This window comes from Arthrobacter rhombi, assembly GCF_900163545.1.
GTDB classification, from domain to species: Bacteria; Actinomycetota; Actinomycetes; order Actinomycetales; family Micrococcaceae; genus Arthrobacter_H; species Arthrobacter_H rhombi_A.
This window is the reverse complement of record NZ_FUHW01000013.1, coordinates 1-55,703: the sequence shown is the minus strand read 5'-3', so window position 1 is coordinate 55,703 and position 55,703 is coordinate 1. Positions and strand designations below refer to the sequence as shown.

Here is a 55,703-nt window from a genome sequence, read left to right as displayed (position 1 = left end):
CGAGATCTACACCTCTCTATTCGTCGGCAGCGTGTGATGTGTATAAGTGCCAGCTCCCGGGGAGGGGTGGGTCACGGGGCTGGCTTCAGCACATACCCGGCGCCACGCACGGTGTGGATCATGGGCTCGCGCCCGGCGTCGATCTTCTTGCGCAGATAGGAGATGTACAGCTCGACGATATTGGCTTGTCCGCCGAAGTCGTATTGCCAGACGCTATCCAGGATCTGGTTCTTGGACATCACCCGGCGGGCGTTCTCCATCAGATAGCGCAGCAGGTCGAATTCGGTGGCGGTCAAGTTCACGACGTTTCCGCCGCGGGTGACTTCACGCATATCCAGGTTCATGCTCAGGTCCCCGACGACCAGCTCCGCCGCATCGGCCTTCGCGGCACCCGAGCGCTCGACCAACCGGTGCAGTCGCAACAGCACCTCCTCGAGGCTGAACGGCTTGGTGACATAGTCGTCTCCGCCGAGCGAAAGCCCTTCGATCCTGTTTTCCACCGCATCCTTTGCCGTCAGGAACAGGGCGGGAACCTCGGGCTGAAAGGCACGGATTTTTCGCAGGACCTCAGGGCCTTCGAAACCGGGAAGCATCCAATCCAAGACCAGGATATCCGGGGAGAACGAACGGGCCTCCTGCACGGCCGACGGGCCATCCCCGGCCACCTTGACCTCCCACCCCAGCATGCGAGCCCCCATGCTGACCAGTTCGGCCAACGACGGCTCATCATCGACCACCAGGGCCCGGATGGGGGTGCCATCGGGATGTTCCAGCCGCGGAAGCTGGTTAGGGGAGAACTGCGAGTTCGTCATGTATCGATACTCCTCTGCACCTATAGGGCCAAGCTGGGATTCCGCTGTGACCGAGCTGTGAAGCGCTGACTCCTACAGTACCGGCGGAGTTGCCGGCTGTCCGCATGCCACCAGCTTCCGCCGGCGGACGGATAGTCAAGCGTGTGACCCGGGTTCGGTACTGTTACGCATAAATATGCGTTCCATGTTTTAGGGTCATCATTCGAGTGGTTCGTTGATCAGATCGAACAGTCGATCGACGTGCCTATGCCCAGACCGCGCGATCCAAAACGCTCACTTCAGAGAACTGCATAATGTGAATCACCTCACAAATTCCTGAAATCGTCTCAATATGTGGACAAATGCGATGAATATTACTTGCGGGTTCGAATTATTACGGCAAGACTAGGTCTCGTGAACATCGATCCAGCAGCACTTGCGGCCCCCGGCCCCCGTTGGGGCCACGGTGTCGGACGTGCGCGCAGCTGTTGTCGAATGTCGGCCTAGTTTCTTCCCACCTCCAGAAGACCCGAAGCACGGATGAACCGCACGCCACGACCCTGGCGTCGGCCAGCCGCACCAGACAGTTCACCGACTTTTCGCACAGTTAGAGGTTCCACCAATGTCCGTTACGTCCGGATACGTCCATATCTCCATCCGCAACGCCCAGAACCGCGCCGCTGCTGCCCAGCGCCAGGGCGCAGGCCATAGCGAATATGGTGCTCCCCAGGGATATCGTCAGCTACACGCTGTTCCTTCCCCGCAGGACCACCCTCCGATGACCGCTCCGACTCCTGTCGTTGCCGGAAACGGAACCCCCGGACCGCAGTCGGTCGATCGCGATACCGAGGCCCGCGGCTTCGTCCTCTACGTCGGTCTCGACGAGGCGACGGCCCAGGAGCAGGGCACCTCCCTCGGGAAGCTGGCCACCCAGGTCAGGGCCTTCCTGCAGACCCTCTCGCCCAACGCCCAGACCCATGCCGCCGTGGCCTTGGCCCCGGCAAACGCCCCCGGTGAGAGCATCGACGTCGTGCGTCAGGCACTGGGGGACCCGACGGTTGCCCGACGTCCGCGCGGTGAGGTCATTCGCCATCAGCCGGCAGCCTCGCGTCCCTCGGGCGTGCTGATCGACCTGTCGCGCCGCGAGGTCCACCTGGACGGGGAGACACTGAACCTGACGTTCAAGGAATTCGAGCTGCTCAACTACCTGGTCGAGAACGGTGCGCGCACCGTCGGCCGCGATGAGCTGCTGAGCAACCTCTGGCGCAATGCCGAGGAGATTCCCAATGAGCGAACCATCGACGTGCATATCCGCCGACTGCGTTCGAAGCTCGGTCGCCTGGCCAATACGGTGCGTACGGTCCGTGGCCAGGGCTACCGGTTCTATGAGCATCCCGAGGTCATCGTCTGGGCAGCCCCGGAATACAGCATCTGATTTCCGTTTCATCTCACGACGACGGCGGCGCCTGCCAGACGGGCGCCGCCGTCGTTGTTCCGCGGGGCACCTAAACTGGTCCTATGAGCCAGCACCACCTGAAACGCCTGATGCTCCTGCGCCACGCCAAATCCGACTTCCCCTTCGGGATCGAGGACCATGACCGGCCCCTGGCCAGCCGGGGCAACCGCGAAGCCCCGTTCGCCGGGGCATGGATGGTCGAGAACGGCTGGGTCCCGGATTCCCTGATGTGCTCGGATGCGCTCCGCGCCCGGTCGACCTGTGCCTGGGTGTCCAGCGAACTAGGGGAGAAGGGCCCGACGCCGTATCTGGATTCGCGGATCTACGGAGCCTCGGCCACGCAACTGGTATCGGTGATCAACGAGACGCCGGATACCGTGGGAACACTCCTGGTCATCGGGCATCTGCCCGCGGTCCAAGAGGTGGCGATGGCGTTGGCCTCGGTGGAATCCGAGGAAGAGCCCGTGATGGAACTGGCCACCCGTTACCCGACGTTGGGGCTGACCCTATTGGAGACAGAGAAACCCTGGGCCGAACTTGATGGCCGGGATGCCCGGGTGAGCGGGTTCGTCGTTCCCCGGGGCTGAGGCCCGTTCTTCAGCCCAGTCCGGTAAAGGCGCTCACGGCCTGCACGCAGGTGGCGATGCTCCGTTCGGGGTGGAAGACGTGGCGGTCACGACCGATGATCAGGACCGCTCCGAAGACGGCAGTGGCCATCGCCGCACGGTCGGTGGCTCCGAGGCCCGGGTAGTTCCCGGTCGCGTCGAGGCGGTCCAGTGCCTCCCGGATGACCCCGATGATTTCACTACCCAAGGCGGCGAGGGTCTCGGCCCAATCGCTGGGGGACTGCCACTGCTCGCTGATCCACAGCTGGGCGAAGGAGGGGTACTCGTCCATGAATTCCAAGGAGGCGGCCACCATGTCCCGGAAACCTGCCGCCGGGTCGGGATCTGCCGTTCCCTTCTCCAGGCGTTCGAAGAGCACGTCGGCGCCGAAGCGCATCAATTGCCCGATCAGCTGCGCCTTCGAACCGAAATTATAGTAAACAGTCCCCTTGGACACCCCCGCCGCGGCGGCAATTTCGTCGACCGTGACCCGGTGGTGTCCCCGGTCGCCGATGAGGATCATCGAGGCTTCGAAGAGCCGATGTTTGGAATCGGTGGCCCGGACCCGACGGCGTGTGGTGGCTCCGCCCTCGCGGCCGGCCGGCAGGGGTCCGCTGGAGGGGGCGCTCATGCCGAGAGTTCCGGGTGCAAGGTTTTCAGCGTCCACGTCTTACCCCGATGGACCGCCAGGATGCTCATGGCCAGGCCGATGGCCGCGTAACCCAGCAGGGCCAGCACCAGCGGGGCAAGCCCCTCGAGCGAGGCCCCGTACATCAGGTGACGCAGCCCGGTGATCACATGTCCCATCGGCAGCAGGTTATGGGCCACATGCAGGGGATCGGGAGTGGTCTCCCAGGGGAAGGTGCCGCCGGCGGAAACCAGTTGGAGGACCAGAAGGACGAGCACCACCAGTTTGCCGGGGGTGCCCAGCAGGGCGCAGATGCCTTGGACGATGGCGGTGAACGCGACGCTGGCCATCAGGAACAGCCCCCAGGTCAGCCAGGGGTGGGCCGTCTGCAGGCCGAGGCCGAAGAGCACCACCCCGTAGAGAACCGTCGCCTGCAGCATCGACAGGAACACGAAGGGGAGCCAACCACCGATCGCGATCTTCCAGGACGCCGCATTGGAAGCCAGGGCGCGTTGGGTGACCGGGCGCATGATCTGGACCAGGATGAAAGCTCCGATCCAGACGGCGAGGGTCATGAAGAAGGGGGCGAGTCCTTCGCCGTAGGTTCCCGCACTGGCCTGATCCGCACGATCCACTGAGACCGGATCGCCGATGACATGTGATACTTGGTTCTTTTGTTTATCGGTGGGGTTGGGGACCTCCTTCGTCCCATCGGTGAGCTTCTCGGCGAGGGTTCCGGAACCGTCGACCAGTTGGTCGGCACCGGAGCCCAGATCGCCGACGCCATCGCGCAGATCCGCTGTGCCTCCCGTCAACGTCCCGGTTCCGTCGACGAGGGATGCCGCACCGCCGTCCAGTTTCTTGGCACCGGCCAGAGCGTCCTGCTGCCCGTCCAGCAGGGTGTTCGCCCCGCTGGCCAGCTTCCCGGAGGCGGCCGAGAGCTGCTGGGCGCCGTCCGCGGCATCGGAGACCCCGTTGGCCAGGGCCTGTGAGGAGTCCGCGAGGGTATCGGTGCCCCCGGCCAAGGTGCCCAGCCCGCCGCTGAGCTTCTTGGCGCCGTCGGCGACCTGGCGCGAGCCGGTGCCGAGCTGGTCGATATTGGCCTTGGCGGTAGCCAGGTCCTTCCGGGTCTTCTCGGCCTCCGCGGTCACTCCTGAATCGGCGCCCAACTTCTTGACCGAGGCACGCGCCCTCTCGGCCTCGTCCGCGGTGATCACCTTGTCCTTAATCAGCTGGTCCACGGTGCCGTCGAGTCGGGACTGGGCGTCCTTTTCCAAGGAGGTGATCGTGTCCGCGGCGTTGTCGACCTTGGCGCTGAGTTGTTCGTTGCCGTCGGCGACCTGTTCCGCTCCGGCGGCCAGTTCCTTCCCCGCACTATTGGCCGAGGCGGCACCATCGGCGAGTTGGCGGGTCTTCTGTGGCAGTTGTGCGGTTTTGGATTTCATGGTGTCCAGCCCCGAAGACAGCTGGTCGGCACCGCCCTGGAGCTGGCCCGCCCCGTTGGCCAGTTTCCCGGTACCGGTGACCAGCTTCTGCTGGCCCTCGATGAGGGAGGAGGTCCCGCCCTTGAGCTGATGGGCGCCGTCGTCGAGCTGATTCGCGCCGGAGTCCAACTTTTTGGCCCCGTCGGCCAGGGTGCCGATTCCGTCGTCGAGCTTGACGGTGCCATCGTGGAGCTCATCGGCCCCGTCGGCCGCCTTGGCCATCTGGGAGTGGATGCGGCCGAAGCCGGTCAGCAGGGTGTCAGCGGTTTCGGTGCCGACTTCCTGGGCGACCGTGTTGTGGACCTCCCCGGCGAGCTTATCGGCGAAGGTCCCGACCATGTAGTTATTGGCGTCGTTCGTGGTGATTTCCAAGATGGCCTGCTTCGCGGCGTCAAAGTCCTCCGGGGAGGCCAGATTCTTGGAGAAGTCGGCAGGAATGGTCATGGCGAAGGCGTACTCGCCGGTCCGCACGCCTTCTTCGGCCGCTTCCTCGGAATCCACGACGTTCCACCCGAAGGTTGCATCCTCGAGCAAGGAGTCCACGACCTCGTCTCCGACGTGCAGATCCTTGCCGTCTTGCTGGGAGCCCTGGTCCTCGTTGACCAAGGCCACCTTGACGTTGTCCAGGTGGGAGTAAGGGTCCCAGTTCGCATACAGGTACAGGGCGCCATAGAGCAGCGGGACCAGGGTCATGGCAATGATTGCCATCCACGGCAGGACGCCGCTGGTCATGCGCTTGAGTTCGGAGAGGGCTAGACGAAGAGTGGTCATTCGGGGGACTCCGTGGGGTGGGGGAGGTTATCTGCGCCGGCTTCTGCCACCGGGCCGGTCCACTCGGTGGGGACGGTGCGTACGACGGCGATGATCGCCGGTTGCCGGCGCCCTTCCGCCGTCTGTTCCAGATGGGCGACCCATTCCCCGTCGTTGATGCCGTGCCGATCGGGGGTATCGAAGACCAGCAGGGAGGTGTCGTGCCCTTCCAGGGCCAGATGCGTGAGGATCCGCTGGCGATCCAGCGGATCGATGGCATCGACGAATTCACCGGCCAGATGGGTCAGGTGGTGGCGTTCGAGCCAGGCTTCGATGCTGCTGCGGCGCCAGAACGGCCCGGGGTGCAGTGCCAAATCCTCGGAGACCAGATCCTTGACCTTCAGATGGGCCTCTGGTTCGTTGATCTCGGGGGAGTCGACGATCATGCTGATGCTGCGCACCACCTCCAGAGCCGGATCGCCATTCCAGGCCACCGTGCCGGCGTCGGGACGCATGCGGGCGCTGAGTGCCAGGGCCAAGGCGGTCCGGGTGGTCTGCGGCTCGGCGTGGACCAGGAGCAGTTCGCCGGAGGCCACCTTGAGGCTGGTGGAGTCCACGAGCGGCGCGTGGCGGCCCTGGATGGAAAGTTCGTCTGCAATGAGCACTCCACCATGCTAATCGAACTGACCGGTCAGTTCAATTAGTGATGATGTGGTTTTCGCCGCATCGGGGGTACGCACAAAAAAGCCCCGCCGAAGCGAGGCTTTTTTCTGTGGTGCGCCCAAAGGGATTCGAACCCCTGACCTTCTGTTCCGTAGACAGACGCTCTATCCAGCTGAGCTATGGGCGCTCGGTCTGCGACACCGCCGCTGACCTCGAATAACTATACAGACAGTTGGCGGCGGCGCAAAATCGGAGGTTCCCTCGAAGGGGGTGCCCGGATGATTCACAATACAACTAGACCGGTCTATGTGATCTTAATCACAGTAAGGTCGTTTGAAACCCCGCGAATCCGGGGAAGAACGGCTGCCGGGCCTCCCGTCGGGGCGGCAAGCGATCCGCATCACCTCCAGAGCCTAGCGGCCCCGTCCTAGCATCGAGGGACCAGTACAAGCCCAATGGAGGGAATGGACATGAGCGAGCGCTCCGATCAAACGGTTCTCGACGCAGAGCGTCAGACCGCACCGACGACCCACGCAAAGCTACTGGCCTGGGTCGGCGACATTGTGGAGCTCACGCAGCCGGAGAGTGTCCACTGGGTCGACGGGAGCCAACAGGAGGTCGACCGCCTCACCGCCGAGCTGGTCGACGCCGGTACTCTCGTGAGACTAAATGAGGCGAAGTTCCCCAACTCCTTCGCCGCCTTCTCGGACCCCAAGGACGTGGCCCGAGTTGAAGAACGTACCTTCATCTGCTCGACAGAGGAGCAGGATTCGGGGTTCACCAATAACTGGATGGACCCGCAGCAGATGAAGCCGATCCTGAACGAACGCTTCAGCGGATCGATGCGCGGACGCACCATGTATGTCATACCCTTCGTCATGGGCCCGCTCGATGCCGAGCACCCGCAGTTCGGCGTGGAGATCACCGATTCCGCCTATGTCGTGGCCTCCATGCGGATCATGGCCCGCATCGGCATCGACGTCCTGGCCAAGATGGAAGCCAGCGACGCCTTCTTCGTGCCCGCGGTGCACTCCGTCGGCGCCCCGCTCGCAGCCGGTGACACCGATGTCGCCTGGCCCTGCAACCCCGAGAAATGGATCGTCCATTTCCCCGAGGAGCGGGCGATCTGGTCCTACGGCTCCGGATACGGAGGCAACGCACTCCTGGGCAAAAAGTGCTTTGCCCTGCGGATCGCCTCGGTCATGGGCCGGGACGAAGGCTGGCTGGCCGAGCATATGCTCATCCTCAAGCTCACCAGTCCCGAGGGCAAAAGCTACAACGTGGCGGGGGCCTTCCCCTCGGCGTGCGGCAAGACGAACCTGGCCCTGCTGGAACCGACCATCGAAGGCTGGACCGCCGAGACCTTGGGCGATGACATCAACTGGATGCGCATCGGCAAAGAAGGCGAACTGCGGGGCGTCAACCCCGAATACGGTCTCTTCGGCGTCGCCCCGGGTACCGGCTGGAGCACCAACCCCAACGCCATGCGCGCCATCACCAAGGGCAACTCCATCTTCACCAACGTCGCGTTGACCGACGACGGAGGCGTCTGGTGGGAGGGGATGACCGACGAGGTCCCCGAACACCTGACCGACTGGCTCGGCAACGACTGGACTCCTGCCTCCGGGACGAAGGCGGCGCACCCGAACTCACGGTTCTGCACCCCGATCGACCAGCTCGACATGCTCTCCCAGGAGTTCTACAACCCCGAAGGGGTGGAGATCCATGCCATCCTCTTCGGTGGTCGGCGCAAGACCACCATCCCCTTGGTGACCGAGGCCAGCTCATGGACCAACGGCATCTTCATGGGTTCCACGCTGTCCTCGGAAACCACTGCGGCAGCCGCCGGCGCCGTGGGCCGGGTTCGCCGCGACCCGATGGCGATGCTGCCCTTCATCGGGTACGACGCCGGTGACTACCTGCGCCACTGGGACTCCATTGAATCCAAGGCCGATCCGGCCCGCCTGCCGCGGATCTTCCTGGTCAACTGGTTCCGCCGCACCCCCGAGGGCGGATTCGCCTGGCCGGGGTTCAGCGACAACTCCCGCGTGCTGAAGTGGATCATTGGACGCATCGAAGGCATCGCAGATGCCCAAGACACCCCGATCGGCAAGGTGCCCACCGGGGACTCCATGGATCTGAGCGGTCTGGATTCTTTCACCGCCGAAGACCTCGAGGTGGCCGTGACGGTCGACCCCGAGGAATGGAAGCAGGAGCTGGCCGATATCGAGGAATGGTACGCCAAGTTCGGGCCGTCCCTGCCGCAGTCCCTGCAGGATGAGCTGGCCGGATTGAAGCAGCGTCTGGGAGCCTAACCGGTCCAGGCAGCGAAGAACACGACGGGCGGGGAGCCGGCCCGCGGACCCTCTCTGATGGTCTGCGGGCCGGCTCCCCGCCCCATGTATCTGCTGACGGCCTTCAGTTGGAGTTGAGGGTACACGCTGGGCCAATAGGCGATAGTTCACCTAGCAGGCTGGCATGATGGAGACATGATCCTCGCACGTTTGATTCTCGGGCTCCTGAGCCTGTCGCCGATGACCGGCTACGACCTGAAGAAACACTTCGACTCGAGCATCAACCACTTCTGGAATGCCGATAAGGCGCAGATCTACCGGACCCTGGCCCAGTTGGTCGCCGACGGGCTGGCCACGGTGCAGACCGTGCCACAGGAAAACTATCCAGCACGCCAGGAACACCACATCACCGAGGCCGGTCGGGCGGCGTTGCAGGACTGGCTGACCGGAACGTTGGACCGCCAGCCGGCCCGCGAGCCCTTCCTGGGACGAATCTTCTTCTCCGGGGAACTCGAACGCCACGAGGTCGTGGAACTGCTCGCGGCACGCCGTATCGAAGCCGAAGACCTGCACCTGTCGTATCGGGCACTGCGCGCAGAATTGGATGAGGCGGCGCTGACCGATCGACGCGGCTACCTGATGGCCGCCACGCTGGATCACGGCATTGCCCATATCGGTGCCGAACTGTCCTGGCTCGACTCCGTCGAAGGGAATCTGCCATGAACGAGCGCCCCACGGCGCGGCCCGCTGCCGCAGAGCGCCCCGACCCGGCCGGCTATCCGGAGATCCACCGGCCGTTGCGCCCGCGGATGGACGGTAAACCGGCCCAGACGCTGGTCTTCCTCCATGGCGGCAACGTGGCGAACTGGATGTGGGATCCGCAGGTCAAAGCGTTCCCGGCGTATCAGATTTTCACCCCGCATCTACCGGGTTTCGGAGCCCGGGCCGAGGAGGACTGGTCCGGGCTCGATAGTGCTGCCGACGATGTCGCGGCCTTCATCGCCGAAGAGGTCGAGGACGGCAGGGTCCATCTGGTCGGCCAATCCCTGGGTGGTGTGGTGGGCTTGCGGGTGCTGGCCCGGCATCCTGAACTCTTTGCCAGCGCACTGTTCACCGGGGCAGGGATCCGCCCGGTGGGGGCCGGGACGCGACTTTCCACGGCGGCACAGCTGCGTTTCGGGGATGCCGAATGGTTCTGGAAGGTCCAGGCGGGTGCCTTCGGGATTCCCGCGAATTCGCGCAGGCTCTACTCCGAACATGGGCTGACCCTCCGCCCGGAGAACATGAAGGCCATGCTCGAGGAGGTCCAGGCAGGCGGTCTGCCCGACGGTCTGGGGGAGTACACCGAACGTCTGATGATGGTGGCCGGGGCCCGGGAACCGGCCCTGGTGCGCAAGGGGTTCGCCGATGTGGCCGCCATCCGCGAGGATACGGTCTTCCGCCTGGCTCCGGGACTGCACCATCAATGGAGCGTCGAGGATCCGCTGTTCTTCAACGCCATGGTCCGCGCATGGATCGAACGCGGTGAGGTCCACCCGCGCCTCGAAAGGGTCCCGGGGCTACAACATGAGGTCTGAGCCCCCGCGGGACAGGACGACGGCTGTGGCTACCGTGGAAGCTCCTGCGGGTCCCTCAGCGTGTAAACGTCACGGAGCGGCCCGCGATCTGGCTCATCCAGTTCGCGGGCCGCTCCGGTGTGCTGCCCCTTCCGGGGCAGCGGGCTCGGGCCTAGGCGGCGAGCCACAGGTCGGGGCCGAAGACCTCGTAGTGGATGTTGGTGGGTGCCACGCCCGCGGCGATCGCCTGGCTGCGCACCGCACGCATGAAGGGCAGCGGGCCACAGAGATACATCCGGGCATCCTCGGGTAGTTCGATGCCCGAGAGATTCATGAACCCCTCGGCGGCCTGCAGGCTCTCGGTGGTTCCGGTGGTGTCTTCGAGCCAGAGACGCATCTCGACATTGGGCAACTGCTCCACGGCGGCGAGCATCTGGTCCTTCAGCGCCCAGTTGGACTCCACGGCCTCGGCGTGCAGGACCAGCACCTGACGGTCCGATCCCGTGGAGACCAGGGACTGCAGGGCCGAAGCACTCGGGGTGCAACCAATACCCGCGGTGGCAATGACGATGGGGCCACCGTCCATGTCCAGGGTGATGTCACCGTAGGGGTTGGACAGTTCCACGACGTCGCCGACCTCGAGGTTGCGGTGCATGAAGGGGGAAACCTCCCCGCCTTCGTCGAGCTTGGTGGTCAGCACCCGCTCGGTGGTGGATTCAACGTTATCCGACAGGGAGTACTGGCGGCACTGGCGCAGACCATCGGCCAGCGGCACGCGGATGCTCACGAACTGGCCGGGCTTGGCCACCGTGACGGCAGTATCGTCGGCCGGCTCGAAACGGAACGTCATGCAATCCAGGCCGGAGGACTGCTTGGAGGTCAGCTTCCACGGGGAGTAGATCCGGTCATTGGCCTGTTCGGCATAGAGGCCCTTCTCGATCTTGACCAGGGCGTCGGCCATCAGCCAATACACCTCGGACCAGGCGGCGACGACCTCGTCGGTGGCCGCGTCGCCCAAATCCTCGGCGATGGCCGCGAAGAGGTAGTCGAAGACGATTTGGTATTGGTCAGGCTGGATACCCAAGGAGGTGTGCTTATGGGCGATCCGGGATAAGACCGATTCGGGCAGCGAATCGGGGTGTTCGACCAGATGCGAGGCGAAGGCGGCGATGCTGCCGGCCAGGGCCTGCTGCTGGGCTCCGTTCTTCTGGTTGGCGCGGCTGAACATGCCGTCCAGGAGTTCAGGACGTGCCGCAAACATCCCGGCGTAGAACTTCTTGGTGATCTCACCGATCCGTTCGCCAATCACGGGAAGTGTCGCCTGGACGACGGGGCGGGACGTTTCTGAGAGCATCGGATCTCCTCGAGGTCGAATTACTTGCGTCTGATCCGCAAGTATTATGAGTCATTTCTACACCTTGTAGAAAACATGGGCAAATCGGTTACGGAAAAGTAGGGAACGGGAGGGTGCGGAGCGCGGGAGACGTGGCAAGATCGCGGATCGGCCAACGGTCCAGCTCCTGGTAGAAGGCCTCCTGGGCCCGGCCCAGCGCCGTACGGAGGCGGCAGCCGGCAATCAGCGGGCAGGCGTCCGCGCCGTCGGCGGTGGTGCATTCGGCGAGGTCGCCCTGCCCCTCGAGGCTGCGCAGCAGCGTGCCGGCGCCCAGCGATAAACCCGAGGGGTTGATCTGCACGCCACCGGTACGGCCACGCTTCACGTCCAGGTGACCCAGCTGGCCGAGCCGGTGCACGGCCTTGGACACCTGGTTATAGGGGATATCGATCGCCTCGGCGATGTCCCGGGTTTTCAGCAGGGTGTCGGGCCGGGAGGCCAGCAACATCAGCAGTCGCAGGCAGACATCCGAGAAGGCGTTGATTCTCATGACATCGCCGCCCGGCCCGCAAGAATCAGGCCCAGATCCTCAAGTCGGCGGCTTCCGGGGCGGGCTCCTCGAAGGTCCATTCGCCACCGTCGGCGGCGGGGGAGGAATACGGCTGAATGATGGCCACCGCGCCACCGAGGCTGTGCTCGGCGAGGGCGTGGACGGCGTCGGATTCTTCCTGCAGGAGGGTCACGTCGGAGACCAGGGCCACGGCGACGAAGTTCTCGCGCTGCCCGATCAGCAAGGTGACCAGGTCATCCATCATGACCTCGGCGTCGACATCCGCCTCGGGATCCTCTTCGTTCTCATCCGGCTGGACGGCCAGTAGTCGCAACTCGCCTTCTGCGTCGCCGTCGGGCTCCAGGCCAATGGCGAAGGGCAGGAAGACACCATTGGTTTCGAGCTGCTCGCGGGCGACGCCCAGGGCGGTGCCAAGCACCTTATTCAGGTCCTGGTGGGCTGCCTCACCGAGTTCGGCCAGCCGGTTTTCCGTGGGGTTCTCGCTCATGCATTGCTCCTGACAAGGGTGAGGACGGCGTCGCGGACGCGTTCCATGGTCGTGGTGTCTACGGCTTCCCCGTTATAGCGGAGGAAGGGTTCGGTGTTGGAAGGGCGCAGGTTGAACCAGAAGGATCCATCCGTGGCCTTCACCGTGGTGCCGTCCAGCCTATCGACGACGGTGTCCTGCGTCGAAAAGTGTTCCAGGACGCGGGCCACTGCCGCCTCCTTGTCCTCGACCTCGGAGTTGATCTCCCCCGAGGAGAAGTAGGGCTCGTATTCGGCGGCCAGATCGCCCAGGGGGCGGTCCTGGGACCCCAAGGCGGCCAGCACATGCATCGCGGCGAGCATGCCGGTGTCGGCATTATAGAAATCACGGAAGTAATAGTGGGCGCTGTGCTCGCCGCCGAAGACGGCGCCCTCTGCGGCCATCACCGCCTTGATGAAGGAGTGCCCCACCCGGGTGACCACCGGCCGACCGCCGTCGTGCTCCACCAGTTCGGGCACCGCGCGGGAGGTGATCAGGTTGTGGATGATGACCGGGGTCTGCTCACCGGCAGCCTTCGCCCGGGCAATCTCGCGGCGGGCCACCAACGCGGTGACGGCCGACGGGGAAACCGGCAGACCCGCCTCGTCGATGACGAAGCAGCGGTCCGCGTCGCCGTCGAAGGCCAGACCGAGGTCGGCGCCGTGTTCAACCACGGCGGCCTGCAGATCCTTGAGGTTTTCCGGCTCCAGCGGGTTCGCCGGGTGGTTGGGGAAGGTGCCGTCCAGCTCGAAGTACATCGGCACGATCTCCAGCGGAAGCCCCGGCAACAGATCATCGCCCAAGACCGCGGGGGTGGTCATCCCTGACATGCCGTTGGCGGCATCGACGACGACCTTCAACGGGCGGATCCCCGACAGGTCCACCAGCGATCTGAGGTAGGTGGCGTAGTCCTCCAACACGTCCCGGGTACTGATCTCGCCCTGGGGGACGTCCCCGGAAACCGGGAGGCCCTCCTCCAGGTAGGTCTGGGCCAGGTCGCGGATGTCATAGAGCCCGGTATCGGAGGAGACCGGCACGGCGCCGGCCTTCGCCATTTTCATGCCGTTATAGGCGGCCGGGTTGTGACTGGCGGTGAAGACGACGCCGGCTGCGTCCAGATGACCGCAGGCAAAGTAGAGCTCGTCGGTGGAGATCAGTCCCAGCAGGCAGACATCGGCCCCGCGGTAGGAGGCCCCCCGGGCGAAGGCCGCACTGAAGGCGGGGGAGGAGGGGCGCATGTCACCGCCGACCAGAACCTGTTTCCCGGCCAGGGACAGGATGTCGACGAAGGCGGCGCCGACGGCCTCGACGATCTCCTCGTTAATGGTTTCGCCGACGATGCCGCGGACGTCGTAGGCCTTGAAGGAAAGGGAAAGATCAATCTCGCTGCTCACGGGTTCGAGCTTAGCTGTTCGGGGCGTGTCCACGCGATGATCCACCGACTTCACCCGGCCGGTGCCCAACCGTGGGTCCTCGCTGGGATACTGGGGCCATGGTTGAAACGCGGAACGCACAATTACACGAAGACGCCACGACGGTCCTGCGCCGGCTGGTCGGCAACGACGGGGCTGAATTCCATGACGGCCAGTTCGAAGCGATCGAGGCGTTGGTCGAAGGGGGCCGCCGGGCCCTGGTGGTCCAGCGCACCGGTTGGGGCAAATCCGCCGTGTATTTCGTGGCCAGCCTGCTGCTGCGCGCCCGTGGTTCGGGGCCGACACTGATCGTCTCCCCGCTGCTGGCCCTCATGCGCGACCAGGTCGCCGCAGCGGCCCGTGCCGGGGTGCGGGCCGAAGCCATCAACTCGGCCAACGCCGTGCAATGGCAGGAGATCATCGCCAAGCTCGAGGCCGACGAGGTGGACGTTCTGCTGGTCTCGCCCGAACGGCTGAACAATCCTTCCTTCCGCGAGCAGCAGCTGCCCGAACTGATCCGCAGAATGGGCCTGCTGGTGATCGACGAAGCCCACTGCATTTCCGACTGGGGGCATGACTTCCGCCCCGACTACCGGCGGATCAGGGACCTCATCGGCGCCCTGCCGGGAAACGTTCCGGTGCTGGCCACCACGGCGACCGCCAACGAGCGGGTGGTCCACGACGTCCAGGAACAGTTGGCCGTGGGCGGGGCCGAGGCCTTCACCCTGCGCGGACCATTGGCCCGCAAATCGCTGCGGCTGGGTGTCCTGCGGCTGCCGAGCCCGCGTTCCCAGCTGGCCTGGTTATTGACCCACCTGGACGACCTGCCCGGCAGCGGCATCATCTACACCCTGACGGTTTCGGCGGCCGAGGACATCACCCGGCTGCTCCGTGAAGCAGGGCACGAGGTGCGTTCCTATACCGGGCGGACCGACCCCGAAGAACGGGCGGCGTCCGAACAGGCGCTGAAGGAGAACCGGGTCAAGGCCCTGATCGCCACCAGTGCGCTGGGGATGGGCTTCGATAAACCCGACCTCGGCTTCGTCGTCCACGTCGGGGCCCCCAGCTCGCCGGTCGCCTACTACCAGCAGGTGGGGCGTGCCGGCCGTGGAACCGATAACGCCGACGTGCTGTTGCTGCCGGGCACCGAGGACCGCGAAATCTGGAGGTACTTCGCCACCTCCTCCATGCCCGACGAAGAAAGGGCTCACGCGGTCCTCTCCGAACTGGAAGCTGCCGGAACGGCGGTTTCGGTCCCGGCCCTGGAAGCCCGGGTGAACCTGCGACGCTCCCCGCTGGAACTGCTGCTGAAGGTTTTGGCCGTGGACGGGGCCGTGGAACGGGTCGCCGGCGGGTGGGCGCGCACCCGCGAACCCTGGTCCTACGATGCCGCCCGGTATGCGCGGGTCGCCGCGGCCCGCGTCGACGAACAGAATTCGATGCTGGAATACGAGCGCACCACCGGTTGCCGGATGGAGTTCCTCTCCCGTGTGCTGGACGATCCGGCAGCGGCACCGTGCGGGCGCTGCGATAACTGTGCCGGCCCCTGGTATCAGGACACGATCGGCGATGAGGCCCGCGACAGGTCCCAAGCGGCACTCGGACGGGTGGGCGTCCAGGTCGACCCCCGGGCCATGTGGCCCGGGGGGATGGACCGCCTGGGTGTCCCGCTGAAGGGCAAGATCAAACCCGTTGACCAGGCCCGCACCGGTCGGGCCCTGGCCCGACTCACCGACCTGGGCTGGGGAGCCCGGCTCCGGACCCTGCTCTCGACCCCCGTCGACGAGGCCCCCGACGCCCCCATCGAGGAGGCGATGCTCCGGGCCTGCGTGCAGGTGCTCTCCGAATGGGATTGGGCCGAACGCCCGGCAGCAGTGGTGAGCCTGCCCTCACGCACCCGCGGTGAACTGGTGGGCTCCTTCGCCCGGGGGATCGCAGGAATTGGCCGGCTTCCCTACCTCGGGGCATTGGACTACCCGCATGGCGGACCCCGGGGAGCTTCGGGAGGTAATAGCGCCTTCCGGCTCGCCGCCGTCTGGGGGCAGTTCGCCGTGGGAGCCGACCTGGCCGAGAAACTGGCGTCCCTGGACGGCCCGGTCCTGCTGATCGACGATTACGTCGACAGCCGGTGGACCCTCACCGAGGCCACCCGGGTGCTCCGAGAAGCCGGGGCCGACGCCGTCCTGCCTTTCGTCCTGGCGGTCTCTGCCTAGACAGTGGACCCACGCCCTAGACTTGGGGCATGGAGACGTTGTTATGGGTTGTGGTCCCGCTACTGGTGTTGGCTGCCGTGTGGTGGTGGGTGGCGCGGCTGCGTCGGAAGACCTCCGCGGAGGTGAACGGTTCCGTCGGGCCCGCATCGGCCCGGGAGGCCGCCGGGCAGTTGGGCGCCGAAGCCCACCGTGCCGTGTACCGTCAGCTCGCCCAAGGGAACTTCATGGGTGCCGTGCAGGCCTACCGCTCGGCCACCGGTGTGGGGGTCAAGGCCAGCATCATTGCCGTGCGCAGCCTCGAAGCCCACCCGCAGGTCCACCAGGATCGGGGCTCGTTCGCCCAGACACAGGAACCGGTGCAGGACACCCGGCCGCCGGCGGAAGCCACGGGCAGCGAAGCATCAGCAGCTGCTCCCGGGGAACCGGACGCGAACCCGGCGGCCGGGGACGACGTGGCAGGGGCCGGGCCCACCGAACCCACGGCCGAGGCTGCCGACCCGTCAGGTCCTGCGGCGCAGGCGAACCTGGACGATTTCACCATTCCTGAGGAATGGGCCGAAAAATTCGGTAGCGGGGCCAGCCGCAAAACCTCCAATTTCCGGATCTCCGCCGAGGAAGACGGCGTCAAACGGGAGTTCGGTACCGATGAACTGCCCCCGGCCGAGTTTGACCAGTTCCAGTCGCTGCTGCGTGACCACGATCTTGACGGTGCGGCAGACCTGTTGGCCAAATTCTCGGGCCTGGACCGGGATTCCATCAGGGAACTGCTCGATACGGCGCCGGTCGATGGCAACCCGGCATCGATGTCGGAGGATATTGCCGACTTCAGCTTCGAGGGAGACGGCCCCGAAGGACACGTGCAATTCAGCGCCAGCGACCTCCCGGGGGAGGATAAGACCCGCTTCTTGGGGTTCGTCCGTGCCGGGGAACTCGGGCAGGCCGCGGAGATCGTCCACCGGCATACGGGCCTTCCGGCCGAGATGGTCGAACAACTGCTGACGGCCTTCGGGAAAAAATAGGCACAAAAAAACCCCTACCTGAGTAGGGGTTTTTCAGCGGAGACGGGGGTGTGCGTACCGGACACATCGTTGACATATGTCCGAAGACATCGACGACAGACACAGTTGACGGGTGTCCGGAGACACCGTTGACAGCCCAACATGGCCGAGGAGACTACGGCCATGCCCAAGAAAACCGCGAACAAGAACCGCCTCATCGTCGCCTGCGTCGTGGAAACGGGCCGCTCCGCCCAGGACGTCGCCACACAATTCAAAGTCTCCCGACAATGGGTCCACATCCTCGTCGCTCGCTACCGCGCCGGGGGTTGGGAAGCAGTCCAACCCCAATCCAAGCGCCCACACAGCAGCCCCCGCTCGGTGGAACCGCAGCTACGCAACCGCATCGTCGAACTACGCAAAAGCCTTGACGAGCAGGGACTAGACGCGGGCGCGGCCACCATTTCCTGGCACCTTGAACGTCAAGGACACCGCCCACCGGCACGCTCGACCATCCACCAAGTCCTCCGCGCCGCGGGCCTTATCACCGATCAGCCCCGCAAACGCCCCAGGTCGTCTTGGCGACGCTTCGAAGCCAGCCAACCCAACGAGACCTGGCAATCGGATTTCATCCACTGGCACCTCGCCGACGGGACCGGGATCGAGGTGATCAACTTCCTCGATGACCATTCCCGCGCGCTGCTCTCCTGCACCGCCCATAGGGCCATCTCGGGGCCCATCGTGGTCGAGCAGTTCCTGGCAGCGTGCAATCAATACGGCACACCGGCCTCGACCCTGACAGACAACGGGCTCGTTTATACCACCAGACTGCTGCGCGATGGCAGCATCAATGGTTTCGAGAAGACCTTATCGAGCCTCGGCATCCGGCAAAAGAACGGGGCCGGGAACCACCCCCAGACCCAGGGCAAGGTCGAACGCTTCCACCGCACTCAGGAGAAATGGCTCGACAAACACCCAACACAGGGAACATTGGCCGAACTCAACCAGCTCCTGGCACTCTTCCAACAGGTCTACAACGAGGAACGACCCCACACCGCAAGGGGGAAGATGACTCCGATGGAGGCCTACCTCGCACTGCCCAAGGCCCACCCCGCCGGCAATACCCAGCGAACCGAGTACCGGCTGCGCATGGACAAGGTCGACCGCTTCGGCAAGGCCACCGTCCGATATAACGGATCCCTCAAACATTTAGGCATCGGTGCCCGGCATCGCGGGAAAATCATCATCATGCTCATTAGTGACAACGAACTCACCGTCGTGGAACATGGCAGCGGCGAAATCCTGGGTGAATACGACATCGACCCCGCCAAGGACTACCAAACCAAAAGAAAAACACCCCGGTCCGAAGACCGGGGTGTCAACGATCTCCCGAGACATCTGTAAACGATGTCCCCAGAGATCACACAGCGGAGACGGGGGGATTTGAACCCCCGGTCGAGTATAACCCCGACCCTTCATTAGCAGTGAAGTCCATTCGGCCGCTCTGGCACGTCTCCAGCGCTGCCGTGGCAGCCCCCCAAGACTACCGAACAGTGCCCCCCAAATTCAAAATGCCCCTCAGCTCACGGCCCGCCACAGGAATTCGTAGCTGGTTGCCAGCATCTGGGCACTCTGCCGGTTATCCGATGCCCCGGCATGGCCGCCCTCCAACGACTCGCGGTACCAGATCCCCGGAACCTGCGCGTCGAGCATCTTCGCCGCCATCTTGCGGGCCTGCACCGGCCCGACCCGGTCGTCGCTGGTCGCGCTCCAGAAAAGGGTTGCGGGGAAGGTCTTCCCCGCAGCCAGGGCCGCATCGAGCAGATGGTAGGGGGAGAACCCGGCGATGAATTCCCAGTCCTTGGCAACATCCGGGTCGCCATATTCGGCAATCCACGAGTGCCCTGCCGACAAACGCGTATAACGGCGCATGTCCAGCAGGGGAACACCGCAGGAGATCGCTCCGAAGAGTTCCGGATAAACGGTGAGCATATTACCCACCAACAAACCGCCGTTGCTGCGTCCGGTGGCTGCCAGATGTTCGGGGCGGGTCACCCCGCGGTGCACCAGATCCCCGGCGATGGCTGCGAAGTCCTCATACGCCCGCGGCCGGTTCTCCCGCAAGGCCGCCCGATGCCAGGCAGGACCGTATTCGCCACCGCCACGAATATTGGTCAGCACATAGACCCCGTCCCTGCCGGAGGTGGATTCCCGGCGGAGCCAGGCACGGCCCACCACCCCGGAGTACGACGGCGTCAGGCTGGTTTCGAATCCGCCGTAACCGTTCATCAACACCGGGTTGGCCCCATCAAGGAGCAGATCCTTCGGTCCGACCTGGAAGTAGGGGACCGCCGTCCCGTCGTTGCTGGTCGCGAAATGCTGCTGGACCTCCAAACCCGTGGCGTCGAAGCGCGCGGGGGAGGATTTGATCGGTTGCGGGGCTCCCGCCCCGATGGTCCCGCGGGAGAGGGTGGCCGGGCTCAGGAACCCCGTGGAGACCAACCAAAAGTCATTGGCCGTCTCCGGGTCCTCATCGTCGACCGGACCGATGGATAGGTCCTGGTGTTCCTCCCCACCCACCTCGAGCCGACGCACTTGCCAGCCGTCGGCAGGATCTGCCACCAGGATCCGTGAGGAGACGTGATGCAGCACGGTCAGCAGCAGATGGTCGGCGGTGAAGGAGGAGGACTGCAACGACGTGTCGGCGTCCGGGGTGAAGACCACGGTCACGGTGCGCTCCCCGGAAAGGAAGGCGTCGAGATCGGCCACGGCCAGACAACCGGAAGGCAGGGTCCGGGCGCCCAGTTCCCACTCCTGTTGCGGACTGAACATCAGCCATTGGCGGTGCAGGCCGACCCGCACGTGGGTGGGGACCTCGACCGGCACCCACTGCCCCTCCCGCAGAATCGAGGTGGAGGTGTTGAAGAAGTCGACGACGTCGGTGGCGGTGACATGCCGGTATCCGGGGGTCTGGTCGACCGAAACCTGAGCCATCACATGGGAGGCTTCGACGGCGAAGACCTCGGGCGCTTGCCCCGGGTCCATCCCGCGGCGAACCCGGCGGACGGTGCGGGCATACCCCGAACGGGTCAAGGAGTCGGGGCCGAAGTCGGTGGCCACGTACCAGGCGTCGGGGCCGTCCCAGCTGACCTGGCTCTTCCCGGCCGGCAGCGAGAAACCGTCGGGGACAAAACGTGCTGCCTGCAGATCGAATTCGCGCACCGCCACCGCGTCCCCGCCGTCGGGGGAGAGACGCAGGAGGGCACGGAGGTAGTCCCCGCCCTCCGGGGGGCGCAACAGGGCGGCTCCGGCGAAGACCCAGTCGGTGCCCTCCGCCGCTGCCAGGGCATCGACGTCGAGCAGGATCTGCCAGTCGGGGTCCTCGCCGGCGTAGGACTGCCAGGTGGTCCGCCGCCACAGGCCCTTCGGATGGGAGGCGTCACGCCAGAAGTTGTAGTAATACCTGCCGCGTTTGGTGGCCATCGGGATGCGGTCCTGGGCATCGAGGACCGACAGGACCGAGGATTCCAGGGACCGGTACGCCTCATCGTGCAGCATGTCCTCGGTCGCTGCATTGCGTTTCCTCACCCAGTCCACGGCTGCTGCCCCGTGGATATCCTCCAACCAGGAGAAGTTGTCGTCGGGATCGGAATCGGTGATCGGCCCCGTCAACGGGGCTGCAGAGGTGCTGTCCATGGGGCTCAGTCTACGAGTGGCCCGGTGGCCGGGCGGTACGCTGGGAACCCTCGGCCCTCTGCGGAACGGCGGGGAAGCAGGCGGGGTACCCGCATGGTCCAAGCGAAGGAGCAGCACGTGGCAGCACCCCCGTTCACCCTGGTGATCGTCGGTTCCGGACCTCGCGGGACCTCGACCCTGGAACGGGTGTTGGCCCGGCTTGAAGCGGCCGATCAGGTCCGGGATCCCGAGGGCTCCCGTCCTGCCCGGAGGCTGGAAATTACCGTCGTCGACCCCTGCGAACCCGGGCCGGGCCATGTCTGGGCTCCCGAGCAGCCGCGGTACTACCTGATGAACACTCCGGCGCTCTACCCCACGGTCGCCCCGGCGCGGGGGCTAGGGAACAACGCGGGGCTGACCTTCGAGGAATTCAGGGTCGGCGGTGGAGACGGTGCCGACCTCGATGCTGTGGAACGGGCCGAATTGGCTGAATTGGCGGCCAACGGCTTCCCCAGCCGGGCGATCTACGGCAGCTATCTCCGCCACGTGTTCTCCCGGGTACGCGACCGGCTCGAAGCGCATCCTGCCGTCGCCTCCTTCACCGTGGTGCGTGCCGAAGCCACCTGTCTCCGCCGCGAAGCCAACGGCTACCGCCTGAGCCTGGAGCGGAAAACGGGGCAGGGGCCCGCCGTGCCCGACCTGGTGGCCGAAGCCGTCGTGCTGGCCGTCGGACACGTTCCGGCGCATGCGAACCCGCTGCAGCGTACCGCCGGGGAACGCGCCACCGCCGTCGGACTGCACTACCAGGGACCCAACGTCCCCGCCGACGTTGATTGGGGGATCTACCCGGCCGGGGAGCCGGTGTTGGTGCGCGGGCTCGGGTTGAACTTCTTCGACGCCATGACCGCGATGACCGTCGGCCGCGGCGGTTGTTTCGTTTCCACCGGAAGGGGGCCGGGCCATGCCCTCGAGTACCGGGGCACTGGCCGCGAACCATTGCTGCACGCAGCCTCCCGCCGGGGGGCTCCCTACCGGGCCAAGGCCTGCATCGATTCCTTCCTGCCGGCCTCGGTTTCCCTGCGTCACCTGACCTTCGACGCCGTCCATGCCCTCGCCGCCGACGGCGCCCCGGGTGAACCCCGCGGCAAGGTCGGGTTCAACGCCCATATCTGGCCGCTGCTCCACCGCGATGTGCTCCACACCTACTACGCCACCCTGGCCCGCGTTTCACCCGAACTCTTCGAGGAACCCGGGACCTTCCTGGCGGAACTGGACGATATCCTCGACGCCCCGCACGTCCATGGCCAGGAAGTCTGGCGCACCGTGGCCCGTGAACTCGTCGAACGGGCGGCCCCCGAGGCCAGATGGCTCGATGTTGCCGGGCTGGGGCACCCCTTCGCCGACCGCGGATTCGTCGGACATTCCGCCTACCAGGGGGCGGTGCTGCAATACCTGGAACATGATGCGGAATCCTCGGCCCGGGGGGAGGATGACCCGTTGAAGATGGCGATCGGCGCACTGAACGCCGGCCGCGGCATCGTCAAACGCCTCGTGGCCGAGGGGATGCTCGATGATGCCAGCCGGCTCGATGAGCTCGGCCGCTGGTTCGAGCCCCTCGTGGAAGGACTGGCCAGCGGGCCGCCCCTGCAGCGGATCGAGGAACTAGCGGCGCTGGCGCGCGCCGGCATCGTGCAGTTCGTCGGCCCCGATCCGGTGTTCTCGCTCGACGAGGAGGCGGCATGTTTTGCCGCATCCTCGCCCTGGGTGCAGGACGAGCCGGTCACCGCCCAGTACATGTTCGAGGCGATGATGCCCGCCAACCGGGTCGCCCAAACCGCCTCCCCGCTCCTGGAGCAGTTGTGGGCCGATGGGCTGGCACGCCCCCGGCTGATGCTCAACCCCGAAGGTGAGGGAGTGTATGGCTCGGGATTCGACGTCGTCGGACAGCCGTACCGGCTCGTTGACGCCGCGGGAATCGCGCACCGTGGGATCTTCGTGTTGGGTCTGCAACTCTCCAGCGTGCAGTGGGGCACCGCGATCGCCGCGGAAGCCGGGGCCGGCTTCGCCGACGGCGCCCGCACCCTGGGGGATGCGGACGCCGTGGCCTCGGAAGTCCTCAGGATGGCCGCCCGAATCTGAGGTTTCGGGTCAACGGCAACAGGGAAGCGGGCCCGTGATGGACCCGCTTCCCTGTCTGAACGCGGAAGGTAAGGGATTTGAACCCTTGGTGCGGGGTTACCGCACACTGGTTTTCAAGACCAGCTCCATAGGCCGCTCGGACAACCTTCCAGACACGAGAACTATACGCGAGCAGCCCCGGGCAGGAAAACCGTGGGCGATAGGCTCGGTGGTGGACGCCGTTTTTCGTGATTGAAGGGACCCTTGTTTTGAGCCCGAACACCGCAGCCGATCTGCCCACCATCATGCGCGCCGTGGAGTATTCCGGGCCAGGAGGCAGTGAGGTCATCCGCATCGCCGAGCGCCCGGTCCCGGTACCCGGGCCCGGAGAAGTCCTCATTCGGGTGGCAGCGGCAGGACTGAACCGCGCCGACGTGGCCCAACGTCAGGGAAACTATCCACCACCCGAAGGGGCCTCCGATGTCCCCGGTCTCGAAGTCTCGGGAACCATCGCCGCCTGTGGTCCCGGTGTCAACGGGTACGACGACGATGAGCCGGTCTGTGCGCTGCTCGCCGGTGGCGGGTACGCCGAATATGTTGCGGTTGCTGCCGTTCAGGTCCTCCCGGTCCCGCGGGGCGTGGGATTGGTCGAAGCCGCGGCTCTTCCGGAGGTGGCCAGCACCGTGTGGTCGAACCTCTTCATGGAGGCCGGGCTGTCCGCGGGGGAGTGGGCCCTGATCCACGGTGGGGCCGGAGGCATCGGGACGATGGCCACGCAATTGGCCACCGCCTACGGTGCCCGGGTGGTCGTCACTGCCGGTAGCGACGAGAAGATCGAATATTGCCGTGGATTCGGTGCCGTGGAGGGGATCAACTACCGCGAGGAAGATTTCGTTGAACGGATGCGGGCCTTCAGCGATGGACACGGGGCCGACGTCGTCCTGGACATCATGGGGGCGAAGTACCTGAAACAGAACCTGGAAGTGCTCGCCCCCGATGGCCGGTTGGTGATCATCGCCCTGCAGGGTGGTGCGAAAGCCGAGATCAGCCTGGCCCGGCTGATGACCCGGCGACTGCGCGTCATCGGGACCACCTTGCGCGCCCGCAGTCTCGAGGCCAAGGGCCGGGTCGTCGACGGGGTGCGCGCCGGGGTCTGGCCCGCTGTGGAGGCAGGGACGGTCCGCCCGGTGGTGGAGAAGACCTTCCCCTTGGCCGAAGCAGCTGCCGCGCACGACTACTTCAACTCCGGCGAACACCGCGGCAAGATCCTGCTGACCATCTAAAGCGATGCGAGGGGCCGGGGCGGGCCGGCCCGCATCATGGCAAGATGGAAGCATGAACGAACACGATAAGCCGCAGTCGCCGGCTCTCCCGGGCGACGGGACCGGGGTCGACGCTGCCCCGTCATCCTTCAGGATCCAGGGGTTGGTTGAAGAACCGGCGAAGGTCATGCGCATCGGTTCGATGATCAAGCAACTCCTCGAAGAGGTCAGGACGGCCCCGCTCGACGACGGGGCCAGGGCCACCTTGGCGGATATCCACGAACGTTCGGTCTCCGAACTCGAATCCGGACTCTCCCCGGAACTGGTCGGGGAGCTGCGCCGGATCAGGTTGCCCTTCACCGAGGACCAAACCCCCTCCGAAGCCGAATTGCGGATCGCCCAGGCCCAACTGGTCGGCTGGCTGGAAGGTGTTTTCCACGGAATCCAGACGGCGCTTGCCGCCCAGCAGCTGGCCAGCGAACAGTTGGCCCGGCGGATCCAGTTACGTGAACTGCCTCCGGGGACCCCGGTGGCCCCCGGCATCGTGATCAACGACCGGGGAGAGCCCGAACGGGTGGCGCCGGGCCGGCCTGCCCCGGACAGGGCGCCAGCCGAGGACAACGACGGCGGACCGGGACAGTACCTCTGAACATGGGGTGGGTTTCACGGATGCGCGGTGCCCGCCGCGACGACAAAGATTTGGGCGATGGTGTCTGGCGTCGGGCCAACGACCGTTTCGGGCGTGGACTGGACCGGTTCCACCAGGTCCTCGAGGGGATCGAAGCCGATGACCTGCACAACGCATTGGTGATGATTGCCAACCACCTGGCCGAGCTGCAGCCACGGGTGCGCGCCGTGTGCATGGCAGCGCAAGCCCAACGGCCCAGCAGCGGGCAAGATATTCCGGGAAGCCACGCGGCGGTTCACCGGGCCCTGTCCAAGGCGGCCAACGATCTGGCCGCAGCGGCACAAGCAGCCGCGATGTCTCGGCTGGATGGGGAACGCTGGGGGTATAACTCGGCGGGGCTGGAGAATGTGGCCTTCCGCGCCGATCTGGTCGTCGACGGGGTCCGCCTCGCCGAACAAGCGCTCGCCGACGCGGGCTGAACGCGGGGCGTTCGCCGAACGCGGAGAGCGGGCATCGGCTTCCTTCGTACACCGAGGGCGGTGGCAGGATAGCTGGATGACCACCTACGAATCACCTCAACTGACGTTCAACGATGGCAGGACCATCCCCCAGCTCGGCTACGGAGTCTGGAAGGTGAAGGATGACGTCGCCGAGAAGGTCGTTTCCTTGGCCTTCGACGCCGGATACCGTCACGTGGACACCGCACGGATCTACGGGAACGAAGCAGGCGTGGGCCGCGCCGTTGCCGCCTCGGGCCTCGAACGGTCAGACCTGTTCGTTACCACCAAGGTCTGGAATGCAGACCAGGGCTACCAGCAGACCCTCGACGCCTTCGACGCGTCCATGGAACGGATGGGGATGGAGTTCATCGACCTCTTCCTCATCCACTGGCTGCAGCCGAAACAGGGCAAGCACGTGGAAACGTGGAAGGCGCTGATCGAACTGCAGAAGTCCGGCCGCGTGGGTTCCATCGGCGTCTGCAACTTCACCGCCGAGGCACTGGCAGAGCTTGAGGAAGCCACCGGGATCGTTCCGGCCATCCACCAGGTGGAAACCCACCCGTTCTTCCCGCAGACCGCCCTGCGCGAGTACGAGGCCTCCCGGGGCATCCTCCACCAGTCATGGTCCCCGCTGGGTCAGGGCTCGGAGCTGCTCGGGAACCAGGTGCTGACCGATATCGCCGCCAAGCATGGCGCCACCCCCGCCCAGGTCGTCATTGCCTGGCATCTGGCGCTCGGGCTCGTGGTGATCCCCAAGTCGGAGACCCCCGCTCGGATCGTGGAGAACTGGGAGTCCCTGGGTGTGACGCTGGATGACGAGGACATCGCAGCGATCAACGGATTGGATCGCGGGGAGGAAGGGCGCATCGGCCCGGACCCCGCAGTTAGTGACTTCGAGTAAGCCGTCGGATTCACCCCCGATACAGCGAAGGACCCGTCACCGCTAGGTGACGGGTCCTTCGCTGTGCAAGGCAATGACTAGTCGGTGGTGATCAGCCGTCGCATTCGCGGCAAATCTTCACGCCGTTCTTTTCGCGGGAGAGCTGTGAGCGGTAGCGCACCAGGAAGCACTCACCGCAGGTGAATTCGTCCTGACCCTGTGGCCGGACCTGGACAACGAGCTCGTCGTCAATGATGGCTCCGGGCAATTCGCCGCCATCCAGCGGCTCATCCTCGTCCAATTGCTCGACGGCAGTCTTCTGGTTCGGCGCGTCCATCGCCTTGACCTGCTTGAGGGTTTCTTCGCTTCGTTCAGCGACATCGGGGCGGACTTCGTCGTAGTCGACAGCCATGCGGGTACTCCTGGTAATTCGTGTGGTGGGAAGCGACATATTAGGCCAACATCGGGCTCAAAGCCAATCGATTTTTTGAAAGGTGTTTCAACTCACCATTGCCGGCGCCGAAAGGCCGGGGCAGTCCACGGCCCATGATGTTTGAGGGGGTGCCCTTTTCGATGCCAACGGTTGGTGGCAGCAGGGGCGCATGGAACGGTATTTGTGGGTCTTGAAGTCCGCCGTGCTCGCAAGAAGCATCTGAAAAACTCCCGACGAGGTGCATCAGAGAATGTCAGCGACGCCGGTGCCCGAGGGGCTACCTCATCAGCGTCGGATAAGGCCCGGGGCAGGGCCTACGTCGTCGAGGAGGCCCTCGCCATGGTCGGTGGGGAGCTGGCCCGTGTCGCTCACGAGGAAGCAGAAACGCTCAAGGACGAACGCCTGGCGGGTGCACGTGACGGAAAATCCAGTGGACCGGATGCTTCTGGATTCCCCGATCCGCAGGGCGGTGATGGAGGCAGGGCGCGATCCCATCAAAGAACACCAGCGGGGTGAAACGCGACGATCGTTGGGTGCTTCGTGCCGCGAGACGGTGGTTACTCGCGCCGAGGAGGATGGGGCCCTTGGAGTCGTCGCATCCCCAGCAGATCTTCACATCGTTCTTCTCACGGGACAGCTGTGAACGGTAACGCATCAGGAAGCACTCGCCAGACGTGAACCCGGCCTGTGCCTAGGGGCGGACCGTGATGCTGGAACACCAAGGAGCGCGGGCCCGGACCGCCAGCATCATGGCCCATGCTCTTGCGCAGATGCCATAACCTGCCACGATGTAGGGATGACGAACATCAGCATCCGCTGGGTCGGCGACCCACCAACAGCATCATCGGGCTGGTTGGCGGCTTTCACCGAAGACGGTACGAACGTCGGGGAAGCCAGCTACCGGAGCTGGGAAGAGGATTCCCGACTGACCTATCTGGGCGACTTCATCGTCGACCCCGAGTACCGCAAACACGGTATCGCCAAGGACATGATGTGTACCGTGTTCGACCATCTGGGCCGGGAACGGCAATACATCGTCTCGCTCACCGGCAACTTGGGCAGGATGTTCATGGAGGCCGTGGCCAGCGAGAAGGATGCACCGAAAATCTTCGAACTCCACGAGGACGGCACCACCTACCGCCCCATGAACTAAGCAGGGCTCAGGGGATTCGTGCGGTCATCGAGCGCACGAAAAAACGCCATTTCCCTTGTGTGTTCACGGGAAATGGCGTTCTTCGTGGTGGAGCCCCCTGCCAGAATCGAACTGGCGACCTTTTCATTACGAGTGAAACGCTCTACCAACTGAGCTAAGGAGGCACGGCGACCTCAGGGGCCACCAGCCGATAGTTTATAGGAGCATTTCACCAGCGGTCAAAACGGGTGCTGTCGCCGAGCCCATCCCTAGCACTTCAACCCGTCCTTCGGAACGGTCGAGTCCAGGAAATAGTCGTCGACGGCGTTGCCGATGCATTCGTTGCTCCGCCCATAGGCGGTGTGCCCGCGACCGTCGAAGGTCACCAGCACCGAGGACTCGAGCTGCTGATTCAGGGCCTGGGACCAGGGGTAGGGGGTCGCCGGGTCGCCGGTGGTGCCGATGATGACGATCGGGGCAGCACCGGGTGCCGAGACCGGGGCCGGCTGACCGGTGGGTTTGAACTTCCAGTCCTTGCAGGCCAGCCCTTCGAAGGCCAGATACTTGCCGATCGTCGGGGATGCCTTCTCGAGTTTTTTCTCGTCTTGACGTTGTCCATCGAGGCTCGTATCCACCTGATAATCCAGGCAGTTGATCGCCGTGAACGCGGCCTCGGCATTGTCGTTATAGGAGCCGTCCTCGTTGCGGTTGGCGCTCATATCCGCCAACTCGAGCATCGGCGTGGGGTTCCCGGCAAAGGCCGCGTTCAGCGCGTCGGTCAGCTGCGGCCAGTAACCGTCGTCGTAGAAGGCCATCAGGAATCCACTGACGAAGTCGGTGATGCCGACCTCTCGGCCGTCCTCGGCGGTCAGCGGGGCCTGTTCAACGGAGTCGAAGAGATCCCGGAGCTGATCGCGGGCCTGATCGACGTCACCGTCGAAGGGGCAGTCCTGGCTTTGGAGGCAATCCTCGAGATAGTCGGTGATTGCCTTCTCGAAGCCTTCGGCCTGGCCCAAGGTGACGTCCTCGTTGCTCAGAGAAGGGTCCATCGCCCCATCGAGCACCATGTGTCCGATGTGGGAGGGGAACAGGTCGGCATAGGTGGCGCCGAGCTTCGTGCCGTAGGAGAAGCCCAAATAATCCAGCCGCGGGGCGTCACTGACGGCCCGAAGGATGTCCATGTCCTTCGCGGAACTCACCGTGTCGACATGGCCCAGGGAGGCACCGGAGCGTTCGGCACACTCTGCTGCGTAGTCCTTGCTCTCCTGCTCGAGCTTCTTCAACCCGGCCTTCGTGTCGGGATCGATGTCCCGGGTGCGGTCGGCGTCGCGCTGGGCGTCGGTCCGGCAGCTCACCGGCGCCGACCGGCTGACCCCCCGGGGATCGAAGCCCAGCAGGTCATAGCCGGAGCGCAGATCATCGGAGAAAACCAGTGTCCCGGCATCCCTGACCAGGTCGACGCCCGAACCTCCGGGGCCGCCGGGATTGACCAAGAGGGTTCCCTGCTTCTTCTTGCTGGCGCCGAGTTTGATGACGGAGAGGTCGATGGATTTCTTCTCCGGGTGTTCGTAGTCCAACGGGACCTTCACCTCGGCGCATTCGAACTGTGTTGAACAGCTCGTCCACTCCACGCTCTGGGAATAGTACTTCGCCAGGTCCGCGGGAGCCGAAGGCATGGGGGCCTCTGATGCCGGTGCCCCCGCATCATCGGAGGGTTGGCCGCTGCAGGCGGTCAGGAGCACTAACGAGGCGGCCGCAGCGGCCGCCCAGCGCAGCCGTCGTCGGAGGGGGATCATGCGGTGGTGTCTCCTTGGTTCCTAGCCGGCAGTAGCCCGGCCATCATGGCCTCCATGGCCAGCAATGGTTGGACGTTGGCGGTGATGCGTCGGCGGGCTTCGGAAATGTAGTCGATCCGGGCCAACGTTTGTTCTGCTGTGGTGCGGTGGGCCACCGTGGCGAGTTCGCGAGCCAGATAGTCATTGACCAGCTCGCTGCCGGTGGCCAGCTGCAAGGTCAGCACGTCACGGTAGAACGTGGTCAGGTCAATTAATGCCCGGTCCAGCGAGTCGTTGACACCGCGTTTGGCCCGACGTTTATTGAGTTCCTCAAGTGCCTTGAATTGGCTGCGCAGCTGCGGTGGGATCGGGGAATCGGAGTCCAAACCCAGGGATTCGCGGAGAGCGGCGGTATCGGCCGTCGCACGGGCCTCCGCCGAGGCGGTGGACTCCTCGGTGGAGAGCTTGACCAGATCTCCGGCAGCGACCACCGCATCGGACACCGACTGGAGGCGCAGGGGCAGCTTCACCGTCCGATCCCGCCGGAGACGGGCTCCCTCGTCGCGGGCCAGCCGGCGGGCAATGCCGATATGGCTTTGGGATACCCGGGCGGCGAAATCGGCTTGTTCGGCCGTCAGCCCGTCGCGGCGGACCAGCAGTTCGGCCACCGCCTCACGGGAGGGAACCCCGAGGGAGATGGGCCGGCAACGCGAACGGATCGTCACCAACACGTCTGCCGGGCTCGGGGCGCACAGGATCCAGACGGTATGCGGTGGGGGCTCCTCGATCGACTTGAGCAGGACGTTGGTGGTCCGCTCGGTCATCCGGTCGGCGTCCTCGACGATGATGACCCGCCATTTACCGGCCGACGGCCGGTCCTGGGCCCGGGTGATCAGCTCACGGACATCCACGATCTGGTAGGTGACCTTCTCGGTGGCGATCAATGAGACGTCGGGGTGGGTTCCCGCCATGACGGTGCGGCAGGCATGGCACTGCCCGCAGCCGCGGTCCTGCGGATCGGGGGCATCGCATTGCAGGGCAGCGGCAAAGGCGCGGGCAGCATTCGAACGACCAGACCCCGGGGGGCCCGTGAACAGCCAGGCATGCGCGGGAGCACCCAGGGTGGCTGCCCGTTGGAGGGCGTCGATGGCCGCGTCCTGACCCGGCAGGTCGGCCCAGACCCCGGTCAGCTCGACGGCGGCGCTCATGAGGAGGCCCCGGCGGCCTGGATCGCGGTCTCCACGGCGGAGGCAATCCGGGCTTCCAGGTCCTCAACTTCCAGGGAAGCATCAAGCACCAGATAGGTGCCGTCGTCGTTCCTCGCGCGGTCCAGGAAGGCCTGCCGGATGCGGGCATGGAAATCGTCGGGCTCGGATTCGAGCCGGTCCTCGGCCCCGTGGCCCTGCGTGCGACGGAGCCGACCAGAAAGTGGGTCGACGTCGAGCAGGATGGTCAGATCGGGGCGGAGTCCGTCCGTGGCCCAACGGTTCAGCCGCAGCACTTCCTCGGTCCCCAGTCCGCGTCCCACCCCTTGGTAGGCGACCGAGGAATCAATGAAGCGATCGCAAATGATGGTGGTCCCGCGGGCCAGCGCCGGAAGGATGAGCTGCTCGACATGGGCGGCACGGGCCGCGGCGAACATCAAGGCTTCGGTGCGGGCATCGACCTGGCCGCGGCCGTGGTCGAGCACCAGGGAGCGCAGTTCCTCACCGATGACGGTGCCTCCGGGTTCGCGGGTGCGGAGGACCTCGCGTCCAGCGTCCTGGAGCCGACGGGCCAACAGGGCAGCCTGGGTGGATTTGCCGGCACCATCGCCGCCTTCGAAGACGACGAACAGGGCCCCGGGCGCGCGCTGCATTTCATTCACCCGGTAAGCCTATCGGCCCCGGGCCGGTAATACGCGGTCGCGACTTCGAGGCTGCCCGACGCGGCGGTCTACGATGCTGACATGTCCTCTTCACACCCGCACGATCTTGCCCCGGATACCGTCGTCGTTGCCGCAGGACGACCCGCGCGCGAGCCCGATGCCCCCGTGAATCCACCGATCGTGCTCTCTTCCACCTTCGTGGGCACCGGCACCCCGGGGCAGGGGGAGCGAACCTACGGACGATTCTCCAACCCGACCTGGGACCCCCTGGAAGAGGCCTTGGCCCAACTGGAGTCCTCCCCGCTGCCCGGGTTGGTCTTCGCCTCGGGGATGGCTGCGGTGGCCGCGGCCATGTCGTTGCTGCCCCAGAACGGGACCATCGTCATCCCCCGGCATAGCTACAACGGCTCCCTTTCGTTGGTGGCCGACCTGCAGTCCCGCATCGGAATCCAGGTGCGTCTGGCCGATATTGCTGACACCGAGGCCACCCTGGCCCTGCTCGACGGCGCCGATATGCTCTGGCTCGAAAGCCCCACCAACCCGATGCTCGAGGTCGCCGATGTGGCGGCACTGGCCGCCGGTGCCCGTGCCGCCTCGGTGCTGTGCGTCGTGGACAACACCTTCTCCACACCCCTGTTGCAGCGCCCGCTGGAACTCGGTGCCGACGTCGTGGTGCATTCGGCGACCAAATACATGGGCGGGCATTCCGACGTCGTTCTGGGGGCGATCCTCACCGGCGATGCCGAGCTGCGGGACAAGCTCCACGCCTACCGTTCGCTCCATGGGGCGATCGCTGGGCCCTTCGAAACCTGGTTGACGCTGCGCGGATTGCGGACCATGGCGCTGCGCGTCGAACGGGCCCAGGCCAACGCCGGTGAACTGGCCCGCCGGCTGGACGCCCACCCCGCCGTGGAAGCCGTCAGGTACCCCGGGTTGGCAACGGACCCCGGGCACGCCCGGGCGGCGGCCCAGATGGAAGGATTCGGTTCCATCCTGTGCATCACCGTGGCCGGGGGAGAGGTAGCCGCCGAAGCGGTCCTGGCGGCATTGCGGTTGTGGACCCCGGCCACGAGCCTGGGCGGCGTCGAATCCCTGGCCGAACGCCGGCGGCGCCATCCGGGGGAACCGGAATCCGTTCCGGAGCATCTGATTCGGCTCAGTGCGGGGATCGAGAACGTCGAGGATCTGTGGAACGATCTGCGCGCCGCGCTGGAGAGCACACGCTAAGGACTGATCGGGCCCCGGTCGCCTAGACTGTCGGATGTGGTTACCGCATTGTTGTTTGAGATCTACCTCTTCAAGGCCCTGAGCCTGGTCGCGCTCGTGCTCGGCCTCTGGGCCTTCATCGATGCCGCCCGCCGCCCGGCGCAGAACTACCAGCGTGAGAATAAGCGGACCAAGGGTTTCTGGATGGGGCTCACCGGCGTGGCCGCCGTCTTCTGCGTCTTCAGTTTCCTCGCCGGCGGTGGTGCAGGATTCCTGCAACTGATCGCCGCCTGCGTCAGCTGCGTCTACCTCGCCGATGTCCGGCCCGCCGTTGGCGGCAAGGGCACGCCGGGGTACTACAACTACTAGGCCCCGGCTCCTAGAGAGCCAGCGACCCCGTCCGCGGGGCCACGCACGCCCAATCCACGGTCAATTCGCCCAAACGCCACCGTGAGGGCCCATCACGGACCGGCCACCCCGCGGCCCGCAAGGCCCGGCACATGGCCATCCAGCGCTGCCGCTGCCCGAAGGTGGCCAAGGGGGCTGCCGCCAGCCACGCAGCATCGGCGGCCGCCAAGAAATCGTGGACCCGTTCGCCGGGATGGTTGCGGTGGATCAGCGCCTTCGGTAGCCGTTCGGCAACCTCGCTGGGTCGTTGAACGGCGCCGAAGCGGATCGAGATGCTCAAGGTCAGCGGGCCCTCGGGGGAGACCCCCACCCAGGTGCTGACCCGGCCGATTTCATCGCAGGTCCCCTCGATGAGCAGACCCGCAGGGTCCAGGCGGGCGGCCAACGAGGACCAGATCGCCGCCACATCCTCTTCGTTATATTGGCGCAAGACGTTGAAGGCCCGGATCAGCAGGGGATTGCGGTCCGTGGGGATCTCGAAACCTCCGACGGTGAAGGACAGGCCCTCGACCTCCAGGAGCTTCGCTGCCAGAACCCTGCCGGGATCGATTTCCAGTCCGACGACGGCCACCCGCGGGTTCACGACACGCAGACGCTGGAAATACTCGACAGCGGTGCGCGGTGAAGCCCCGTACCCCAAATCCACGCAGATCGGTGGTGCCCCGGTGACATCGGGGCGGAGCCTGAAGTTCTGGGTTCCGGTCATCCAACGATCCACCCGGCGCATCCTGTTCGGACTCGTCGTCCCGCGGGTGGGGTTGCCCAAGGGGCGTCCGGCCTGGTGCCGGCCGCTGAGCCTTCGAGACTTTTGCACCACGAAAAAAATATAAACCTCCGGAAGGGTCCTTCATGACCAGATACCGGTGAAAGTAACCGACTTCACGCCCGATAGGATGGGACCATGACGCACACCCTGATCCTGCTCCGCCACGGGCAGAGCGAATGGAACGAAAAGAACCTCTTCACCGGCTGGTACGACGTGCCGCTGACCGAGAAGGGCCGCACGGAGGCCATCCGCGGTGGTGAGCTCCTCACCGAAGCAGGTCTCACCCCTGACGTGCTGCATACCTCGCTGCTCAAGCGCGCGATCATCACGGCCAACCTTGCCCTCGAAGCCGCCGATCTCTCCTGGCTGCCGGTCCGTCGTGACTGGCGCCTGAACGAGCGCCACTACGGCGCACTGCAGGGCAAGGACAAGGCCCAGACCCTGGCCGAGTACGGCGAGGAGCAGTTCATGAAATGGCGCCGCTCCTACGACACGCCGCCGCCGCCGTTGGACGATGACTCGGAGTTCTCCCAAATCGGGGACCCCCGCTACGCCGACCTCGGCAATGAGGCGCCGCGTACCGAATGCCTCAAGGACGTGCTCGAACGGATGCTGCCCTACTGGGAGGGTGCCATCCGTCCCGATCTGGAGGCTGGCAAGACGGTTTTGGTCACCGCGCACGGCAACTCGCTGCGGGCCATGGTCAAACACCTGGACGGTATTTCGGATGAGGATATCGCCGGGTTGAACATCCCCACGGGCATCCCGCTGGTCTACGAACTGGATGAGGACTTCAAGCCGGTGACCCCCGGCGGCCGCTACCTGGACGCCGCCGCCGCTGCCGACGCCATTCAGGCCGTCGCGAACCAGGGCCGCAAATAGCCGTCCCTTGAACGAGCTGCAGAAAAAGACCGGGGCCGGTCCGCGTTGCTACGCGGACCGGCCCCGGTCGTGTCGGGGGTGGGTTAGAGCGCCCCGCTGCCGGGCTCCCATTCGCCGGTGACCAGGTAGTTGACCTTGCGGGCCACCGAGACCCCGTGGTCGCCATACCGTTCCAAGTAACGACTGGTCAGGGTCACATCGGCGGTGCGGGGCCCCGATTCGTTCCAGTCAGGGCCGGCCACCGTCTTGAAGACGCTGGCGTGCAGATCGTCGATCCGGGCATTGAGCGCAACAATTTCCCGGGCGATTTCCAGATCCCGTGTTTCGAGCAAGGTGATCAGCTTCCGGGCAATCTGGACGTCGAGCCCGGCCATTTCCGCGAAGACGGGGGCCACCGATGCCGGTGCCACGGTCACCGGAAAACGGAGCCGAGCGAGCTGGGCGATATGACGGGCCAGATCGCCCATCCGTTCCAGGGAGGCGCTCATCCGCAGCGACCCGACGATCATGCGCAGATCCGAAGCCACCGGACCCTGCAGGGCCAGGACGTCGATGGCCCGCTCATCGAGCTGTGTCTGCATGAAGTCCACCCGCGCGTCGGCGGCAATCACTTCCTGGGCCACCTCCGTATCCGCCTCCGCATACGCGGTGTGGGCGCGTTCCATGGCATCCGCCACGAGTCCGGCCATCTGGGTCAGTTCCTCGCCGATCGTTAGGAGTTCCGCCTGGAAGACCTTGCGCATGAGGGTGTCCTTTCATCATGGTGTTCCCCCACGTTCAGGCAGGGGACGGGCACTGTAGTCATCAAGACTGCCACCCCAACGTTAACCTCCGGGCCTTCGCGTATGAACATTCGGTGAATGGCTGCCCGAGCCCACCGAAGCAGACAGGAACCAATCAGTGGCACGGCTAGGCTGGAACCGTGGATGATGCACTGGTCATAGTGGTCGCCGGGCTCGTGGGGCTGGCGCTGGGCGTTGTAGGGCTGTTGGCCTACCGTTACAGCCAGCTTCAGCGCGAGGCCGTCACCGACGTCGGAGAGCCGACATTGCCCGACGGCGCCGCGGAGATCCTCTCCGTCGTCGGACGGGCCTTCGTCGTGGTCGACGACATCGACGGGGTCGTTCGTGCCAACCCGGCAGCCTATGCCTACGGCCTGGTGCGCGGACACACGGTGGTCCACGCGGAACTGCTGGCACTGGCGCGCAGGGTACGTTCCGACGGGGTCATCGAAGAACGCCAGTTCGAGCTGCCCTTGGGCCCCCTGGGCCAGGGAACCATCGTGGTGCATGTGCGGGTCGCCCCGCTGGGTGAGGAATACATCCTGCTGCTGGCCGATGACCGGACGGAGATCACCCGTACCGAAGCGATCCGCAACGACTTCGTCGCCAACGTCTCCCACGAGTTGAAGACGCCCGTCGGGGCCATCCAGCTGCTCTCCGAGGCCATCGATGGTGCCGCGGATGACGAAGTGGCGGTGAGACGTTTTTCCACCCGACTCGACAAGGAAGCCCACCGGCTGGCGGCCCTGGTGCAGGACATCATCGAACTCTCCCGATTGCAGGGCACCGATGTTGTCCTGCAGGGCCAACCGGTGGACGTGAACCGGATCGTCGCCGAAGCCGTGGACCGCAACCGGCTCACCGCCGAAGGCAAGGCCATCACGATCACCGTCGGCGGCCACACCCAGGACCGGATCTTCGGGGAGCGGGACCTGCTGATGACCGCGTTCCGCAACCTCATCGACAACGCCATCCGTTATTCGCCCGAGGGGACCAACGTCGGGGTCGGCGTGCGCTCACGCGACGGGCTCGTTCAAGTGTCGGTCACCGATCAGGGCCCAGGGATCGCCCCCGAAGAACAGGAACGCATCTTTGAGCGCTTCTACCGCGTCGATGCCGCCCGGTCGCGCCAGACCGGCGGTACCGGCCTGGGGTTGAGTATCGTCAAACACGTTATTTCCAATCACGGCGGCGAAGTCACGCTGTGGTCCCGACCGGGGCAAGGCTCCACCTTCACGGTGCGCATGCCACGGCACGAAGACGCCCACGAGGCAGCACGAGACCCGGGCCAGGCCCGGGAAACGGAGACTGTCACCGACCATCCCTCCGGCGGCGCGAACGCGCACCGGCCACGTGCAGAAGGAGACCCAATTTGACCCGCATCCTGGTGGTCGAAGACGAGGAGTCGCTGAGCGACCCACTGGAATACCTGCTGACCAAGGAAGGCTTCGAGATTCAGGTCGTCGATAACGGGCTCGACGCCGTCATCGAGTTCGACCGCAACGGGGCAGATCTGGTCCTGCTGGACCTCATGCTCCCCGGGCAATCCGGTACCGAGGTCTGCCGGCAGTTGCGCCAGCGCTCGTCGGTACCGGTGATCATGTTGACGGCCAAGGACTCGGAAATCGACAAAGTCGTGGGCTTGGAAATCGGTGCCGACGACTATGTGACCAAGCCCTACTCGGCCAGGGAACTGATCGCCAGGATCCGGGCGGTGCTGCGCCGCCAGGGCGAACCCGAGGAACTGATTGCCTCCACGGTCCAGGCCGGGCCGGTCCGCATGGACGTGGAACGCCATACGGTCAGCGTGCACGGTGAGGCGGTGTCGTTCCCGCTGAAGGAATTCGAACTGTTGGAGATGCTGTTGCGCAATGCCGGGCGGGTCCTCACCCGCGGTCAGCTGATCGACAGGGTGTGGGGTTCGGATTACGTCGGGGACACCAAGACCTTGGATGTGCACGTCAAACGGCTGCGCTCAAAGATCGAGCCGGATCCCGGGGCACCCGTGCATCTGGTGACCGTGCGCGGCCTGGGCTACAAATTCGAGTCCTGAACTCCCAGCGGATGTCCCCGGTGTGATGGGGTGAAACACTGCTGGCCGGGTCCCTGCGGAAAACATTCCGTCGGGACCCGGCCAGCAGTGTTGCGGCTGAGGTTATTCGCTGTCGAGGATCGGCGCGGTGGGTTCCAGGTGCTTGACCGTGTCCTCGTTGTAGCCCTCGGGCAGGTACGGGCGGTACTCGGGCAGTGCTCCGTTGACCACGGGGACCGTCTCCTGGACGCTGTTGGAGCCGACCTTCATGGTGGCGTCGGCATCCGAGCCGGGCTGGACGCCGGCGCTGGGGAAGACGGTTTTGTTCTCGTCGTCCTCGAGCTTGAGCGAGGTCTTCGCCGGAACCTTGATCTTCATCGACTTGCCGTCGACGGTCAGCTCCAGCGAGGCTGCCTGATCGGTGTCGTTGATGAGACTGCCGATGGCACGCGCCGGCTCGTTCTTGTCGTTGGTGACCAGCAGAAGGTTGCGCACCTGGACGTCGGCGACGTCGAAGACGATGCCGTCCGAGGCCGCGTAATGCATGGTGGTTGATTGCTGGTTCACCGCACCACAGCCGGTCAGGCCGATGGCCAACAGGGCGACGGCAGCAACGGATGCGGTTCGGCGGCCGCGGAACTTCTGTGCGGTGATCACGGCACAAACTCCTCTATAAGGTTCATCTCTGGTGTTGTCGCACCCCTGCGGACGAGTGATCCCGCGTCAGGGCGCAAAAAAGCGTTGGTCCCAGCCTAATCGGTAACGCAGCAAAAGTATGACTTGGCCGCACCGCGGATGAAGCTGCCCTGTTTTAAGCGCACCGCGTCCGAACGCGCGCACATAACAGCAATCCCTCACATGGCAAGGGCAGATTATGGTCCTCTTTCCTTGCGATGACTGGCAACTCGCCGAGGTGAGTGGCATTTCATGGTAAACTTGATGGTGGGAAAGGGGTTTATCCAGATGGTTTTTGAGGTTGGCGAGACGGTTGTTTACCCTCACCACGGTGCGGCGAAGATCGAAGAGATCAAAATGCGCACCATCAAGGGCGAAGAGAAGATGTATCTCAAGCTCAAGGTGGCGCAAGGTGATCTGACAATCGAGGTTCCGGCAGAGAACGTAGATCTGGTCGGCGTCAGGGACGTCGTCGATCAGGAAGGCCTGGATCACGTATTTGACGTCCTACGTGCCGAATTCACGGAGGAACCGACGAACTGGTCCCGCCGTTATAAGGCCAACTTGGAGAAGTTGGCCTCCGGGGATGTCGTCAAGGTGGCAGAGGTCGTTCGCGACCTGTGGCGTCGTGACAACGACCGCGGGCTTTCGGCCGGCGAAAAGCGCATGCTCGCGAAGGCGCGCCAAATCCTGATCAGCGAATTGGCCTTGGCCAAGAAGCTCGATGAGGAGAAGGCGGAAATCGTCCTCGACGAGGTGCTGGCCTCCTAAGGGCAGGACCACCGTCCGGCGCAGCCGGTACGGCGTTCGGCAGCACTTTGAAAGGCCCGTCCACCCAGCAGGGTGGACGGGCCTTTCTGTTGCCCGCAGCTAAGCTGGACGCGTGACTGAAATCCCCTCCACAGGGCCCCGCGTTGGTCTGATCCTTGTGGCCGCCGGTTCCGGGACCCGACTGGGCCACGGGATCCCCAAGGCGCTGGTCGAAGTGGCCGGAACGACCCTGCTCGAACACGCCCTCCACGCAGCCCTCACCTCCCGGGTGGCCCACGAAGTGGTGGTGGTGCTCCCGACGGGAGACGAGCGGCTGCACGCCGTCTGCTCGAAAATCGCCGAGAAGACGGCAGCCACTGTCTCCACGGCGACGGGTGGGTCCTCCCGCAACGACTCCGTTCGGGCAGGCCTGGCAGCCCTGGGACCTGTCGATCACGTACTCGTCCACGATGCCGCCCGCTGCCTCACCCCAGCCGACGTGTTCGTCACCGTCGCCGAAGCGCTGGTGGCAGGAGCCACCGCCGTCGTGCCGGGTATTGCGGTCGCCGACACCATCAAGTCCATCGACCCGGCAGCCGCCACGGCACCGGGCCTCGCCGCAGCCCACCTGGTCACCGGCACCCCGGAACGCTCGGGGCTGCGCGCCATCCAGACCCCCCAGGGCTTCGACGCGAGGGCGCTGGCAGCCGCCCATGCCGAGGCCGCTGCCCTGAACGCGACGGAAGCCGCGGCGATCACCGACGACGCACGGCTGATGGAAGTCGCCGGAGCCGAGGTCTTCGTCGTTCCCGGATCCGTCGACGCCTTCAAAATCACCACGGCACTGGACCTCCTCTTGGCCGAAGCCCTGCTCGCCAGCCGTCACCCCCAACCCCCATTCCAGGAGTACCCATGAGCCCGAGCCCCCTCATCCCACGGACCGGCATCGGCGTGGACGTGCACGCCTTCGATGACTCCGGGACCCGCGAACTGCGCCTAGCTGGGCTCTCATGGCCCGGCGAACGCGGACTGAGCGGCCACTCGGACGGTGACGCTGTCGCCCACGCCGCCTGCGATGCCCTGTTCTCCGCAGCAGGGATCGGGGATCTCGGAACTCATTTCGGGACCGACCGGCCCGAATTCGCCGGAACGTCAGGGGCCCGACTGCTGGCCGAGGCGGCACGACTGGTGCGTGAGGCGGGCTGGGAAATCGGTAACGTCTGCGTTCAGTTCGTGTCACGACGCCCCAAATTTTCTCGGCGCCGCGAGGAAGCCAATGCGGTGCTCTCCGCGGCAGCAGGAGCCAGCATCACGGTCACCGCCACCACCTCGGACGGGCTCGGCTACGAGGGGGCAGGGGAGGGGCTGACCGCTTACGCCACGGCGCTGATTTACCCGTCGGTCAGCTAATCTGGTGCGGTGAGCATCCGTTTTTATGACACCAAGCAAGCACAGGTCCGCGACTTCGTCCCGCTGACACCGGGGCGGGTGGGCCTCTACTACTGCGGTGCAACGGTCCAGGGCATCCCGCATGTCGGGCACGTCCGTTCGGCCATCGCCTTTGACATCCTCGTGCGCTGGCTCGAATACCGGGGGCTCCGGGTCGACGTGGTCCGCAACGTCACCGATATCGACGATAAGATCCTGGAAAAGTCGGCGGCCTCCTTTGCCGAGGACTTCGTCGAGGAGGGCCACTACCTCCCCGAAGAGCCATGGTTCGCGCTGGCCTACCGGTTCGAGCAGGCCTTCACCCAGGCCTACGACAGCCTCGGGGTCCGCAGGCCCACCTACGAACCGCGCGCCACCGGCCACGTGACCGAAATGCATGAACTCATCAACCGGCTGATCGACGCCGGGCATGCCTACCCGGCCGAAGACGATTCGGGGGACGTCTACTTCGACGTGCGCTCCTTCCCCGCCTACGGGGCACTGACCCGCCAACGGCTCGAGGACCTGCAGGACGCAGCCGACGCCGACCCGCGCGGTAAACGCGACCCCCGTGATTTTGCGTTGTGGAAGGGGAGCAAGGACACCGACCCGGCCACCGCCTCCTGGCCCAGCCCGTGGGGGCGGGGACGGCCCGGCTGGCATCTGGAATGCTCGGCCATGGCCCGCAAATACCTGGGGGCCTCCTTCGACATCCACGGTGGCGGACTCGATCTGCGCTTCCCGCACCACGAAAACGAGCTCGCCCAGTCCACCGCCGCCGGCGACGGCTTCGCGAACTTCTGGATGCACAACGGGATGGTCACCTACGAGGGCGAGAAAATGTCCAAATCGGTCGGCAACACGATCTCCCCGGAGCAGATGCTCGAACAGGCGCCGGCCCGCGTGGTCCGCTATTTCCTCGGCCAGGCGCATTACCGCTCACAGCTGGACTATAAGCCCAGTTCGCTGGCGGAAGCCGGGGCCGCCCTGGAACGGATCGACAGCTTTGTCGCCCACGCGCTGCAACGTCTCCACGGGATAGAAGCCGGCGCCGACTTTGACCTGGATTTTGAGCATTTCGCTGTTACCGAGGACTTTGCCGCAGCCATGGACGAGGACCTGAACGTCCCGCAGGCTCTCGCAGCGGTCCATGAGACGGTCCGGGTGGGGAACACGGCGTTGGCCGAGCATGATCTGCCGACCGCCGATCGGGCCCTGCAGCAGGTGATGGCGATGACCTCGACGTTGGGGCTCGACGACCCCGCAGGCGCCGGGCACGGTACAGGCCCCGGCAGCGCCGTCCTGGACGATCTGGTCCGCGCCCAACTGGCTGAACGGGACGATGCCCGTGCCTCCAAGGACTGGGCCCGGGCGGATAGCATCCGCGATACGTTATCCGCCGCAGGCGTCGTGGTGGAGGACTCGGCGGACGGGGCCCGGTGGACGCTGAAATAGGTTTTGTCAACAACCTGCCGTTCCACCTGTAAAATAGAAGGTTGGCGGGCATCGCGACCGCGCGGACCCCGACCCCACCAACACCGAGGATTTCATCCCATGGCAACACCCAAGCGTCACGGCGGCGCACCGAAAAAGAAAAAGGGCCCCTCCGTGGGCACCGGCGGCCACGGGCGTAAGGCGCTCGAAGGCAAGGGCCCCACCCCGAAGGCCGAAGAGCGGACCTACCACCAGGCCTACCGCAGCCGGCAGCTGGCAGAGCGTGCGGCCTCCAAGCCGGGCGCCTCCCGCCAGCGTCCCGCAGGGCGCAGCACGGGCCGTAGCAAGAACGCCGAGGAAATGGTCAGCGGCCGTAACTCGGTGTTGGAAGCATTGCGCGCCGACATCCCCGCCAAGGCCTTGTACATGGCCATTCGCATCGACGTGGATGACCGGGTCCGGGAGATCCTGAAGCTGGCCGCCGAGCGCGGACTGGCCGTCATGGAAACCGGCAAGCCCGAACTGGACCGGATGACCGACGAGTCCATCCACCAGGGCCTGGCCCTGCAGGTGCCGCCCTATGACTACCCGGACGCCCTGGAAACGGTGAAGGCGACGTTGGCGAAGGTCGCCAAGGGCCATCTCAGCAACACCCCGCTGTTCATCGCCCTGGACGGGATCACCGATCCGCGTAACCTCGGCGCCATCATTCGTTCGGCGTCGGCCTTCGGCGCCCATGCCGTCATCGTCCCGGAACGCCGGTCCGCCGGCCTGACCGCTTCGGCGTGGAAGACCAGCGCTGGGGCTGCAGCCCGGGTACCGGTAGCCCGCGCCACCAACATGACGAACACGCTCAAGGCCATGAAGCAGGCAGGGGTGTATGTCGTTGGACTCGACGGGGACGGCGAGGTCGACCTGACCGGTCTGCCCCTGGCCACCGACCCGCTGTGCATCGTCGTGGGCTCCGAGGGCAAGGGCCTATCGCGTCTGGTGAAGGAGAACTGCGACCAGATCGTGTCGATCCCGATCGAATCCGCGATGGAATCCTTGAACGCTTCCATGGCCGTGGGGATCACCCTCTACGAGATCTCGCGCCTGCGCAACGCCTGAACTGGATGACGAAGTGAACCACAGCCCCGCGACCGGAACCCCTCGCCGGGAACCGCCGGTAGGTGAATCCACGGCACTGGTTTCCGGGATCTCGGCAGCAGTGCCGGTCCCGGGAGCCGAAGCCGTCGACGACTCCGTCAACGTCGCCGTCTTCGCCCCGGATCTGGAATCCGTGGACATCCACTACACGGACCCTTCGGGCCAACTGGTGGTCACCGTGCTGACCGGACACACCGGGCAGACGCACCACGGCCTCGTCAAGGCTCTACGTCCCGGAGCCAGCTATGCCTTCTGGGCCCACGGGGCTGACCTGCCCGGGGACGGGCAACTTCTGCTTGACCCCTATGCCCGCGCCATCGTCGAGGACGACGACGGGGCCCTGTGGGGGGTGCACGTCAGCGAAGACTTTGACTGGGGTGGGGATGCTCCACCCCTGGTGCCGTGGCGCAATACCGTCATCTACGAGGCCCATGTCCGCGGGCAATCGATGCTGCACCCCGACGTGCCCGAAGAGCTGCGGGGGACCTACGCGGGGATGGCCCATCCCTCGGTCATTGCCCACCTGCTGTCCTTGGGCGTCACCGCTGTGGAACTGTTGCCGATCCACTTCCACCTGGACGAACCGCATCTTCAGGACCTCGGACTGCCCAACTACTGGGGCTACAACACCTTGGGCTTCTTCGCCCCCCACGGCGACTACGCCAGTGCCGCCGCCCGGAAGGCAGGACCGGCGGCGGTGCGCGACGAGCTCAAGGGCATGATCCGGCTGCTGCACCAGGCGGGTCTGGAAGTCATCCTGGACGTCGTGTACAACCACACGGCAGAAGGTGGGGCCGACCAGAAGACCTATTCGTGGCGGGGGCTAGGAAACCTGGCCTATTACCGGCACGACGAGGCAGGCAACTATGTGGACACCACCGGTTGCGGGAACACCCTGGATTTCTCCACGCTGCCGGTGATCGAGATGGCCTTGGCGTCGCTGCGACATTGGGTGGCCGACTACCATATCGACGGATTCCGCTTCGATCTGGCAGTCACCCTGGGCCGCGACGAGGAGAACCGTTTCACCCCGCACCACCCGTTCCTCGAAGCCCTATCCGCCGATCCGCTGCTATCGCGTGTCAAACTCATCGCCGAACCGTGGGATGTGGGCTTCGACGGATGGCAGACCGGACGGTTCAACGGCGATTTCGCCGACTGGAACGACGGCTACCGCGACACGGTCAGGGAATTCTGGGTCTCCGGACGCGGCGCCCTCGATGGTGGCGGACAGGCGCCGAACGTCGCCCGTCTGGCCAGCGTCCTGGCGGGCTCCCGGGAGACCTTCGCCGCCTCGGGGAGGGGACCGCTGGCGTCGATCAACCTGGTCACGGCGCACGACGGCTTCTCACTGCGGGACCTGGTCAGCCACGACCGCAAACATAATGAGGCCAACGGCGAATCCAACCGGGACGGCTCCGATGACAATCGCAGCTACAACCACGGTGTCGAGGGGATGAGCGGCGACGAAGCCATCGACGAGGCCCGCCTGCAGACGGCCTCGAATGTCATGGGTACGCTGCTGCTCTCGCTCGGTGTACCGATGATCACCGCCGGTGACGAGTTCGGCAAGACACAGCGGGGCAATAACAACGCCTACTGCCAGGACAACGAACTGTCCTGGCTGGACTGGACCCCTGATGCCTTCGGCGAGAAGATCCTGCGCCGCACCAAGGCCTTTTCCAAGATCCGCAGAGAATTCCTGCAGCACCAACCCTTCGTCTATCCGACCATCGCCGAAAGCTCCTACCTGTTGTGGCTCAATGCCGAGGGCGTGCCCATGCGTCAGGAGGAATGGACCGATGGCGGCACCCGGCTGGTGCAATTGCTGATGGGTTCCGCTTCGGGCAGTATCGACGGGTTGATCATCTTCAACGGGCACCTGGATGAACAACAGATCCGGCTTCCCGCAGCTGAATCGCTGAAGGATTTCCGGCCGTCGGAAGCCGCGGAGACGTCGTTCGAACTGCGCTATGGCACCGCAACGGATATCAAAATCAGGCAGGGCACGGTACTGACCGCCGGGGATCAGGACTTCGTGCAGGGCAACTCGATCAGTGTCTACCGCTGCGAGGCACCCCGCAGCCGAAGCGTCACGACCCCGTAGTCGCCACGAGTCCCAGTTCGGCCGGGGAAGCCACCAACGGGTGCGCCGGAACCACCCGGACCGCGTACCCGAAGTCGCCGGCGCGTTCCAAGGTCCAGGTGCCCCGGAAACGGAACCTTCCGTTGCCCAGCTCCTCGGCCATGTTTAACGGGTGCACGGTGGGCTCGGTCAGCTGGCCATCGGCACCGATCCGCCCGTGGACGGCTTCCACCTGCACTGCTGCTGCATCGAGTCCACCGAGCCGGAGGTAGGCCTCGAGGGTGAAAGCATCACCCAGGCCCAGTTCCGGGCCCATATCCGGTGCCTCGACGTGTTCAATGGACACTTCTGGCCAGACGGTGGAGACCTCCCGGATGAAGGAGGCCACCGAGCGGGCCCCGGCAAAGTCTTCGGCACAGGCAATGCGCCCGGCCTCTGCGGCCGGAAGGTACAAGGTGTTCACATAGTCCTTGACCATGCGTTCTGCCGAGACCTGAGGCCCGAGCTCAGCCAAGGTGTGCCGCATCATGGCCAGCCACGTCAGCGGCAGCGGCCCCTGGCCCGGCGCCGGGCCATCCTCGAGGGACGGGTGGGTCTCCTGGCCGTAGAAACGTGGGGCAACGGTCCTCTCGATCAGCTCGTAGAGGGCCGTGGCCTCGAAATCGTCGCGATCATCGGCCGAGGATCCCTCAGCTGCCGTGGGAATCGCCCAGCCGTTGTCGCCGTCGTACATTTCGTCCCACCAACCGTCCAGCACCGAAAGGTTCAGCCCGCCGTTCAGGGCGGCCTTCATCCCCGAGGTGCCGCAGGCTTCGAGCGGGCGCAACGGATTATTCAACCAGACGTCGCAGCCGGGGAAGAGGGTGCCGGCCATGGCCATGTCGTAGTTGGGCAGGAAGATGATGCGGTGGCGGACCGCCGGATCGTCGGTGAACTGTACGAGTTCCTGAATCATCTGCTTGCCGGCCTCGTCGGCGGGGTGCGATTTGCCGGCAATGACCAGTTGGATGGGCCGGGTGGGGTGCAGCAAGGCAGCCTTCAGGCGGACGGGATCACGCAGCATCAGGGTCAGCCGTTTATAGGTGGGAACCCTGCGGGCGAAACCCAAGGTCAGCACGTCAGGATCCAAAACGGAATCGGTCCAACCCAGTTCCATGGCGGTCGCACCGCGTTCGAGCCAGGAGGCACGGAGCCGGGAACGGACATCGTCGATGAGCTGGACACGTAGCTCGCGCCGCACCGCCCATAACTGTTCGTCGGTGAACTGCTCGGCTGCCGTCAGCCGGGTGATCCGTGGATCGACCCAGGTGGATTCGTGGACGCCGTTGGTGATCGAACCGATAGGGGTTTCGCTGGCCTCGAAGCCGGGGTACAGGCCGGAGAACATGTCACGCGAGACGTGCCCATGTAGTTGGGAGACCCCATTGGCGCGTTGGGCCAGCCGCAATCCCATGGCAGCCATATTGAAGATGTCCTGACTTCCACCGAGCTCCGTATCGGAACCGAGGGCGAGCACCGAGGCGGTCGGTACCCCGGGGGCCAGGCCCGCCTCCAGGAAACGGGAGACCTGGGCGGCCTCGAAACGGTCGATCCCCGCCGGGACCGGGGTATGGGTGGTAAACAGGGTGCTGGCCCGTACGGCGGCCACAGCGGATTCGAAATCCAGTCCCTCGGAGATGAGCTCGCGGATGCGTTCGATTCCCAGGAAGCCCGCATGCCCTTCATTGGTGTGGAACACCTCGGGTTCGGGGGCACCGGTGAGGCGGGAATGGATGCGTAGGGCCTTGACCCCACCCATTCCCAGGAGCAGTTCCTGCTGCAACCGGTAGTCACCGCCGCCGCCATAGAGCCGATCGGTGATCGCACGGGCCGCCTCGTCATTGCCGGGGACATTCGAATCCAATAGCAACAGCGGCACCCTGCCGACGTGGGCACGCCAGATCCGTGCCTGCAACTGTCGGCCGTCGGGAAGCGGCAGCGCCACCGTCACCTCGGATCCGTCGGCCTCGCGGAGGGCCGTCAGGGGCAGCCCCGCAGGTTCCAGGGCCGGGTAGGTTTCCTGCTGCCAGGCCTCAGGGGAGAGCGATTGGTGGAAGTAGCCGGCCTGATAGAGCAATCCGACGCCCACCAGGGGTACCCCCAGATCGCTGGCCGCCTTGAGGTGATCGCCGGCGAGGATACCCAGGCCGCCCGAATATTGGGGCAAGAGGGCGCTGATCCCGTATTCGGGGGAGAAGTAGGCGATGGCCGCCGGCGGACGGGACTCCAGTCCCTGATACCACCGCGGGGCCAGCAAATACCCGTCCAGCTCTGCGGCCTGCTCCTGAATCCTGGCCACCAGCGGGGCATCGGCTGCCAAACGGGCCAGGGACGCCCGATCGAAACGCCTCAACAGGGCCCGCGGATTCTGGCCCACCACCTCCCACCCGTGGGGGTCGAGATCGCGGAACAGCTCGGCGGTGGGTCGGTGCCACGACCAGCGAAGATTCGCAGCAAGCCGATCCAGCCCGGAAATCTTCTCCGGCAGGACGGTACGGACAGTAAAACCTCGGATGGCCTTCACGTGCTGAACGCTAGCCTAGAAAGTCCCCGTTGGGGACGGTTGGCCGTCATATTGCGCAGCGCGGGGCAGTCGCCGGACGGTGGGCACCATGAAATCCTTGGCTTTACCGTCCCGACTGACTAGCGTCTATGACGTGAGCACTAGGCGCAGGTCCAGATTCGGTCGCATACCCGTTACTGACGTTTTCCCCGTCATCGAGGGCGGACGGTTCCCCGCCAAGGCCATCACCGGTCAAGATGTCCTCATTCGGGCGACGGCCTTCCGTGAAGGTCACGACGCCCTCGCGGTGGAGGCGGTCCTCTACGACCCAGACGGCCGTGAGGTCCAACGCGCTCCGATGCGTCCCGGTGCTCCCGGACTCGACGAATGGTTGGGCACCCTGCGCCCCACCAGTGAAGGGGATTGGACCTTCGAGGTCGAAGCATGGGATGACCCCATGGGTACCTGGTGGCACGACGCCGGAATCAAGGTGGCCGCGGGCATCGACACCGAACTGATGTTCGCCGAAGGGGTGTTGCTGTTGCGCGAAGCGGCAGCCGCTTCCCCCCGGGCCCATATCCTGGAAACCGCTGCGGCCGCCGTGGCCGATACCTCATTATCCGACGCGGCCAGGATGGGCGCAGCCTCCACCGAGGCGGTGCGTACCGAACTGTTCCACCGCCCGCTGCGGCGGCTGGTCACCGGCAGCGGACGTTTCCCCTTGCTGGTCGAACGCGTTCTGGCCGGACGCGGGGCCTGGTACGAATTCTTTCCCCGCTCCGAAGGGGCCAGCTTCGACCCGGCGACGGGGACCTACAGTTCGGGTACTTTCGCCACCGCCGCCGAACGGCTCGAAGCGGTGGCCGGCATGGGCTTCGACGTGATCTACCTGCCGCCGATCCACCCGATCGGCAGGACCTTCAGGAAGGGGCCGAACAACACCCTGACCGCAGAAGAACACGACCCCGGGTCACCGTGGGCTATCGGTTCCGCGGCAGGCGGCCACGACGCCATCCATCCTGATCTGGGCACCGCAGCGGATTTTGCTGCGTTCGTGCAACGCGCCCACGATCTGGGCCTCGAAGTGGCCCTGGATCTGGCCTTGCAGGCTTCCCCCGACCATCCGTGGGTGACCGAGCATCCAGAATGGTTTACCACCCGGGCCGACGGGAGCATCGCCTACGCCGAGAACCCGCCGAAGAAGTATCAAGACATCTACCCGCTGAACTTCGACAACGACCCGCAGGGCCTCAGCGCCGAAGTGCTGCGCATCGTGAACCTGTGGATCGAACGCGGGGTACGGATCTTTCGGGTGGATAATCCACATACCAAACCCGTCGGTTTCTGGGAGTGGCTCATCGGCGAGGTCAACGAGGACCATCCGGGGACGGTGTTCCTGGCCGAGGCCTTCACCCGGCCGGCCATGATGCATGCCCTGGGACGGGCCGGCTTCCAACAGTCCTACACCTACTTCACGTGGCGGAACACGAAGGAAGAGCTGGAGGAGTACCTCCCGCACGTTTCGACCGAAACCTCGTCGTTCTTCCGCCCGAACTTCTTCGTGAACACCCCCGATATCCTCACCGAATACCTGCAGTTCGGCGGACCTGCCGCCTTCCGGATCCGGGCCGCCCTGGCCGCGACGGCTTCCCCGCTTTGGGGGGTCTACGCGGGATACGAGCTCTACGAACATGTGGCCCGGCCCGGAGCCGAGGAATACATCGATAACGAGAAGTTCCAATATAAGATCCGTGACTTCGATGGCGCCGAAGTCGAGGGCCGCTCCCTGGCACCCTATCTGCGCCGGCTCAACGCCATCCGTGCCGACCATCCGGCGCTGGGAGAACTGCAGAACCTCGTCGTCCACCCCACCAGTGACGACGCCACGATTGCCTACTCGAAGTCCCGACGCACCCACCCGCTGACCATCCCCGCGCCGGGGACCAACGCGGCGGAGCCGATCGACGAGCCACTGGACGAGGGGCAAGCGATCGATACCCTCATCATCGTGGTCAATACCGACCCCCATGGCGCCCGCGAATGCACGGTCAGCCTGGATCTGGAAGCGTTGGACCTGCGAGAGCGGGACCTGGACGACGACGGCAAGTTCACCGTGGATGATTTGCTGACCGGCCGCAGGTGGAAATGGTCGGCCCATAACTACGTCCGGCTGGACCCGCACCAGGAGTCGGCCCATATCCTGCACATCCGCCGGGGGACCTGATGGCCAACCCGTACCAGCTCAACGTTCCGGGTCTGACCCATGATCCGCAATGGCACCGCAAATCGGTGTTCTATGAGGTGCTGGTCCGGGCATTTTCCGATGCCAATGGTGACGGTAGCGGGGATATCGCCGGGCTGATCGACAAGCTCGACTACCTGCAGTGGTTGGGGGTGGATTGCCTCTGGGTTCCACCGTTCTATAAATCGCCGCTGCGTGATGGCGGCTATGACATCTCCGATTACTACGACGTCCTCGATGAATTCGGCACCATCGGTGATTTCCGCCGGCTGGTCGCCGAAGCCCATGAACGCGGCCTGCGCATCCTGATCGACCTGCCGATGAACCACACCTCCGACGAGCACCCCTGGTTCCAGGCCTCCCGGGGGGATCCCGACGGCGAATACGGCGACTTCTACGTGTGGTCTGATACCGACGAGAAATATTCCGAAGCCCGGATCATCTTCGTGGACACCGAGGAATCAAACTGGGCCTTCGACCCGGTGCGCCGACAGTTTTACTGGCATCGCTTCTTCAACCACCAGCCCGACCTGAACTTCGAGAACCCCCGGGTCCATGAGGCCATGTTCGACGTCGTCAGATTCTGGCTCGACCTGGGGGTGGATGGTTTCCGGGCGGACGCGATTCCCTACCTGTTTGAGGAGGAAGGGACCAATTGCGAGAACCTGCCGGCGACCCATGACTTCCTGCGCCGGCTGCGGGAGGTCGTGGACTCCGAATATCCAGGCCGCATCATCATCGCCGAAGCGAATCAGGCGCCACAGGAAGTGGTCGAATACTTCGGCACCACCGAGGAACCGGAATGCCATATGTGCTTCCACTTCCCCATCATGCCTCGACTGTTCTACGCGCTCCGGGACCAGGTCGCCGCACCGATTATCGAGGCCTTGGAACAGACCCCCGACATCCCACCCGGCACCCAGTGGGGGACCTTCCTGCGCAACCACGACGAGTTGACGCTCGAAATGGTGACTCCCACCGAACGTGAAGCCATGCTCGGCTGGTATGCGCCCGACCCCCGGATGCGTGCCAACGTGGGCATCCGGCGGCGGCTGACCCCGTTGCTGGATAATTCGCGGTCCGAACTAGAACTCATCCACGCCCTGCTCTTCGGTCTGCCCGGTAGCCCGTTCCTGTATTACGGGGACGAGATCGGGATGGGCGACAATATTTGGTTGGAAGACCGCGACGCCTCCCGTACTCCCATGCAATGGAACCCCGACCGCAATGCAGGGTTCTCGGTCGCCGACCCCGGCCAGCTCTATCTTCCCGTGGTCCAATCGCTCGTCTATGGCTACACCAGCATCAATGTCGAACAGCAGCTCGAACACAGCGGATCGTTCCTGCATTGGGTGCGGCAAATTCTGGGGGTCCGCCGCGAACATCCGGTCTTCGGCCTGGGGGATTACCTGAACGTCCGGGCCTCCAGCCCCAGTGTTTTGGCCTTCGTGCGGTGCCCCGAGGATCCCGGGCCGCACGGAGCCACACCGGAGGACGAGGAGGAAATGGAGACGCTGCTCTGCGTCTATAACCTCTCCCAACACCCGGTGGCCACCGAACTGGAGCTACCCCAGTACGCAGGGCGCGGCTTGCGGGATATCTTCGGCGGCGCCGTCTTCCCACCGATTTCCCCCGAGGGGCGTCTGAACCTGGCGCTCGGATCCCAAGGGTTCTACTGGTTGCGGCTGCGCTCGCTCCGTTCTGACGTCCACGCCGCGTCGACCTCGACACTTCCGGTGATCAACCCGGGGGAGCGACGATGAGACATGACAGCGAAGTAACCCGGGTGCTGGCCGGCTGGGTCGGGGAGCAACGCTGGTGCCCGGCCCCGAGGGGCACCTTCACCCTGTCGGTGGCCGGTGTGCTGCCGGTGCCGCAGCCCGATCCCGACGCCCTCATGTTCAGCCTCTTATTGGCCATCCGCCCCATCAATGACGCCAGTGTGGAGACCGGGCAACTAGTGGAACAGTCACCTGGTCCTGACGGGGTGGTGGTCCAGGTTCCCCTGAGTTTGCACCGGAACCCGTTGCCGGAAGCGTCGGCTTGTCTGGGATCAGTGGACGAGCTGACCGTGCAGTCCCTGGCGCCCCACCCGAGCGATGGCGCGGGCACAGGTACCTGGTGGGTCCATGATGGAACCGGCGATCCGGGCTTCGTCAACGCCTGGGTGGCCCTCATGGGCGATGCGTCATCGGGGGAAAGCGCACCCCGGGCCACGATGCGGGTTCTGGAGGGGGAACAATCCAATACCTCGGTCGTCCTCGATGCCCCCGAGGGGCCGGTCATCATCAAGTTTTTCCGCCTCCCGCTGGCAGGGATCAATCCCGACGTGGAACTTGGTTCACTGCTTTCGGACGCCGGCTCACAGGACGTGCCCCGCACAATGGGCAGCCTGGAAGGCCGGTGGACGGTGGGGGCCACCGAAGTCAGCGGAACGCTGTCGGTGGTGCGCGAATTCTTCAATTCGGCGCTCGACGCCTGGCGTCTGGCCAGCATCGCTGCCATCGAGGACCGGGATTTCACCTTGGAGGCCACCGAACTCGGACGCGCAGTGGCCCGTCTGCACCACCAACTGGCGGAGGTAGCACCCGCGGCAGTGGCCAGCCCGGAGGAAACCGGGGAGTTCATTGAGGCCTTGCGCCTCCGGCTGACCTGGGGGTGGGAACGGGCGGCGCCTGCTGACGGGGCCCTGGCAGATGCCTTCAGCGAAGTCCTGGAATCACTGGGATCCCTGGGCCGGCTACCGTTGCTGCAGCGGATCCACGGCGACCTGCACCTGGGCCAGATCCTGCGCACCGCAGAGCACGGCTGGGTTGTCCTGGACTTTGAGGGGGAGCCCCTGCGTAGCGCGGGGGAGCGACGGGCACCCGATGTGGCGTTACGTGACGTGGTGGGCATGCTGCGTTCCTTCGACTACGCGGCGGGACGGGCCACCCGCACCGATACCCCGGGCGAAGCTACGCTCCCCGTTCCGGAAGCGGCCTATCAGGCGGCCCGCCAATGGTCGGCGCGGACCCGCAAGGCGTTCCTGACGGGGTACCGTGAGGAAACGGGCGAGGGCGTCGATATCCAGTCGCCGCTCTTTCTGGCCCTCTGGCTGGACAAGGCCCTGTATGAAGTCGTGTACGAACGGCAAAACAGGCCGACCTGGGAACAGGTACCGGCCTCGGCGGTCCAGGAGGTCCTCTCAGCCATGCAGAACCCAGCGGATTCACCCCGGCGGGCCGAAACCGGCGCCGCAGCAACCCCCGGTGCGACGGATCGCCTCTCCACGCCCCGTCCGGTAGCGCCGGATGTCCTGGAAGCCATCGCGGCAGGTCGCTTCCACGCACCCCACGGAGTCCTCGGAGCCCATCTGGCCAACGACGGCTCGGTGACCGTACGCACCCTGCGCAAGTTGGCCGGCACCGTTACCCTGATCACCGAAAGTGGCCGTCACGAAATGACCCACGAGTACGACGGCGTCTGGGTAGCGGTGCTGGATCCTCCTCCGGGACGAGAAGGCACCGTGCCCGACTACCGACTCGAAGTCACCTACCCGGGAGGCTCCCCTGCCGTGGTGGACGATCCGTACCACTATCTGCCCACGCTGGGAGAGATCGATCTGCACCTGATCGGTGAGGGCCGACATGAGCGCCTCTGGGAGGTCCTCGGCGCCCGGGTGCGTCGCTACCACACGGCCTTGGGCAATTGCGAGGGCACGGGCTTCGCGATCTGGGCACCTAATGCCCAAGCGGTCCGTGTCTTGGGCGCTTTCAACGGCTGGGATGGAACCGGCCACGCCATGCGCTCGCTGGGACGCTCGGGAGTTTGGGAACTCTATATCCCCGCGGTCGGTGCCGGCACCATCTACAAATTCGAGATCCTCGGCCAGGACGGTCACTGGCGCGAGAAGGCCGACCCGATGGCGAGGAACACCGAGATTCCGCCGCTGACCGGATCCGTCGTCGTGGAATCGGCCTATGGTTTCCAGGACGGGGAGTGGATGGCGGCCCGGGCCCAGAGCGACCCGCATTCGGGCCCGATGAGCGTCTACGAAGTACATCTGGGCTCCTGGCGTCCCGGACTGGACTACCGGCAAATGGCCGAACAGCTCAGCGAATACGTGACCTGGCAGGGATTCACCCATGTGGAGCTGATGCCCGTCGCTGAGCATCCGTTCGGCGGCTCCTGGGGCTACCAGGTGACCTCCTACTATGCTCCCACCTCACGTTTTGGCCATCCTGACGATTTTCGTTATTTCGTGGACCGGCTGCACCAGGCAGGCGTCGGGGTCATCATGGATTGGGTCCCCGCGCACTTCCCCAAGGACGAGTGGGCCCTGGCCCGGCTGGACGGCCAACCCCTCTACGAGCACCCCGACCCGCGCCGCGGCGAGCACCCCGACTGGGGGACGCTCGTCTTTGACTTCGGCCGCAACGAGGTCCGCAACTTTCTGGTCGCCAATGCGCTGTACTGGATGGACGAATTCCACATTGACGCCCTGCGCGTCGACGCCGTGGCTTCGATGCTCTACCTGGACTACTCCCGTGAGGACGGCGGGTGGGAAGCGAATATCCATGGGGGGCGCGAGAACCTGGAAGCAATCGCCTTCCTGCAGGAACTCAATGCCACCGCCTACCGCCAACATCCCGGCATCGCGATGATCGCTGAGGAATCCACTGCCTTCCCCGGTGTCACCAGTGATACCGATGGAGGTGGGCTCGGTTTCGGGCTGAAGTGGAATATGGGCTGGATGCATGACTCCCTCGAGTACATGGCTGAGGACCCGATCCACCGGTCCTATCACCACCATAAAATCACCTTCTCCATGGCCTACGCCTATACCGAGAACTTCCTGCTGCCGATCAGTCACGACGAAGTCGTCCACGGGAAGGGCTCCCTGTTGCGCCGTATGCCCGGTGACCGGTGGCGCCAGCTCGCCCAGGTCAGGGCCTACCTGGCCTTCCAGTGGGCTCATCCCGGTAAACAGCTGATCTTCATGGGCACCGAATTCGCCCAGGAGGGGGAGTGGAGCGAACAGCATGGACTGGACTGGTGGGTGGCCGACACCCACCAACACCGCGGAGTCCAGCTCACCGTCAGGGCCCTGAACGGGATCTACCGGGAACTGCCGGCACTCTGGGCACTGGATAACGACCCGGCGGGCTTCGAATGGATCAATGACCACGAAGCAGCGGGAAACACCCTGAGTTTCATCCGCCGCGACGAGAAGGACGAGGTGATGGTGTGCGTCGCGAACTTCTCGGGGGAACCCCACGCTGGCTACCAACTCGGTTTGCCGGCGTCCGGGGCCTGGACCGAGGTACTGAATACCGACGCCGAGGAGTTCGGCGGCTCGGGGGTCAGCAACTCGGGAACACTCACGGCCAACGGTGGGGCCCATGATGGTCAGCCCGCCTCCGTCACCGTGGACCTGCCCCCGTTGGGCGTCCTGTACCTTGTCCCGGGCAGCGCCAGCTGAGCCGGGGGGCCCATAAACCCCGGAAAGACGGGGTTTGCGGGCCCATCAATTGTTGGGAGAGTCGCCGATTAGGTGAACCAGCAAGATGTGGGTATAGTTATTTCCCGCGCCGGTCGCCAATAAAACTTCTCCACGGAGAGGACAACGGGACGGCGCAGACTTCCGAAAAGCCAACGAAACGGTCGATTTGACCGGGTTCAGGCCAACGGGTAAGTTAGACAAGTTGCTCCAGAGCGAAGCGGTTGGCCGGAAGGCGAGATCGTGGAAGTTGGAAGCGTCTGTTGTTTGAGAACTCAATAGTGTGCCATGTTTGTTGACACCGATTTTTTTA

46 protein-coding genes and 4 tRNA genes are annotated in these 55,703 nt (G+C 65.1%); 28 read left to right on the top strand and 22 right to left on the bottom strand.

The window, feature by feature from the left end; translation table 11 throughout:
- Window positions 1-71: 71 nt before the first annotated feature.
- Window positions 72-812, bottom strand: a complete 741-nt coding sequence (locus FM101_RS02755) for a response regulator transcription factor (RefSeq protein WP_086995100.1) — start codon at window positions 810-812, stop codon at window positions 72-74.
- A 601-nt stretch (window positions 813-1,413) separates the two neighbouring features.
- Here FM101_RS02755 and FM101_RS02750 point away from each other — a divergent pair.
- Window positions 1,414-2,226, top strand: coding sequence for a winged helix-turn-helix domain-containing protein (locus FM101_RS02750; RefSeq protein WP_086995097.1), 813 nt, complete (start codon window positions 1,414-1,416; stop codon window positions 2,224-2,226).
- 83 nt (window positions 2,227-2,309) lie between these two features.
- Window positions 2,310-2,834 (top strand): SixA phosphatase family protein, encoded by a 525-nt coding sequence (locus FM101_RS02745; protein ID WP_086995095.1) that lies wholly within the window; start codon window positions 2,310-2,312, stop codon window positions 2,832-2,834.
- A 10-nt stretch (window positions 2,835-2,844) separates the two neighbouring features.
- On the opposite strand, the gene FM101_RS02740 is transcribed toward FM101_RS02745, so the two are convergent.
- The 4 genes from FM101_RS02740 to FM101_RS02725 form a co-directional block, all read right to left on the bottom strand.
- Window positions 2,845-3,483, bottom strand: coding sequence for a TetR/AcrR family transcriptional regulator (locus FM101_RS02740; RefSeq protein ID WP_086995092.1), 639 nt, complete (start codon window positions 3,481-3,483; stop codon window positions 2,845-2,847).
- Window positions 3,480-5,735 carry a YhgE/Pip domain-containing protein gene (locus FM101_RS02735; protein WP_086995089.1) on the bottom strand — a complete coding sequence of 752 codons (2,256 nt, stop codon included), beginning with the start codon at window positions 5,733-5,735 and terminating at the stop codon, window positions 3,480-3,482. The genes FM101_RS02740 and FM101_RS02735 overlap by 4 nt, the downstream gene beginning before the upstream one ends.
- Entirely contained in the window at window positions 5,732-6,379 is a 648-nt protein-coding gene (locus tag FM101_RS02730; RefSeq protein ID WP_086995087.1) for a hypothetical protein, read from the bottom strand. Before FM101_RS02730 ends, FM101_RS02735 begins: the two co-directional genes overlap by 4 nt.
- Window positions 6,380-6,487: 108 nt before the next feature.
- Window positions 6,488-6,564 (bottom strand) — tRNA-Arg (locus FM101_RS02725).
- A gap of 283 nt (window positions 6,565-6,847) precedes the next feature.
- On the opposite strand from FM101_RS02725, the gene FM101_RS02720 reads away from it, so the two are divergent.
- From FM101_RS02720 to FM101_RS02710, 3 genes are all read left to right on the top strand, one after another.
- The gene (locus FM101_RS02720) at window positions 6,848-8,692 is read left to right on the top strand and encodes a phosphoenolpyruvate carboxykinase (GTP) (protein WP_086995123.1); all 1,845 of its coding nucleotides are present in this window, start codon (window positions 6,848-6,850) and stop codon (window positions 8,690-8,692) included.
- A 174-nt stretch (window positions 8,693-8,866) separates the two neighbouring features.
- Complete coding sequence (locus FM101_RS02715) at window positions 8,867-9,394, top strand: PadR family transcriptional regulator (protein WP_086995084.1); 528 nt, start codon at window positions 8,867-8,869, stop codon at window positions 9,392-9,394.
- Window positions 9,391-10,248 carry an alpha/beta fold hydrolase gene (locus tag FM101_RS02710; protein ID WP_198962462.1) on the top strand — a complete coding sequence of 286 codons (858 nt, stop codon included), beginning with the start codon at window positions 9,391-9,393 and terminating at the stop codon, window positions 10,246-10,248. Before FM101_RS02715 ends, FM101_RS02710 begins: the two co-directional genes overlap by 4 nt.
- 151 nt (window positions 10,249-10,399) lie before the next feature.
- On the opposite strand, the gene FM101_RS02705 is transcribed toward FM101_RS02710, so the two are convergent.
- From FM101_RS02705 to FM101_RS02690, 4 genes are all read right to left on the bottom strand, one after another.
- Window positions 10,400-11,581 carry a globin domain-containing protein gene (locus tag FM101_RS02705; RefSeq protein ID WP_086995081.1) on the bottom strand — a complete coding sequence of 394 codons (1,182 nt, stop codon included), beginning with the start codon at window positions 11,579-11,581 and terminating at the stop codon, window positions 10,400-10,402.
- A gap of 88 nt (window positions 11,582-11,669) precedes the next feature.
- The gene (locus FM101_RS02700) at window positions 11,670-12,110 is read right to left on the bottom strand and encodes an RrF2 family transcriptional regulator (protein WP_086995077.1); all 441 of its coding nucleotides are present in this window, start codon (window positions 12,108-12,110) and stop codon (window positions 11,670-11,672) included.
- 25 nt (window positions 12,111-12,135) lie between these two features.
- On the bottom strand, window positions 12,136-12,618 hold the full coding sequence (locus tag FM101_RS02695; protein ID WP_086995074.1) for a hypothetical protein: 483 nt from the start codon (window positions 12,616-12,618) through the stop codon (window positions 12,136-12,138).
- A complete protein-coding gene (locus tag FM101_RS02690; RefSeq protein ID WP_086995118.1) occupies window positions 12,615-14,030 on the bottom strand; it encodes a phosphomannomutase/phosphoglucomutase in 1,416 nt (471 codons plus the stop codon). The genes FM101_RS02695 and FM101_RS02690 overlap by 4 nt, the downstream gene beginning before the upstream one ends.
- 98 nt (window positions 14,031-14,128) lie before the next feature.
- Here FM101_RS02690 and FM101_RS02685 point away from each other — a divergent pair, with 98 nt between their 5' ends.
- The 3 genes from FM101_RS02685 to FM101_RS02675 all read left to right on the top strand — a co-directional run bounded on the left by FM101_RS02685 (window position 14,129) and on the right by FM101_RS02675 (window position 18,660).
- Window positions 14,129-16,261, top strand: a complete 2,133-nt coding sequence (locus FM101_RS02685; RefSeq protein WP_086995072.1) for a RecQ family ATP-dependent DNA helicase — start codon at window positions 14,129-14,131, stop codon at window positions 16,259-16,261.
- Between the two features lie 29 nt (window positions 16,262-16,290).
- Window positions 16,291-17,280 (top strand): hypothetical protein, encoded by a 990-nt coding sequence (locus tag FM101_RS02680; protein ID WP_143269178.1) that lies wholly within the window; start codon window positions 16,291-16,293, stop codon window positions 17,278-17,280.
- A 162-nt stretch (window positions 17,281-17,442) separates the two neighbouring features.
- Complete coding sequence (locus tag FM101_RS02675; RefSeq protein WP_086995066.1) at window positions 17,443-18,660, top strand: IS481 family transposase; 1,218 nt, start codon at window positions 17,443-17,445, stop codon at window positions 18,658-18,660.
- Between the two features lie 24 nt (window positions 18,661-18,684).
- Here the strand turns inward: FM101_RS02675 and FM101_RS02670 are convergent.
- Both FM101_RS02670 and FM101_RS02665 read right to left on the bottom strand, forming a co-directional pair.
- Window positions 18,685-18,773: transfer RNA gene (locus FM101_RS02670), tRNA-Ser, on the bottom strand.
- A 61-nt stretch (window positions 18,774-18,834) separates the two neighbouring features.
- Window positions 18,835-20,952 (bottom strand): prolyl oligopeptidase family serine peptidase, encoded by a 2,118-nt coding sequence (locus FM101_RS02665; protein WP_086995063.1) that lies wholly within the window; start codon window positions 20,950-20,952, stop codon window positions 18,835-18,837.
- 117 nt (window positions 20,953-21,069) lie between these two features.
- Here FM101_RS02665 and FM101_RS02660 point away from each other — a divergent pair, with 117 nt between their 5' ends.
- Window positions 21,070-23,070, top strand: coding sequence for an FAD/NAD(P)-binding protein (locus FM101_RS02660; protein WP_245806606.1), 2,001 nt, complete (start codon window positions 21,070-21,072; stop codon window positions 23,068-23,070).
- 62 nt (window positions 23,071-23,132) lie between these two features.
- Here FM101_RS02660 and FM101_RS02655 read toward each other — a convergent pair.
- A tRNA-Ser gene (locus FM101_RS02655) sits at window positions 23,133-23,220 on the bottom strand.
- A 134-nt stretch (window positions 23,221-23,354) separates the two neighbouring features.
- Between FM101_RS02655 and FM101_RS02650 the strand changes: the two genes are divergently transcribed.
- The 4 genes from FM101_RS02650 (at window position 23,355) to FM101_RS02635 (ending at window position 26,340) form a co-directional block, all read left to right on the top strand.
- The gene (locus FM101_RS02650) at window positions 23,355-24,332 is read left to right on the top strand and encodes an NAD(P)H-quinone oxidoreductase (protein ID WP_086995115.1); all 978 of its coding nucleotides are present in this window, start codon (window positions 23,355-23,357) and stop codon (window positions 24,330-24,332) included.
- A 52-nt stretch (window positions 24,333-24,384) separates the two neighbouring features.
- Window positions 24,385-24,960 (top strand): bacterial proteasome activator family protein, encoded by a 576-nt coding sequence (locus FM101_RS02645; protein WP_086995058.1) that lies wholly within the window; start codon window positions 24,385-24,387, stop codon window positions 24,958-24,960.
- A gap of 2 nt (window positions 24,961-24,962) precedes the next feature.
- On the top strand, window positions 24,963-25,418 hold the full coding sequence (locus tag FM101_RS02640; RefSeq protein ID WP_086995055.1) for a hypothetical protein: 456 nt from the start codon (window positions 24,963-24,965) through the stop codon (window positions 25,416-25,418).
- 76 nt (window positions 25,419-25,494) lie between these two features.
- The gene (locus tag FM101_RS02635; RefSeq protein ID WP_086995052.1) at window positions 25,495-26,340 is read left to right on the top strand and encodes an aldo/keto reductase; all 846 of its coding nucleotides are present in this window, start codon (window positions 25,495-25,497) and stop codon (window positions 26,338-26,340) included.
- A 91-nt stretch (window positions 26,341-26,431) separates the two neighbouring features.
- On the opposite strand, the gene FM101_RS02630 is transcribed toward FM101_RS02635, so the two are convergent.
- A complete protein-coding gene (locus tag FM101_RS02630) occupies window positions 26,432-26,731 on the bottom strand; it encodes a DUF4193 family protein (RefSeq protein ID WP_086995050.1) in 300 nt (99 codons plus the stop codon).
- Window positions 26,732-27,548: 817 nt separating this feature from the next.
- Here FM101_RS02630 and FM101_RS02620 point away from each other — a divergent pair.
- Window positions 27,549-27,905 (top strand): GNAT family N-acetyltransferase, encoded by a 357-nt coding sequence (locus FM101_RS02620; protein WP_086995045.1) that lies wholly within the window; start codon window positions 27,549-27,551, stop codon window positions 27,903-27,905.
- Between the two features lie 88 nt (window positions 27,906-27,993).
- Here FM101_RS02620 and FM101_RS02615 read toward each other — a convergent pair.
- From FM101_RS02615 to tmk, 4 genes are all read right to left on the bottom strand, one after another.
- Window positions 27,994-28,069, bottom strand: a tRNA-Thr gene (locus tag FM101_RS02615).
- A gap of 84 nt (window positions 28,070-28,153) precedes the next feature.
- Complete coding sequence (locus tag FM101_RS02610; protein WP_086995042.1) at window positions 28,154-29,680, bottom strand: alpha/beta hydrolase; 1,527 nt, start codon at window positions 29,678-29,680, stop codon at window positions 28,154-28,156.
- On the bottom strand, window positions 29,677-30,867 hold the full coding sequence (locus FM101_RS02605) for a DNA polymerase III subunit delta' (protein ID WP_086995039.1): 1,191 nt from the start codon (window positions 30,865-30,867) through the stop codon (window positions 29,677-29,679). The genes FM101_RS02610 and FM101_RS02605 overlap by 4 nt, the downstream gene beginning before the upstream one ends.
- Window positions 30,864-31,517: a dTMP kinase gene (gene tmk, locus FM101_RS02600; RefSeq protein ID WP_086995037.1), complete on the bottom strand. Its 654-nt coding sequence runs from the start codon at window positions 31,515-31,517 to the stop codon at window positions 30,864-30,866. Before tmk ends, FM101_RS02605 begins: the two co-directional genes overlap by 4 nt.
- 90 nt (window positions 31,518-31,607) lie before the next feature.
- Between tmk and FM101_RS02595 the strand changes: the two genes are divergently transcribed.
- Both FM101_RS02595 and FM101_RS02590 read left to right on the top strand, forming a co-directional pair.
- The gene (locus FM101_RS02595) at window positions 31,608-32,753 is read left to right on the top strand and encodes a trans-sulfuration enzyme family protein (protein WP_086995034.1); all 1,146 of its coding nucleotides are present in this window, start codon (window positions 31,608-31,610) and stop codon (window positions 32,751-32,753) included.
- A gap of 36 nt (window positions 32,754-32,789) precedes the next feature.
- A complete protein-coding gene (locus tag FM101_RS02590) occupies window positions 32,790-33,101 on the top strand; it encodes a DUF2516 family protein (RefSeq protein WP_086995031.1) in 312 nt (103 codons plus the stop codon).
- Between the two features lie 10 nt (window positions 33,102-33,111).
- Here the strand turns inward: FM101_RS02590 and FM101_RS02585 are convergent, their stop codons facing one another.
- A complete protein-coding gene (locus FM101_RS02585) occupies window positions 33,112-33,957 on the bottom strand; it encodes a class I SAM-dependent methyltransferase (RefSeq protein WP_179204208.1) in 846 nt (281 codons plus the stop codon).
- An 84-nt stretch (window positions 33,958-34,041) separates the two neighbouring features.
- On the opposite strand from FM101_RS02585, the gene FM101_RS02580 reads away from it, so the two are divergent.
- Entirely contained in the window at window positions 34,042-34,788 is a 747-nt protein-coding gene (locus tag FM101_RS02580) for a phosphoglyceromutase (protein WP_086995028.1), read from the top strand.
- An 83-nt stretch (window positions 34,789-34,871) separates the two neighbouring features.
- On the opposite strand, the gene phoU is transcribed toward FM101_RS02580, so the two are convergent.
- Window positions 34,872-35,531 carry a phosphate signaling complex protein PhoU gene (phoU, locus tag FM101_RS02575; protein WP_086995025.1) on the bottom strand — a complete coding sequence of 220 codons (660 nt, stop codon included), beginning with the start codon at window positions 35,529-35,531 and terminating at the stop codon, window positions 34,872-34,874.
- A gap of 179 nt (window positions 35,532-35,710) precedes the next feature.
- Between phoU and FM101_RS02570 the strand changes: the two genes are divergently transcribed.
- A complete protein-coding gene (locus FM101_RS02570; RefSeq protein ID WP_086995022.1) occupies window positions 35,711-36,946 on the top strand; it encodes a sensor histidine kinase in 1,236 nt (411 codons plus the stop codon).
- Window positions 36,943-37,623: a response regulator transcription factor gene (locus tag FM101_RS02565; RefSeq protein ID WP_086995020.1), complete on the top strand. Its 681-nt coding sequence runs from the start codon at window positions 36,943-36,945 to the stop codon at window positions 37,621-37,623. The genes FM101_RS02570 and FM101_RS02565 overlap by 4 nt, the downstream gene beginning before the upstream one ends.
- Window positions 37,624-37,725: 102 nt before the next feature.
- Here the strand turns inward: FM101_RS02565 and FM101_RS02560 are convergent, their stop codons facing one another.
- On the bottom strand, window positions 37,726-38,259 hold the full coding sequence (locus FM101_RS02560; RefSeq protein WP_086995017.1) for a hypothetical protein: 534 nt from the start codon (window positions 38,257-38,259) through the stop codon (window positions 37,726-37,728).
- Window positions 38,260-38,565: 306 nt separating this feature from the next.
- Here FM101_RS02560 and FM101_RS02555 point away from each other — a divergent pair, with 306 nt between their 5' ends.
- The 6 genes from FM101_RS02555 (at window position 38,566) to glgX (ending at window position 45,145) form a co-directional block, all read left to right on the top strand.
- Window positions 38,566-39,048 (top strand): CarD family transcriptional regulator, encoded by a 483-nt coding sequence (locus FM101_RS02555; RefSeq protein WP_086995109.1) that lies wholly within the window; start codon window positions 38,566-38,568, stop codon window positions 39,046-39,048.
- A gap of 112 nt (window positions 39,049-39,160) precedes the next feature.
- A complete protein-coding gene (gene ispD, locus FM101_RS02550; protein WP_245806605.1) occupies window positions 39,161-39,943 on the top strand; it encodes a 2-C-methyl-D-erythritol 4-phosphate cytidylyltransferase in 783 nt (260 codons plus the stop codon).
- Window positions 39,940-40,437, top strand: a complete 498-nt coding sequence (gene ispF / locus FM101_RS02545; protein ID WP_086995014.1) for a 2-C-methyl-D-erythritol 2,4-cyclodiphosphate synthase — start codon at window positions 39,940-39,942, stop codon at window positions 40,435-40,437. The genes ispD and ispF overlap by 4 nt, the downstream gene beginning before the upstream one ends.
- Before the next feature lie 9 nt (window positions 40,438-40,446).
- Window positions 40,447-41,910, top strand: coding sequence for a cysteine--tRNA ligase (gene cysS, locus FM101_RS02540; RefSeq protein WP_086995011.1), 1,464 nt, complete (start codon window positions 40,447-40,449; stop codon window positions 41,908-41,910).
- A 99-nt stretch (window positions 41,911-42,009) separates the two neighbouring features.
- Complete coding sequence (gene rlmB, locus FM101_RS02535; RefSeq protein WP_086995008.1) at window positions 42,010-42,999, top strand: 23S rRNA (guanosine(2251)-2'-O)-methyltransferase RlmB; 990 nt, start codon at window positions 42,010-42,012, stop codon at window positions 42,997-42,999.
- Between the two features lie 13 nt (window positions 43,000-43,012).
- Entirely contained in the window at window positions 43,013-45,145 is a 2,133-nt protein-coding gene (glgX, locus tag FM101_RS02530) for a glycogen debranching protein GlgX (protein WP_245806604.1), read from the top strand.
- Here the strand turns inward: glgX and glgP are convergent.
- Window positions 45,132-47,687: an alpha-glucan family phosphorylase gene (gene glgP, locus FM101_RS02525; RefSeq protein WP_086995005.1), complete on the bottom strand. Its 2,556-nt coding sequence runs from the start codon at window positions 47,685-47,687 to the stop codon at window positions 45,132-45,134. The genes glgX and glgP overlap by 14 nt on opposite strands.
- Window positions 47,688-47,820: 133 nt before the next feature.
- On the opposite strand from glgP, the gene FM101_RS02520 reads away from it, so the two are divergent.
- The 3 genes from FM101_RS02520 to glgB are packed head-to-tail and all read left to right on the top strand — an operon-like array spanning window position 47,821 to window position 55,372.
- Complete coding sequence (locus tag FM101_RS02520) at window positions 47,821-49,890, top strand: alpha-1,4-glucan--maltose-1-phosphate maltosyltransferase (protein ID WP_245806603.1); 2,070 nt, start codon at window positions 47,821-47,823, stop codon at window positions 49,888-49,890.
- The gene (treS, locus tag FM101_RS02515; RefSeq protein ID WP_086994999.1) at window positions 49,890-51,671 is read left to right on the top strand and encodes a maltose alpha-D-glucosyltransferase; all 1,782 of its coding nucleotides are present in this window, start codon (window positions 49,890-49,892) and stop codon (window positions 51,669-51,671) included. The genes FM101_RS02520 and treS overlap by 1 nt, the downstream gene beginning before the upstream one ends.
- A complete protein-coding gene (gene glgB / locus FM101_RS02510; protein WP_086994996.1) occupies window positions 51,668-55,372 on the top strand; it encodes a 1,4-alpha-glucan branching protein GlgB in 3,705 nt (1,234 codons plus the stop codon). The genes treS and glgB overlap by 4 nt, the downstream gene beginning before the upstream one ends.
- 45 nt (window positions 55,373-55,417) lie before the next feature.
- Here glgB and FM101_RS15815 read toward each other — a convergent pair.
- Window positions 55,418-55,703: hypothetical protein (locus FM101_RS15815; protein ID WP_218778253.1), on the bottom strand; the 286-nt coding region annotated here is incomplete at its 5' end.

What these genes read in the sequence shown, in the direction of transcription:
- FM101_RS02755 (WP_086995100.1), bottom strand. Translation starts at nt 812, where the DNA reads ATGACGAACTCGCAGTTCTCCCCTAACCAGCTTCCGCGGCTGGAACAT.
- FM101_RS02750 (WP_086995097.1), top strand. Translation starts at nt 1,414, where the DNA reads ATGTCCGTTACGTCCGGATACGTCCATATCTCCATCCGCAACGCCCAG.
- FM101_RS02745 (WP_086995095.1), top strand. Translation starts at nt 2,310, where the DNA reads ATGAGCCAGCACCACCTGAAACGCCTGATGCTCCTGCGCCACGCCAAA.
- FM101_RS02740 (WP_086995092.1), bottom strand. Translation starts at nt 3,483, where the DNA reads ATGAGCGCCCCCTCCAGCGGACCCCTGCCGGCCGGCCGCGAGGGCGGA.
- FM101_RS02735 (WP_086995089.1), bottom strand. Translation starts at nt 5,735, where the DNA reads ATGACCACTCTTCGTCTAGCCCTCTCCGAACTCAAGCGCATGACCAGC.
- FM101_RS02720 (WP_086995123.1), top strand. Translation starts at nt 6,848, where the DNA reads ATGAGCGAGCGCTCCGATCAAACGGTTCTCGACGCAGAGCGTCAGACC.
- FM101_RS02715 (WP_086995084.1), top strand. Translation starts at nt 8,867, where the DNA reads ATGATCCTCGCACGTTTGATTCTCGGGCTCCTGAGCCTGTCGCCGATG.
- FM101_RS02710 (WP_198962462.1), top strand. Translation starts at nt 9,391, where the DNA reads ATGAACGAGCGCCCCACGGCGCGGCCCGCTGCCGCAGAGCGCCCCGAC.
- FM101_RS02705 (WP_086995081.1), bottom strand. Translation starts at nt 11,581, where the DNA reads ATGCTCTCAGAAACGTCCCGCCCCGTCGTCCAGGCGACACTTCCCGTG.
- FM101_RS02700 (WP_086995077.1), bottom strand. Translation starts at nt 12,110, where the DNA reads ATGAGAATCAACGCCTTCTCGGATGTCTGCCTGCGACTGCTGATGTTG.
- FM101_RS02695 (WP_086995074.1), bottom strand. Translation starts at nt 12,618, where the DNA reads ATGAGCGAGAACCCCACGGAAAACCGGCTGGCCGAACTCGGTGAGGCA.
- FM101_RS02685 (WP_086995072.1), top strand. Translation starts at nt 14,129, where the DNA reads ATGGTTGAAACGCGGAACGCACAATTACACGAAGACGCCACGACGGTC.
- FM101_RS02680 (WP_143269178.1), top strand. Translation starts at nt 16,291, where the DNA reads ATGGAGACGTTGTTATGGGTTGTGGTCCCGCTACTGGTGTTGGCTGCC.
- FM101_RS02675 (WP_086995066.1), top strand. Translation starts at nt 17,443, where the DNA reads ATGCCCAAGAAAACCGCGAACAAGAACCGCCTCATCGTCGCCTGCGTC.
- FM101_RS02665 (WP_086995063.1), bottom strand. Translation starts at nt 20,952, where the DNA reads ATGGACAGCACCTCTGCAGCCCCGTTGACGGGGCCGATCACCGATTCC.
- FM101_RS02650 (WP_086995115.1), top strand. Translation starts at nt 23,355, where the DNA reads ATGCGCGCCGTGGAGTATTCCGGGCCAGGAGGCAGTGAGGTCATCCGC.
- FM101_RS02645 (WP_086995058.1), top strand. Translation starts at nt 24,385, where the DNA reads ATGAACGAACACGATAAGCCGCAGTCGCCGGCTCTCCCGGGCGACGGG.
- FM101_RS02640 (WP_086995055.1), top strand. Translation starts at nt 24,963, where the DNA reads ATGGGGTGGGTTTCACGGATGCGCGGTGCCCGCCGCGACGACAAAGAT.
- FM101_RS02635 (WP_086995052.1), top strand. Translation starts at nt 25,495, where the DNA reads ATGACCACCTACGAATCACCTCAACTGACGTTCAACGATGGCAGGACC.
- FM101_RS02630 (WP_086995050.1), bottom strand. Translation starts at nt 26,731, where the DNA reads ATGGCTGTCGACTACGACGAAGTCCGCCCCGATGTCGCTGAACGAAGC.
- FM101_RS02620 (WP_086995045.1), top strand. Translation starts at nt 27,549, where the DNA reads ATGACGAACATCAGCATCCGCTGGGTCGGCGACCCACCAACAGCATCA.
- FM101_RS02610 (WP_086995042.1), bottom strand. Translation starts at nt 29,680, where the DNA reads ATGATCCCCCTCCGACGACGGCTGCGCTGGGCGGCCGCTGCGGCCGCC.
- FM101_RS02605 (WP_086995039.1), bottom strand. Translation starts at nt 30,867, where the DNA reads ATGAGCGCCGCCGTCGAGCTGACCGGGGTCTGGGCCGACCTGCCGGGT.
- tmk (WP_086995037.1), bottom strand. Translation starts at nt 31,517, where the DNA reads ATGCAGCGCGCGCCCGGGGCCCTGTTCGTCGTCTTCGAAGGCGGCGAT.
- FM101_RS02595 (WP_086995034.1), top strand. Translation starts at nt 31,608, where the DNA reads ATGTCCTCTTCACACCCGCACGATCTTGCCCCGGATACCGTCGTCGTT.
- FM101_RS02580 (WP_086995028.1), top strand. Translation starts at nt 34,042, where the DNA reads ATGACGCACACCCTGATCCTGCTCCGCCACGGGCAGAGCGAATGGAAC.
- phoU (WP_086995025.1), bottom strand. Translation starts at nt 35,531, where the DNA reads ATGCGCAAGGTCTTCCAGGCGGAACTCCTAACGATCGGCGAGGAACTG.
- FM101_RS02555 (WP_086995109.1), top strand. Translation starts at nt 38,566, where the DNA reads ATGGTTTTTGAGGTTGGCGAGACGGTTGTTTACCCTCACCACGGTGCG.
- ispF (WP_086995014.1), top strand. Translation starts at nt 39,940, where the DNA reads ATGAGCCCGAGCCCCCTCATCCCACGGACCGGCATCGGCGTGGACGTG.
- rlmB (WP_086995008.1), top strand. Translation starts at nt 42,010, where the DNA reads ATGGCAACACCCAAGCGTCACGGCGGCGCACCGAAAAAGAAAAAGGGC.
- treS (WP_086994999.1), top strand. Translation starts at nt 49,890, where the DNA reads ATGGCCAACCCGTACCAGCTCAACGTTCCGGGTCTGACCCATGATCCG.
- glgB (WP_086994996.1), top strand. Translation starts at nt 51,668, where the DNA reads ATGAGACATGACAGCGAAGTAACCCGGGTGCTGGCCGGCTGGGTCGGG.